The sequence below is a fragment of the Paenibacillus sp. J22P90 genome (genome assembly GCF_059692195.1).
The window spans coordinates 346,028-388,106 of record NZ_JCAUAY010000006.1 but is presented as its reverse complement, the minus strand read 5'-3'; the positions used below and the strand labels follow the sequence as shown (position 1 = coordinate 388,106).

At 43.5% G+C, this 42,079-nt stretch carries 43 protein-coding genes, 1 tRNA gene and 1 rRNA gene (1 of these 45 only partly in view); 34 read left to right on the top strand and 11 right to left on the bottom strand.

Annotated features, from left to right (window positions below; genetic code table 11):
* From AC58UX_RS21865 to dnaA, 9 genes are all read right to left on the bottom strand, one after another.
* Nucleotides 1–62, bottom strand: a 16S ribosomal RNA gene (locus tag AC58UX_RS21865); the annotation flags it as partial.
* A gap of 334 nt (nt 63–396) precedes the next feature.
* Nucleotides 397–1,464: an HD-GYP domain-containing protein gene (locus AC58UX_RS21860; RefSeq protein WP_497256582.1), complete on the bottom strand. Its 1,068-nt coding sequence runs from the start codon at nt 1,462–1,464 to the stop codon at nt 397–399.
* Between the two features lie 84 nt (nt 1,465–1,548).
* Nucleotides 1,549–4,041 carry a DNA gyrase subunit A gene (gene gyrA / locus AC58UX_RS21855; RefSeq protein WP_497256580.1) on the bottom strand — a complete coding sequence of 831 codons (2,493 nt, stop codon included), beginning with the start codon at nt 4,039–4,041 and terminating at the stop codon, nt 1,549–1,551.
* Between the two features lie 48 nt (nt 4,042–4,089).
* Nucleotides 4,090–6,006, bottom strand: a complete 1,917-nt coding sequence (gene gyrB / locus AC58UX_RS21850) for a DNA topoisomerase (ATP-hydrolyzing) subunit B (RefSeq protein ID WP_497256578.1) — start codon at nt 6,004–6,006, stop codon at nt 4,090–4,092.
* A gap of 36 nt (nt 6,007–6,042) precedes the next feature.
* Nucleotides 6,043–6,291, bottom strand: coding sequence for an extracellular matrix regulator RemB (gene remB / locus AC58UX_RS21845; RefSeq protein WP_068667035.1), 249 nt, complete (start codon nt 6,289–6,291; stop codon nt 6,043–6,045).
* Between the two features lie 5 nt (nt 6,292–6,296).
* Nucleotides 6,297–7,415 carry a DNA replication/repair protein RecF gene (gene recF, locus AC58UX_RS21840; protein WP_497256576.1) on the bottom strand — a complete coding sequence of 373 codons (1,119 nt, stop codon included), beginning with the start codon at nt 7,413–7,415 and terminating at the stop codon, nt 6,297–6,299.
* A gap of 27 nt (nt 7,416–7,442) precedes the next feature.
* Nucleotides 7,443–7,658, bottom strand: a complete 216-nt coding sequence (yaaA, locus tag AC58UX_RS21835) for a S4 domain-containing protein YaaA (protein WP_497256574.1) — start codon at nt 7,656–7,658, stop codon at nt 7,443–7,445.
* A gap of 14 nt (nt 7,659–7,672) precedes the next feature.
* Complete coding sequence (gene dnaN / locus AC58UX_RS21830) at nt 7,673–8,815, bottom strand: DNA polymerase III subunit beta (RefSeq protein WP_497256572.1); 1,143 nt, start codon at nt 8,813–8,815, stop codon at nt 7,673–7,675.
* A 269-nt stretch (nt 8,816–9,084) separates the two neighbouring features.
* Entirely contained in the window at nt 9,085–10,452 is a 1,368-nt protein-coding gene (gene dnaA, locus AC58UX_RS21825; protein WP_497256570.1) for a chromosomal replication initiator protein DnaA, read from the bottom strand.
* A gap of 675 nt (nt 10,453–11,127) precedes the next feature.
* Between dnaA and rpmH the strand changes: the two genes are divergently transcribed.
* The 12 genes from rpmH (at nt 11,128) to AC58UX_RS21765 (ending at nt 22,297) form a co-directional block, all read left to right on the top strand.
* Entirely contained in the window at nt 11,128–11,262 is a 135-nt protein-coding gene (gene rpmH / locus AC58UX_RS21820; RefSeq protein WP_028557239.1) for a 50S ribosomal protein L34, read from the top strand.
* 135 nt (nt 11,263–11,397) lie between these two features.
* Nucleotides 11,398–11,757, top strand: a complete 360-nt coding sequence (rnpA, locus tag AC58UX_RS21815; RefSeq protein ID WP_497256608.1) for a ribonuclease P protein component — start codon at nt 11,398–11,400, stop codon at nt 11,755–11,757.
* Nucleotides 11,758–11,828: 71 nt separating this feature from the next.
* Entirely contained in the window at nt 11,829–12,599 is a 771-nt protein-coding gene (yidC, locus tag AC58UX_RS21810; RefSeq protein ID WP_497256568.1) for a membrane protein insertase YidC, read from the top strand.
* Nucleotides 12,596–13,213 carry an RNA-binding cell elongation regulator Jag/EloR gene (jag, locus tag AC58UX_RS21805; RefSeq protein ID WP_497256566.1) on the top strand — a complete coding sequence of 206 codons (618 nt, stop codon included), beginning with the start codon at nt 12,596–12,598 and terminating at the stop codon, nt 13,211–13,213. Before yidC ends, jag begins: the two co-directional genes overlap by 4 nt.
* Before the next feature lie 73 nt (nt 13,214–13,286).
* Complete coding sequence (mnmE, locus tag AC58UX_RS21800) at nt 13,287–14,663, top strand: tRNA uridine-5-carboxymethylaminomethyl(34) synthesis GTPase MnmE (RefSeq protein WP_497256564.1); 1,377 nt, start codon at nt 13,287–13,289, stop codon at nt 14,661–14,663.
* 46 nt (nt 14,664–14,709) lie between these two features.
* Complete coding sequence (gene mnmG, locus AC58UX_RS21795; RefSeq protein ID WP_497256562.1) at nt 14,710–16,605, top strand: tRNA uridine-5-carboxymethylaminomethyl(34) synthesis enzyme MnmG; 1,896 nt, start codon at nt 14,710–14,712, stop codon at nt 16,603–16,605.
* A 3-nt stretch (nt 16,606–16,608) separates the two neighbouring features.
* Nucleotides 16,609–17,334 (top strand): 16S rRNA (guanine(527)-N(7))-methyltransferase RsmG, encoded by a 726-nt coding sequence (gene rsmG, locus AC58UX_RS21790; protein WP_497256560.1) that lies wholly within the window; start codon nt 16,609–16,611, stop codon nt 17,332–17,334.
* 408 nt (nt 17,335–17,742) lie between these two features.
* Nucleotides 17,743–18,558: a nucleoid occlusion protein gene (gene noc, locus AC58UX_RS21785; RefSeq protein ID WP_497256558.1), complete on the top strand. Its 816-nt coding sequence runs from the start codon at nt 17,743–17,745 to the stop codon at nt 18,556–18,558.
* A gap of 164 nt (nt 18,559–18,722) precedes the next feature.
* Nucleotides 18,723–19,481 (top strand): ParA family protein, encoded by a 759-nt coding sequence (locus AC58UX_RS21780; protein WP_056622827.1) that lies wholly within the window; start codon nt 18,723–18,725, stop codon nt 19,479–19,481.
* Nucleotides 19,478–20,350: a ParB/RepB/Spo0J family partition protein gene (locus AC58UX_RS21775; protein WP_497256556.1), complete on the top strand. Its 873-nt coding sequence runs from the start codon at nt 19,478–19,480 to the stop codon at nt 20,348–20,350. Before AC58UX_RS21780 ends, AC58UX_RS21775 begins: the two co-directional genes overlap by 4 nt.
* Nucleotides 20,351–20,489: 139 nt before the next feature.
* Nucleotides 20,490–21,650, top strand: coding sequence for an aminotransferase class V-fold PLP-dependent enzyme (locus AC58UX_RS21770; protein ID WP_497256554.1), 1,161 nt, complete (start codon nt 20,490–20,492; stop codon nt 21,648–21,650).
* A gap of 125 nt (nt 21,651–21,775) precedes the next feature.
* On the top strand, nt 21,776–22,297 hold the full coding sequence (locus AC58UX_RS21765; RefSeq protein WP_497256552.1) for a DUF4446 family protein: 522 nt from the start codon (nt 21,776–21,778) through the stop codon (nt 22,295–22,297).
* Here AC58UX_RS21765 and yyaC read toward each other — a convergent pair.
* Nucleotides 22,242–22,865, bottom strand: coding sequence for a spore protease YyaC (gene yyaC, locus AC58UX_RS21760; protein ID WP_497256550.1), 624 nt, complete (start codon nt 22,863–22,865; stop codon nt 22,242–22,244). The genes AC58UX_RS21765 and yyaC overlap by 56 nt on opposite strands.
* A 96-nt stretch (nt 22,866–22,961) precedes the next feature.
* Between yyaC and AC58UX_RS21755 the strand changes: the two genes are divergently transcribed.
* From AC58UX_RS21755 to AC58UX_RS21735, 5 genes are all read left to right on the top strand, one after another.
* A complete protein-coding gene (locus AC58UX_RS21755) occupies nt 22,962–23,204 on the top strand; it encodes a putative Se/S carrier protein (protein ID WP_497256548.1) in 243 nt (80 codons plus the stop codon).
* A 13-nt stretch (nt 23,205–23,217) separates the two neighbouring features.
* Complete coding sequence (locus AC58UX_RS21750) at nt 23,218–24,072, top strand: mechanosensitive ion channel family protein (protein WP_497256546.1); 855 nt, start codon at nt 23,218–23,220, stop codon at nt 24,070–24,072.
* A gap of 1 nt (nt 24,073) precedes the next feature.
* Entirely contained in the window at nt 24,074–24,298 is a 225-nt protein-coding gene (locus AC58UX_RS21745; RefSeq protein ID WP_497256544.1) for a DUF951 domain-containing protein, read from the top strand.
* A gap of 75 nt (nt 24,299–24,373) precedes the next feature.
* Nucleotides 24,374–24,461: transfer RNA gene (locus tag AC58UX_RS21740), tRNA-Ser, on the top strand.
* Between the two features lie 175 nt (nt 24,462–24,636).
* The gene (locus AC58UX_RS21735; RefSeq protein WP_497256542.1) at nt 24,637–25,059 is read left to right on the top strand and encodes a hypothetical protein; all 423 of its coding nucleotides are present in this window, start codon (nt 24,637–24,639) and stop codon (nt 25,057–25,059) included.
* Between the two features lie 59 nt (nt 25,060–25,118).
* Here AC58UX_RS21735 and AC58UX_RS21730 read toward each other — a convergent pair whose 3' ends face one another.
* A complete protein-coding gene (locus AC58UX_RS21730) occupies nt 25,119–25,310 on the bottom strand; it encodes a YjzC family protein (RefSeq protein WP_028557224.1) in 192 nt (63 codons plus the stop codon).
* Nucleotides 25,311–25,552: 242 nt separating this feature from the next.
* On the opposite strand from AC58UX_RS21730, the gene rpsF reads away from it, so the two are divergent.
* The 17 genes from rpsF to yycF all read left to right on the top strand — a co-directional run.
* The gene (rpsF, locus tag AC58UX_RS21725) at nt 25,553–25,840 is read left to right on the top strand and encodes a 30S ribosomal protein S6 (RefSeq protein ID WP_028557223.1); all 288 of its coding nucleotides are present in this window, start codon (nt 25,553–25,555) and stop codon (nt 25,838–25,840) included.
* A gap of 33 nt (nt 25,841–25,873) precedes the next feature.
* A complete protein-coding gene (gene ssb, locus AC58UX_RS21720) occupies nt 25,874–26,353 on the top strand; it encodes a single-stranded DNA-binding protein (RefSeq protein ID WP_497256539.1) in 480 nt (159 codons plus the stop codon).
* A gap of 25 nt (nt 26,354–26,378) precedes the next feature.
* Nucleotides 26,379–26,666, top strand: coding sequence for a 30S ribosomal protein S18 (rpsR, locus tag AC58UX_RS21715; protein WP_028557221.1), 288 nt, complete (start codon nt 26,379–26,381; stop codon nt 26,664–26,666).
* A 181-nt stretch (nt 26,667–26,847) separates the two neighbouring features.
* Nucleotides 26,848–28,107 (top strand): hypothetical protein, encoded by a 1,260-nt coding sequence (locus AC58UX_RS21710; protein ID WP_497256537.1) that lies wholly within the window; start codon nt 26,848–26,850, stop codon nt 28,105–28,107.
* 59 nt (nt 28,108–28,166) lie between these two features.
* A complete protein-coding gene (locus AC58UX_RS21705) occupies nt 28,167–28,892 on the top strand; it encodes an ABC transporter ATP-binding protein (protein WP_497256535.1) in 726 nt (241 codons plus the stop codon).
* On the top strand, nt 28,879–29,631 hold the full coding sequence (locus AC58UX_RS21700) for an ABC transporter permease (protein WP_497256533.1): 753 nt from the start codon (nt 28,879–28,881) through the stop codon (nt 29,629–29,631). The genes AC58UX_RS21705 and AC58UX_RS21700 overlap by 14 nt, the downstream gene beginning before the upstream one ends.
* Nucleotides 29,632–29,643: 12 nt before the next feature.
* Nucleotides 29,644–31,071 carry a sensor histidine kinase gene (locus AC58UX_RS21695; protein ID WP_497256531.1) on the top strand — a complete coding sequence of 476 codons (1,428 nt, stop codon included), beginning with the start codon at nt 29,644–29,646 and terminating at the stop codon, nt 31,069–31,071.
* Nucleotides 31,072–31,088: 17 nt separating this feature from the next.
* Nucleotides 31,089–31,784: a response regulator transcription factor gene (locus AC58UX_RS21690; protein ID WP_497256529.1), complete on the top strand. Its 696-nt coding sequence runs from the start codon at nt 31,089–31,091 to the stop codon at nt 31,782–31,784.
* Between the two features lie 169 nt (nt 31,785–31,953).
* Nucleotides 31,954–32,265, top strand: a complete 312-nt coding sequence (locus tag AC58UX_RS21685) for a MazG-like family protein (protein WP_497256527.1) — start codon at nt 31,954–31,956, stop codon at nt 32,263–32,265.
* Between the two features lie 6 nt (nt 32,266–32,271).
* Nucleotides 32,272–33,186 carry a DUF2232 domain-containing protein gene (locus tag AC58UX_RS21680; protein WP_497256525.1) on the top strand — a complete coding sequence of 305 codons (915 nt, stop codon included), beginning with the start codon at nt 32,272–32,274 and terminating at the stop codon, nt 33,184–33,186.
* 18 nt (nt 33,187–33,204) lie between these two features.
* Nucleotides 33,205–35,166 carry a DHH family phosphoesterase gene (locus AC58UX_RS21675; protein ID WP_497256523.1) on the top strand — a complete coding sequence of 654 codons (1,962 nt, stop codon included), beginning with the start codon at nt 33,205–33,207 and terminating at the stop codon, nt 35,164–35,166.
* Nucleotides 35,163–35,612, top strand: coding sequence for a 50S ribosomal protein L9 (gene rplI / locus AC58UX_RS21670; RefSeq protein ID WP_497256521.1), 450 nt, complete (start codon nt 35,163–35,165; stop codon nt 35,610–35,612). The genes AC58UX_RS21675 and rplI overlap by 4 nt, the downstream gene beginning before the upstream one ends.
* 134 nt (nt 35,613–35,746) lie before the next feature.
* On the top strand, nt 35,747–37,114 hold the full coding sequence (dnaB, locus tag AC58UX_RS21665) for a replicative DNA helicase (RefSeq protein WP_497256519.1): 1,368 nt from the start codon (nt 35,747–35,749) through the stop codon (nt 37,112–37,114).
* Between the two features lie 558 nt (nt 37,115–37,672).
* Nucleotides 37,673–38,959, top strand: coding sequence for an adenylosuccinate synthase (locus AC58UX_RS21660; protein WP_497256517.1), 1,287 nt, complete (start codon nt 37,673–37,675; stop codon nt 38,957–38,959).
* 150 nt (nt 38,960–39,109) lie between these two features.
* A complete protein-coding gene (locus AC58UX_RS21655; protein ID WP_497256515.1) occupies nt 39,110–39,784 on the top strand; it encodes a hypothetical protein in 675 nt (224 codons plus the stop codon).
* Nucleotides 39,785–40,100: 316 nt separating this feature from the next.
* Nucleotides 40,101–41,660, top strand: a complete 1,560-nt coding sequence (locus tag AC58UX_RS21650; RefSeq protein WP_497256513.1) for a peptidoglycan DD-metalloendopeptidase family protein — start codon at nt 40,101–40,103, stop codon at nt 41,658–41,660.
* A gap of 195 nt (nt 41,661–41,855) precedes the next feature.
* On the top strand, nt 41,856–42,079 hold the 5' portion of the coding sequence (gene yycF / locus AC58UX_RS21645; RefSeq protein ID WP_056622616.1) for a response regulator YycF. The gene runs 496 nt beyond the window's last position; the window shows 224 of its 720 coding nt (coding positions 1–224); its start codon is at nt 41,856–41,858; the stop codon falls past the right edge of the window.

The window sequence follows — 42,079 nt, the reverse complement described above, 5'->3', positions numbered from 1 at the left end:
ACTTGCATGTATTAGGCACGCCGCCAGCGTTCGTCCTGAGCCAGGATCAAACTCTCCATAATAGAAAGATGACTTGCTCATTTTGATGCTAGCGAGATTAATAATCTCATTTATAATCGATTGCTCGACTTGCTTACTCACTCGTTGTTCAGTTTTCAAAGATCAATTATTTCCTTATTAATCCTTCGCCCTTCAAAGGCGACTTGATTAATATATCACAACGGCCTACTCAATTGCAAGAACTTTTTTTAATTTCTTTCGTTCTTTCGTTCGACCGCCGAAGCGACAAGGAGTAATATAACAAATCCCCCAAGGGATTGCAAGCTTTTTTTACATAATCATTAAATAGATTTAAAAAACCCCTTACTCTAAGCGAGTAAGGGGTTTGGTGCTATTTTAAATATGGCCAATGACATCTTGAATAAAGAGATTTCTCTCGACGGTTAAGTTTACGATTGTACCATTTACATTTACCCAAGGTCTTGTAGGATGTGAACGATCGGAGAACACGATCTCACCCACACGATTATCACTTAATTTCACAAGTGTTCCATTACTAATTTGCGTAGATTTATTCATAAATACTTGAACAAGCGTAGGATCAACTTTACCGAAGGACTCGTTCAACAACTGCTCTAATACGACGTAAGGCGAAAGGGCTGCTTTGTAATATCGTTCATTCGTCATCGCATTGTAGATATCAGCAATGGCTACGATTTTCGCGTATACATGAATCTTATCGGACTTTACACCTAATGGGTAGCCTGAACCATCTTCGCGTTCGTGATGTTGAAGAGCTGTCAGCTTCACGCCTTCGTTGATACCAGATATATTTTTAAGTATTTGATAGCCAATCAATGTATGCTGCTTAACTTCGTCCATTTCTACCGCTGTTAATGAATTCTTCTTCTCCAGAAGATCACGGTCCACTTTACTAGTCCCAATATCGTGTAATAATCCTGCGAGTGCAATTTGAACTAAATCCTTCTGAGGAAGTCCAGCCCATCTCGCTAGCGAATAGGAGGTTAAGCTCACTAGTATACTTTTATGATAAATATATTCCTGGAGATGCCGGTTCTTTGGAGTGAAGGTGAGCACTTTATAAGCATCGATATGACGAATAAGCGCTTCTAGGCCTGTCCGAATTTCTAAAATAGGAAGTGGTTGACCACCATTTGCAAGTAGAAATACTTTTTTGAGCAGCTTCACCATATTCTGATATTCTAAATAAAACGGATGTACCGTCTCTGCATCTTTCACTTTCGGTTCTTCGCTGGCAGTTTCCACTTCGTTGCTATTTTTGGATTCAATATATACGGAAGGAATGAGAAATGCTTTCAGAATTTCAATTTCCCTTTCCTGAATGACTCTTCCTTTATGAAAAAGCGTATTGCCCATCTTCGTTATTACAATATCGCCTAATCTTTCACCATACTTTAACTGCGAAACGGCTACTGTCGGCATGGCCACTCACTCACCTTACTATTATGTATACCCATATTGTAAAGTAAAAGGGATGGGTTTGTAAGCCCCCATCCCTACTTTTTGTTATTCTTCTGATTCAGATGCTTCTGTTGTTTCTTCCCAGTCGCCGTCTTCCTCATTCTCATTCTGCTCTTCATTCTTCTGTACGCGAGCTAGCGTTCCAACCTCATCGTCTTCACGTATATTAATCAGACGCACACCTTGTGTATTACGTCCCATGACTGAAATACCGTCCATACTCGTACGAATTACCGTACCAGATGCCGTGATGATCATCAGATCCTCATCTTCTTGTACCACTTTAAGACCGACAATCGGACCATTTTTATCCGTGACATTCAAGGTCTTAATCCCTTTACCGCCACGCGTTTGAATCCGATACTCGGAAACAGGCGTACGTTTACCGAAGCCTTTGGACGTTACGATCAACACGCTGTTATCTTCGTGGACAACGTCCATGTCGATGACAACATCTTCATCATCCAAGTGAATACCTTTCACACCCGTAGCCGATCTGCCCATTGAACGGACATCTTGCTCAGGGAAGTGAATCGACATGCCGTAACGAGTCCCCATGATGATTCCTTGGTTACCGTCCGTCAGCTTCACACCAATAAGATCATCATCTTCACGCAAGTTAATGGCAATTAATCCACCCTTACGGATATTGGAGTAATCGTCAATTGGCGTTTTCTTCACAACCCCTTGTTTCGTAGCGAAGAAGAGGTATTGATCCGTTTCGAAGCTTTCAACCGGGATAACCGCATTAATGGTTTCACCTTGCTCGATCTGAATCAGATTGATGATTGGTGTTCCACGAGCCGTACGGCTCAAATCTGGAATCTCGTAAGCTTTCAAACGATAGACTTTCCCTTTATTCGTAAAGAACATCAAATAATGATGTGTATTCGTTACGAATAAATGTTCTACGAAGTCATCATTTTTCGTATCCATACCGACGATACCGCGTCCACCACGTTTCTGGTTGCGATACGTCGTAACTGGAAGACGCTTGATGTAACCTGTATGCGTGATTGTAACAACTACATCTTCACGCGGAATTAAATCTTCGTCTTCAATGCTTTCTTCCCCAACCGTAATCTCAGAGCGACGCTCGTCTCCGAACTTCTCTTTGATTTCGTTGAGTTCTTCGCTAATGATCGCTAGAATCAACTGCTCATCGGCAAGAATCGCTTTAAGCTCGGCGATTCTCTTCATGAGTTCAGCATACTCCGCTTCGATCTTCTCGCGCTCTAAGCCAGTCAAGCGCTGTAGACGCATATCGAGAATCGCTTGCGCTTGATCCAGGCTCAGACTGAATGTCGACATGAGTCCTTCTCTTGCTTCATCCGTTGTTCGCGAAGCACGAATCAAGGCGATAACTTGATCTAGGTGATCAAGTGCAATTCGTAATCCTTCTAAAATGTGCGCTCGCGCTTCCGCTTTACGCAAATCGAATTCGGTTCTGCGACGAATTACTTCTTGTTGATGTTTGAGGTAGTAGTGCAGCATCTCACGAAGATTCAATACACGCGGTTCTCCGTTAACGAGCGCAAGCATAATAATACCGAAATTGGATTGCATCGCTGTTTGTTTGAACAAGTTGTTCAAGACGACATTTGGATTAACATCACGTCTAAGCTCGATAACAACGCGCATTCCGTTGCGATCTGACTCATCGCGAAGGTCTGTAATGCCATCAATTTTCTTTTCACGTACAAGCTCAGCGATTTTCTCTACTAATCTTGCTTTATTCACTTGATAAGGCAGCTCATTCACGATGATTCTGGCCTTATTGTTATTCTCTTCAATCACGGTTCTAGCTCGCATTGTAACCGAGCCTCTACCCGAGGAATAAGCTTGTCTAATGCCTTCACGGCCAAGAATAAATCCAGCTGTTGGGAAATCAGGTCCTTTGATCGCTGTCATCAATTCCATTGGTGTAATGTCTGGATTGGCGATCATCATCTGAATGCCCTCGATAACCTCTCTCAGGTTATGCGGAGGGATGTTCGTTGCCATACCAACGGCAATCCCTGAACTACCGTTTACGAGTAAGTTCGGGAAACGGGAAGGAAGAACGACGGGTTCGTGTTCTTCTCCATCGTAGTTAGGCGCATAATCGATCGTTTCTCTATTGATATCACGAAGTAGCTCCATCGCAATCTTCGAAAGGCGCGCTTCGGTATAACGCATAGCTGCCGCCATATCGCCATCGATCGATCCGAAGTTACCATGTCCATCTACAAGCATGTAACGCAAGGAGAAATCTTGTGCCATCCGAACCATCGTTTCATAAACAGCCGTATCACCATGGGGATGATACTTACCGATAACTTCACCGACGATTCTTGCAGACTTCTTATATGGCTTATCTGGAGACATGCCAAGTTCAGACATCGCGAATAAAATACGACGATGAACCGGCTTCAGACCGTCTCTAACATCTGGCAGTGCGCGACTGACAATGATACTCATCGCATAGTCTAAGAAGGATGTACGCATTTCGGTCGAAATGTCAATTTCTTTGACTTGCGAATGTAATTCTTCGCTCATGAATGTTCCTCCTGAAAGCTTACATCGTTGGCAACGTCTCTAACGACGTTAGATATCTAAATTTTTCACATATTTCGCGTGTTCTTCGATGAAATCGCGTCGTGGCTCTACATTATCGCCCATCAAGGAGTCGAAAAGTGTATCTGCCTCAATCGCATCTTCGATCGTAACTTGCAGCAGCGTACGGCTTTCTGGATCCATGGTCGTTTCCCACAGCTGTTCAGGATTCATCTCGCCAAGTCCTTTATAACGTTGAACATTGACTTTTGTGCCTTCACCGAACTCTTGCATAATGATTTCACGTTGTTTTTCGTTGTACGCATAGCGGATTGTTTTATTACGTTCCAGCTTAAAGAGCGGCGGTTGAGCAATATAAACAAAACCACTTTCGATCAATTTTTTCATGTATCGGTAGAAGAAGGTGAGTAGCAGGGTACGAATATGCGCACCATCTACGTCAGCATCTGTCATGATAATAATTTTGTGATAACGAGCTTTGGCGATATCGAAATCATCACTGATTCCTGTACCGAAAGCCGTAATCATCGCACGGATCTCCGTGTTGGATAAAATACGATCCAAACGCGCTTTTTCAACGTTCAAAATTTTACCGCGCAGCGGCAAAATAGCTTGGAAGTGACGGTCACGTCCTTGCTTCGCTGAACCACCCGCAGAGTCACCCTCTACAATGTAAATCTCACTAATGGACGCATCTTTAGAAGAGCAGTCTGCTAGTTTACCTGGCAGGGCACTTACTTCTAAAGCGCTCTTACGACGCGTCAATTCTCTCGCTTTACGAGCTGCTTCTCTAGCTCTAGCCGCTTGAATACCTTTTTCAAGGATTTTCTTCGCGATAGCTGGATTCTCTTCCAAGAATTCCTGAAGCTTTTCGGCAAAGAGGGATTCCACAATACCACGAACTTCACTGTTTCCTAGCTTCGTCTTCGTTTGACCTTCGAATTGCGGCTCAGGAATTTTGACGGAAATAATCGCAGCAAGCCCCTCACGCACATCATCTCCAGAAAGATTGGAGTCGCTCTCTTTCAAGGAGTTATTTTTACGCGCATAGTCATTCAGGATCCGAGTCAAAGCGCTCTTGAAGCCTGATTCATGCGTGCCGCCTTCGTGTGTATTGATATTATTAGCAAAGGAATAAATGTTCTCGGTATAGCTATCGTTGTACTGAAGCGCGATCTCAATCGAGATATTGTCTTTGGCACCCTCAACATAAATCGGAGTTTCATTGACGGCTTCACGATTACGGTTTAAATGCTGAACAAAGGACACAATACCGCCTTCGTACATATGTGTTGCTACCGTATCCGTACGCTCATCAATCAAGTTAATTTCAATGCCTTTATTCAAGAAAGCAAGCTCTCGAATTCTGGATTGCAGCGTATCGAAGTCATATTCCGTTGTTTCTTTGAAAATCTCAGGATCTGGTTGGAAGGTAACTGTCGTCCCTGTCTCTTCCGTTTCTCCAACTAGCTTAACATCGTATTGCGGCGTTCCGCGGCGGTATTCTTGTTGATGAATTTGGCCATCACGCTTAACTTGTACGGTTACGTGTTCAGACAGCGCATTAACAACGGAGATACCTACACCATGTAGACCTCCTGATACTTTATAACCAGAATCATCCCCACCGAATTTACCACCTGCGTGAAGTACCGTAAGTACAACCTCGAGCGTTGGTCTTTTCAGCTTGGCATTTTCCCCAACTGGAATTCCGCGCCCATTATCAATAACAGTAACACTATTATTTTTATGAACGATTACATCAATTTTTGTACAGAACCCGGCCAAAGCTTCGTCAATACTATTATCTACAACTTCCCAAACGAGATGATGAAGACCTCGGGCACTGGTTGAACCAATATACATACCCGGTCTTTTGCGAACGGCTTCTAAACCTTCCAGAACCTGAATCTGACTGTCATCGTACGCATTTTGATTCACAGACATGCTATTCTTCACCTGCTTTTTTATATTAAAAAGAAGTTAATTCGTTAATAACTGGTTGGCTCTTTTCTTGAGCGTTGTTGAGGAAATAGGGGAATAATACACCTTGTTTTTCGTGACAACAAGTGACTTGCAATCTTCTTCACCAATTTGCTCGGTTCTCTTATCTTTTACTGCTTGCCCGATGAACTGCTTAGATATTTTGGACGACTTCTCAATCGAAATATCAAAAATAGCAATTAACTCAGAGGCTCTAATAATTTTTTCTCCACCCAAATGAATAAACATGCTCCTCAGCTCCTGCCGTTTACATTTCCTTTCAAAACATGAAACACGGAAGCATGATCCAGTTGATCCAAATGAACACTCTCTAGACCTGTTGTCGTAATAAATGTTTGGACTTTCTGCTGAAACGTGCGAATTAACTGTGTCTGTCTATATTCATCCAGCTCCGATAGGACATCATCTAGCAATAGCAGGGGATATTCGCCTACCTCTTCATGAATAAGCTCTATCTCTGCGAGTTTGAGTGATAGCGCGGTTGTGCGCTGCTGACCTTGGGAGCCGTACGTTTGGACTTCTTTGTCATTTATGTAAAAGAGAAGATCGTCACGATGAGGACCCACTAAAGTTACACCTCTTCGGAATTCCTGATCTTTCACCAAAGATAACTTTATCATAAATTGGTTTAATAAAACAGATTCATCTTGAAATGGCTCCATGTCAAAAGAAGGGGAGTACCGAATAACCAACGCTTCACTATCGTTTGTTATCCCTCTGTGAATGTTCTCCGCCCATTTCTGGAGCTTCTTTATAAAGTTTTGACGCTTTTTCATAATTTTAACACCATACTGTGCTAATTGTTCATTCCAGATGTCCAGCATGGCGTCAGGTGTGCTTTTTCCAGGGTAATTTTGCTTTAAATAATTGTTTCGCTGCACCAAAATTTTCTGATATTGCGATAAGTCATGAAGATAGGATGGCTGCACCTGGCCTATTTCCATATCTAGAAACCGTCGCCTAATGCCCGGCGTTCCTTTGACGATCTCTAGATCCTCCGGCGCAAACATCACGACATTCAGTGCACCAATAAAATTACTGAGCTTTTTTTGCTCGAGTCCGTTAATCTTCGCTTTTTTCCCCTTGGCCCCGATGGAGAGATCCAGCTTACAACTCCCGTACAATTTCTGAATCTCCGCATGCAAAAGGGTTTGATCACTATTCCAGCCGATTAATTCTTTATCTTGGTGAGTCCGATGGGACTTGGTCATCGCCATGACATAGATGGATTCCAGCAAATTGGTTTTTCCCTGTGCATTGGGTCCGACGAAAATATTGACATTATTCGATGTTGTTAATTCAATCTGCTCGTAATTTCTATAATGACTGAGAACAAGTTTATTCAGAAACATGGCCGATCATCCTCCTGGTTAATCCGATCAGGAGCTTATGACCTCGAATTGTCCAAAACCTTCTACCTTCACAACATCCTTCGGCACAAGTTTCCGACCTCTGCGATTTTCAGCTTGCCCGTTTACTTCGATTTTGTTTTCCACAACGAAAAATTTAGCTTGTCCACCTGTGGATATACAGTCCGATAACTTCAAAAACTGTCCGAGCGTAATATATTCAGTGTTGATAACTATTTGTTTCATGCGAGAGCGCTCCCTTAATTCGTTGTACGATATGGCAAAATCAACTGCAAAATGCTTGTGGAATCTTGCGGTTTCATAATGATCGGCTGCATCGCTCCGGTGAATCCAATTTGAATAAACTCAGAATCCAATACTTTGAGCGCATCCAACATGTATTTGGAGTTAAACGAAATTTTAAGTAAATCCCCAACAATATGCTGCAGTGCAATTTGCTCAGTTACTTTACCTAACTCGGATGAGCTGGAAGAGATCTCGATCGTTTTGTCTTCAAGCATGATCATTTTTACGATATTCGTTTTATCTTCTTTGGAGAGAAGGTAGGCGCGATCAATCGCATCAGCTAATTCCTTCGTTGGAACAACCATTTCGGTTTGGAAGGATTGTGGAATAAGCTTCGATGTGTCCGGATACGTACCATCCAAAATACGTGAATAAAATAAGATGGATTGAATTTTGAATAAAACCTGGTTGTCCGAAATAACTATATCTATAAGGGTGTTTTGATCAGGCAAAATTTTGCTTAACTCGTTCAAAGTACGTCCTGAAATAACGATATTAGGCAGGTTTTGTGCTAGATCATTATCCACCGTTACTTCTCTACTTGCCAGACGATGACGATCACATGCGATAAATTTTAATTTATCTCCCGTAATGTTCCAAAGTACACCTGTCAAAATCGGCGTGGATTCATTCGTAGATACCGCATATGACGTTTGTTTAATCATTGTTTTAAGCATATCACTAGGCAAACGAAGCATTTTGCTTTCTTCAATCTCTGGTAGCAGCGGATATTCATCGGGATCTAATCCCATAATTTGAATTTCGGAAGAACCTGAACGAATGATCGTTTGAAAGTTGGCTTTTACTTCGATTTCAATGAGTTGAGCAGGCAGCTTGCGGATAATTTCCACGAAAAATTTAGCGGGAAGTACAACACTCCCAGCTTGAATAAGTTCGATAATTTTAATTGTGCTGTTTTCACTGGCCGTAAAGCTTTGAATAGAAATATCGGTATCACTTGCTGTTAACGTTACACCGCTTAAGGTGGCATCTATTTTGATCCCTGTAAGAATGGGTATCGTTGTACGAGAGGATATAGCTTTGGAAACGTGACCAATGGATTCGATTAAATGGTCTTTAAGGATTGTTAATTTCATGACTTCACTCCTGCGGTTCTTTTTTTAAAATATAAGCATATATATATATCTAACTTGATAATTTAGCTCTATTTTTTGAAAAATGCTCTTTTAAAATAAGGCGGCGTAGCCGTTTATTTTGCGTCAGCATAATCATTATATAATATCATTCTTTATTAGTAATAGCAGTAGGGGCTCTGGATATGTGGATATGTGGATGAACCCAAGATAAATCAAGCCTATCCACATGTGAATAGATTGTGCATAGGCTAATGAAAAATGTGATGTTATTAAGATGGGTTTTTGATACGTTCGGTAAGGTTATGGACAATCTTATATAAATCCTGATCGACCTTGAGCTGCTGCACGATCTTTTCATGGGCATGGATAACCGTTGTATGATCGCGGCCCCCAAAATTATCTCCGATTTTCGGCAATGAGAAGTCTGTGAGCTCCCTAGCTAAGTACATCGCTACTTGTCTTGGGAAAGCCACGGCTTTTGTGCGTTTACGCGCTTTAAAATCCTCCAGCTTCAACCCATAGAATTCTCCAACTCGCTGCTGAATATCCTGTATCGTAATGACTCTTGGGCGGTTGGAAGGGATGATATCCTTCAACGCTTCCGCTGTTAGATGAACGCTAATATCTTGATTAATAAGGGATGAATACGCAACAACACGTATCAGTGCACCCTCTAGCTCACGAATGTTCGTATCAATTTGGTTGGCGATATAGATCATCGCTTCGTTGGGAATCTCGAGATTTTCAGCTTTTGCTTTTTTGCGTAAAATCGCGATACGCGTTTCTAAGTCAGGAGGCTGAATATCCGTGATGAGGCCCCACTCAAAACGCGAGCGTAAGCGGTCTTCCAACGTTGGAATTTCTTTTGGCGGGCGATCACTAGAGATAATAATTTGCTTACCTTCTTCGTGCAGCGCATTAAACGTATGGAAAAACTCCTCCTGTGTTCCTTCTTTTCCTGCAAGGAATTGAATATCATCGATGAGGAGCACATCAATTGTACGATACTTATTACGAAAGCCTTCCCCGCGGTTATCCCGGACGGCATTGATGAATTCATTCGTAAACTTTTCGGAGGATATATATAGAACCCGAGATCCTGGGTTATGTTCGAGTACATAGTGTCCGATCGCATGCATAAGATGAGTTTTACCTAGTCCAACACCCCCATATAAAAAGAGGGGATTATACGCTTTTGCCGGCGCTTCCGCTACAGCAAGGGAAGCTGCGTGTGCGAATCGGTTGCCGGATCCAATTACGAAGGTATCAAAGGTGTACCTAGCGTTCATCATACTTGTAAAGTTTTCTTCACCTGCAACGATGGCTGGGCCTTTTGGCGGAATGACAACCGGCTGAACAGCTGTCGTCGATTGCGCTTTCTGCTCTTCGGTTTCAATGACGAACTTCACGGATACATGCTTACCGGTAAAGTCGTAAATAGTAGTCTCGATCAACTTCGTATATCTGCTTTCTAACCACTCTTGTGCAAAATTGTTAGGAGCGCAGATGACGACTGTTGAATCGTTGAAAACAGAAGCTTTGGTTGATTTGAGCCAGGTGTCAAAGCTTGGTTTACTGAGTTTCGTTTGGATAATCGTTAAAATTTGTTGCCAAAGGTCCGTAGAATGGCCTTCCACAGTACTTCACTCCTTTTGAATCAAACATGTGGCATAGGCCAGGGAAACATTGTAGATGATGTATATAGATAAAACGTGAAAATGAAAAACATTACCGCGACCATTCATAAGTTGATTGACCGCGTTTCACGTTGGAATGTCGATTGGAAAGGTAATTACCATATAGTGTGCCCAATATCGTCTAAAAGAATCTTATGTCCGGTGGGGTCAAAAAAGGATGACTTTTGTCGGTTTTATCCACATTATTAAGGAACCGCAGAAATGACTTATTCTTGTAGAGGGTAGTTTGTGCACATTGTTATCCACAGGATGTTGATAACTCAGAGGATTAGTGGTGTATATCCACAGCAGAAACATTACTATCTTAACAAAAGATACCCTGTTAATCAACGGATTGTTTCGCATTATCCACAATAACAACAAGTTGTGGGTAAGAATTGTTCACAACACAAGATATTGTTGATATTCTGTTGATTTTCGACAAAGTTTGTTCTTTCTCGCCAAAAATTTATACACAGCTTATTCTTTTGACAGGAGTTTCAGACATTCTTACTCCTACCTCTCATCCAAATACTGCACACTTGGGTAGGTTGACTTTCTTTCTTGAAAATGATTTAATGAGTAGTAGAAATTTTGTAGGATGGATATCCTCAGCCAGGTAGGGAGGTGCTATAGATGGGTCCAACATTTAACCCGAATACGAGAAAGCGTAAGAAGAACCATGGTTTCCGTAAAAGAATGAGCACGAAGAACGGTCGTAAAGTTCTACAAGCTCGTCGTCTTAAAGGAAGAAAAGTTCTTAGCGCGTAAGAAAAGGCTCCGAAAGGGGCTTTTTTTTTTGCATTTTGGTCTACCGTTTACATCGAGCTGGTTTTGTTAAAACTAGATTGGATATGAAGTGTTCTTTCAACTATTGAATGTGATCTGTCTGGAGTGTACATGGCTGTGGAGAAACAATATCGGTTAGCGAAAAGAGAAGACTTTAGTAAGGTGTATCGCTATGGGAAGTCCATGGCCAATCAGCAATTCGTGCTCTACTATTTGCCGCAGCCTAAAGCAGAGGAGTTTCGTTTCGGTGTTTCGGTTTCCAAAAAGATTGGCAACGCGGTTGTTCGTAATCGATTGAGACGGATGATGAAAGAAATTATTCGGTTGAAAAAAGACAACATGACACCGCAGTACGACTACATTTTGCTTGCCAGAAAACCGGTTGTGGATATGGCCTACGCGGATATGGAGAAGAGTATTTGGCATGTGATTCGCAAAGCTTCTTTATATAAAAAAAATGACGCTACAAAAAAGTAACGCAATATTTCCTTGCGGGCTTATATTGTGTTATAGTTTATGTTGGAAAAGACATTTAGGAGGATCTCATTTTGACTCGTCGAATTTATATGTTAGTTGCACTGTCTGCGGTGATCTTGCTTCTATCAGGATGTACCCCAAGTGCAGCTACAACGCCAATTGATCCAGCAACGGCTAATTTTTTCACTAAGTACTTTACGTACCCTCTTTCGCAAACGCTTGACTGGTTCGCTGATCATCTGTGGGGTCAATATGGATTATCCATTTTGGTCGTTACAATTATTATTCGATTGATTATTTTGCCGCTTACGCTTAAGCAATACAAGAGCTCCAAACGGATGCAGGATCTGCAGCCTGAAATGAAGAAGCTTAAAGAGAAATACAAAGATGATGCTAAAAAACAACAAGAAGAAACGATGAAGCTGTTTCAACAAAATGGTGTTAACCCGTTAGCTGGTTGTTTCCCTATCATTGTTCAAATGCCAATTCTAATCGCCTTGTATCAAGCGATTATGCGTAACCAAGAAATTCATGAACACACATTCCTATGGTTGAATCTTGGAAAGCCGGATCATCTGTATATCCTTCCTTTGGTTGCCGCGGCTACAACGTTCATTCAACAAATGTTCATGTCTTCCCAAATGAATCAACAAATGAAAAGCTTGATGTACATTTTCCCGGTCATGATTTTCGTTATGTCCATGAACTTCGCATCCGCTCTTCCGCTTTACTGGATTTACGGTAACATTTTCACAATTGTTCAGTCTTATTTCATCTATGGTGCTCCTGGTTCACAAAAGAAGCCTGGATCTCAAAATAATAAGGGTGGCCTGTCGAAATGAAAAAAATCGTGGTGACTGGAAAGACAATTGAGGCAGCTGTTCAAGCTGGATTAACTCAGTGGCAGGTTTCGGAGGATCGTGTACATATTCATATTTTGGAACAGCCCTCACGAGGGTTGTTCGGGTTTATTGGATCCAGAGTTGCAAAAGTTGAGCTCGAATTGATTCCCGATCCACTTGAGGAAGCAATAGCTTTCTTACAAGATATGTTCGAAGCGATGCAAATTTCCATCACCATAGATACACATAAAGATCGTGAAGGCTACATCTTAAACATGAGTGGTTCAGAATTAGGTATTTTGATCGGAAAAAGAGGACAAACGCTCGATGCACTTCAGTATCTAGTTAATATTGTAGGGAATCGGTATGCGAATTCTCATTTCCGTATCATCTTAGATGCGGAGAATTTCCGTGAACGCCGGAAGAAAACGTTGGAAGAGCTAGCAACACGTCTGGCGAACCGTGTCATAAAGTCGAAAAAAGAAGTTATTTTGGAGCCGATGAATTCGCAGGAGCGGAAGATTATTCACGCTGAATTACAAGGTCATCCTGTTATCAAAACGTACAGTAAAGGCGAAGAACCGAACCGTCGGGTTGTTATCGCTGTTAAATAACACAGATTGCAATGACTTGGTTCATATGTCATTGCTTTTTCTTTAAGATGAGGTAAATTCGAGGTGCAAAACTATGTTAAATGATACGATTGCTGCTATTTCTACACCGCTTGGTGAGGGTGGGATAGCGGTTATTCGTGTGAGCGGCGAGGATTCTGTCACTTATGTTGAACGTATTTTCCGCTCAAATACGAAATTATCTGTTGCTGCCACGCATACGGTACATTATGGATTCATTATAGAACCTGCTTCTTCCGAAAAGGTAGAGGAGGTTCTAGTTACGTTAATGAAAGCTCCGCGGTCCTTCACGATGGAGGATGTTGTCGAAATTAGCTGTCACGGCGGGATTGTTTCTGTTAAGAAAGTGCTTGATTTGCTGCTTTTACAAGGTGTTCGTTTAGCGGAACCTGGTGAATTCACAAAGCGTGCTTTCTTGAACGGTCGTATCGACTTAACACAAGCCGAAGCGGTTATTGACTTGATTCGAGCTAAATCGGATCGCGCTTTTAAAGTGGCTTTAAAGCAAGTGGAAGGTAACTTGTCCAAGCAGATTAAACATCTGCGCTATGTTCTTGTGGAGCTAATGGCCCACATAGAGGTCAATATTGATTATCCAGAGCATGATGTCGAGGAAATGACGACTGCTTTTATTAAGACGAAATGCGACACGGTCATGTTGGAAATTGATCGTTTATTGGTGACCGCTGAACAAGGGAAGATTTTGCGTGAAGGCATTGAGACGGCGATTGTCGGCAAACCTAATGTTGGGAAGTCTTCGTTGCTGAATGAGCTGGCGCAAGAGAATAGGGCGATTGTTACGGATATTCCAGGTACGACGCGGGACGTCATTGAAGAGTTCGTTAATATTGGCGGCATTCCCTTGAAGCTGTTGGATACTGCCGGGATTCGTGAAACTTCGGATATTGTTGAGCAGATTGGTGTGGAACGTTCAAAGACGGCGTTAGCTGAAGCGGATTTGATATTACTTGTATTGAATAGTAATGACGAGCTTCAACTGGATGAGATTGCGTTAATGAAGCAGTTAGCTGATAAGCAAACAATTGTTATTCTGAATAAAATTGATTTGGATCGCAAGTTGGACGTGGAGCAAGTTCTCAGTTATTTCCCGCAAGAACGTATTGTGGAGCTGTCTCTGATTGAGAATAAAGGAATAGAGGATTTGGAGAAAGCGATCGCAGCGATTTTCTTTGAAGGCAAGCTTGAATCAAGTGATCTGACGTATGTGAGTAATGTTCGTCATATTTCCTTGTTGAAGCAAGCGAAGCGTTCTTTACAGGATACGCTAGATGCGAATGAGCAATATGTACCGATTGATTTGCTTCAAATTGATATTCGAACTGCTTGGGAGCAGTTGGGGGAGATTATTGGCGACTCGGTAGGAGAGTCCTTAATCGATCAAATTTTTACACAATTCTGCTTAGGAAAATGAAAATCGACAGCATTTGCGTTTTCATAAAAGAGGGAGGGACGTTTCTATGGGATATCACGCAGGAGATTATGACGTTATTGTTATCGGTGCCGGTCATGCAGGTTGTGAAGCCGCACTAGCTTCAGCACGCATGGGCTGCAACACGTTGCTATTAACGATCAATTTGGACATGGTTGCTTTCATGCCTTGTAACCCATCCATCGGTGGTCCGGCCAAAGGGCACGTTGTTCGTGAGATCGACGCACTCGGCGGTGAAATGGGTCGCAACATTGACAAAACCTATATTCAACTTCGCATGCTCAATACAGGTAAGGGTGCAGCTGTTCATGCGCTTCGCGCTCAAGCGGATAAGTTTTCATATCAGCATAAAATGAAAGAAACGATCGAAGCTACACCTAACTTAACTTTGCGTCAAGGGATGGCTGAAGAGCTAATCGTTGAAAACGGTGTTTGCAAAGGTCTTATTACCAAAACAGGTGCCGAATATTTCGCAAAAGCTGTCGTTTTGACGACAGGGACTTATCTACGCGGGAAAGTCATTATGGGCGAACTGATGTACGAGAGTGGACCTAATAATCAGCAGCCATCGGTTAAATTGTCTGAGTCCTTGCGCAAGCTGGGCTTCGACCTTGTTCGTTTCAAAACAGGAACGCCGCCGCGCGTTCATAAAGATACGATTGATTTTAGCAAAACTGAAATTCAGCCTGGCGATGAGCAACCGAAGTTTTTCTCTTTTGAAACGAAATACGGTTCGAATCATAATGAGCAGCTTCCGTGTTGGTTAACCTACACGTCTGCTGAGACGCATCAGATTATTAATGATAATTTGTACCGTGCTCCGATGTTTTCTGGTGCGATTGAAGGAACTGGTCCTAGATACTGTCCTTCTATAGAAGATAAAATTGTTCGTTTCAGCGATAAGCCGAAGCATCAAATTTTCTTAGAGCCAGAAGGCCACAGTACTTCTGAGTATTATGTTCAAGGTTTATCTACGAGTATGCCGGAAGATGTTCAATTGGGCATCTTGCGTTCTATCCCTGGTCTAGAGAAAGTGGAAATGATGCGTACGGGTTATGCCATTGAGTATGATGCAGTCGTGCCTACGCAATTGAAGCCATCTTTGGAAACGAAGCTAGTTAGCGGTCTCTTTACTGCTGGCCAAATTAACGGAACTTCTGGTTATGAAGAAGCTGCAGGTCAAGGTGTGATGGCCGGAATTAATGCCGCTCGCAAAGTACAGGAGAAGGAAGCCGTTGTTTTGGATCGCTCGGAAGGTTATATCGGGGTTCTCATTGATGATCTCGTGACCAAAGGGACGAGTGAGCCGTATCGTTTGCTTACTTCACGTGCGGAATATCGATTGTTGCTGCGCCATGATAATGCAGATCTGCGTTTGACGCCGATTGGTCATGAAATCGGATTGATTTCTGAAGAGCGCTATGCGAGATTTTTGAATAAAAAATCGCTTGTCGAGCAAGAAATTGAACGCTTGTCTGAAGTGAAGGTTAGACCTGAGCCTCATGTACAAGAGCTACTGCGAAGCCTGGAAAGTGTGGAATTGACGAATTCGGTGCCAGCGATTTCTTTGTTACGTCGTCCGGAAATTGAATATAAGCATATTGAGCAAATGACGTTGTCTCCTTTTGACTTAGATGAAGATATGAAGGAGCAAGTAGGTATTCAAGTGAAGTATGCTGGTTACATTGAGAAGCAATACAATCAAGTTGAGCGTCTACGTAAAATGGAAAAGAAGAAGATCCCGGATGATATCGAATATAGCGAGATTCATGGTATTGCAACGGAAGCGAAACAAAAGCTCGCGAAAATCCGTCCAATCTCCATTGGTCAAGCATCGCGGATCAGTGGGGTTACGCCTTCGGATATTTCGATTTTGCTCGTTTATCTAGAACATTACAACAGAGTCATTGCGGCTAGAGGTTAAGATATGGATGCGATTCAGCAACAATTTACGGAGTTATTAGGCAAAGAGAATATTACACTATCTACTGGGCAGTTGGATCAGTTCGAGCAATATTACAAGACACTCGTCGAGTGGAATGAGAAAATGAATTTAACAGGTATCACGGAGAGAGATCAAGTGTATCTCAAGCATTTCTATGATTCTCTCTCTGTGGCTTTTAACTTCGATATGAGTAAGGTGAAGTCACTTGCTGATATTGGTTCAGGCGCTGGATTTCCAAGTATCCCGTTAAAGATTGCTTTTCCTCATCTGCAAGTGACGATCGTAGACTCGTTGAATAAACGTATTCTATTTTTAAAAGAAGTTGTCTCTCAGCTGGGTCTATTGAATATGGACTGTGTGCATGGTAGGGCAGAGGATATTGCTCGTTTGCCTCGCTATCGTGATCATTTTGATCTCGTTACCGCGAGAGCTGTTGCGAAGCTGCAGGTGTTGAATGAGTTTTGTCTTCCTTTTGTGAAGAGTGGAGGAACTTTCATTGCGATGAAGGGCTCAGAAGTAGAAGAGGAGATTAAAGATTCTTCTTATAGCTTAGTAGAATTACGAGGGAAGATCACGAATGTCATTCGGATGATTCTCCCTATCGAGGAATCGCTAAGACACTTCGTAGAAATTCAAAAGACAGCGGCGACACCGGCTAAGTATCCTCGTAAAGCAGGGATTCCTTTAAAAGAACCGCTTTTCAAATAAGGCAAATGTTTCACGTGAAACATTTGGATGTTAGCCTATCAAATAGAAGGATTATCGCCTTCGATGGAGAATACCTATATAAGGTGAAAGCCCGTAACTAACAGGCTTCGCCTTAGGTTTTGTTTGTGATGTCATATAGTTGGATATTCGCAATTAATAGAAGAAATTTACTAGAATCATACAGCATGAATAGCATCGTCTCGGAATGGCGAATAGATCTTTTCACCTTGTAGAGGACGGAAAGGTCCTTATCTATGCGATATGCGATAATAGTTGGCATGTGTTTCACACATGGACAAGGGCTGTATTTTTAGATAAACGCACGCGTCCTGAAGAGGACTTTGTGGAAGTTTATTGTAACTGTACTGATCGCTTAATCTACGGGAAGAGTTGGTGGTAAGTTTTCCTATGAAAGAACAAATATCGAAGCTATTCGGCCTAACAGATCGTTCAACGACGGATGAGGTCAAAAACATACCCGTACATAGTATTGTTCCAAGTCCCTATCAGCCAAGAACACTATTCGATGATGATCGAATTGATGAACTATGCCAAACCATTCGTACACATGGCGTTATTCAGCCTATCGTTGTTCGAGTCAAAAACAATACATTTGAGTTAATTGCCGGTGAACGACGGTTGCGGGCTTCTAAAAAGCTTGGTTTAGATACGATACCAGCAATCGTTCGTGATTTTAATGATTCGCAAGCGGCATCAATTGCACTTATTGAAAACCTACAGCGCGAGGGACTGACTGCGATTGAGGAAGCTGCGGCGTATCATCAATTGATTGAAATGCACGATCTTACACAGGAGAGTCTAGCGCAACGTCTTGGTAAGAGCCAGTCGACAATTGCGAATAAGATTCGTCTTCTTCAATTGAGCGAGCCAGTAAAAATGGCTTTGATGGAACGTAAAATTACAGAGCGTCACGCAAGAGCGCTACTAGCTTTAGATCAAGAAGAGCTGCAAGTGAAGCTCCTTGAGGAAATTATCGCAAAAGAGCTTAACGTGAAACAAACGGAGATTAAAATCAGTTTCTTAAAGGAAGCTGCGAAAATAAAGAAATCACGCCGCGTATCTTTTTCGAAAGATGTTAGGCTGGCGCTGAATACGATTCGTCAATCAGTTGAAATGGTCACCAGTTCAGGATTAAACATTGATAAGTCTGAACAAGATCATGAGGATCATTATGAAATTATAATTAAGATTCCTAAGCGATAATTTAGGCAATTATGCTTCCTAAAACGGCGCAAGCCGTTTTTTTTGCATCTAATGGCACGAATCTATCAAATATTCATAAGGTAACTAATTGCTAGATATGGTAAGATAGAACTACTGCTCGTTAAATAGCATTATGTAACATAAGCGATAGAGGTGAAATGGTTTTGTCTAAAATTATTGCAATAACGAATCAGAAGGGTGGCGTCGGCAAGACGACGACTTCTGTGAATCTAGGCGCTTCATTAGCCTCGCTTGGTAAACGCGTTCTTCTGGTTGATATTGACCCACAAGGGAACACAACAAGTGGAATTGGTGTGAATAAGGCTGATGTGACAAACTGCATCTATGATGTATTGATTAATGATGTACATCCGAAAGATGCAACAGTTGAAACAAATGTTCCAAATCTTAAAATTGTTCCTGCAACGATTCAATTGGCGGGAGCAGAGATCGAGTTAGTGCCAACCATTTCAAGAGAAGTTCGTTTGAAGAAGTCACTTCAACTTGTCAAACACTTATATGATTATATTTTGATAGATTGCCCTCCATCACTTGGCCTTTTGACGATTAACTCCTTAACTGCTGCTGATTCCGTGATTATCCCCATCCAATGTGAATATTACGCATTAGAAGGTTTAAGCCAACTTCTGAATACGGTACGATTGGTGCAAAAGCATTTGAATACAGGTCTTCAAATTGAAGGCGTATTATTGACAATGTTTGATGCAAGGACAAATCTAGGTATTCAGGTTATTGAAGAAGTTAAAAAGTACTTCCAAACGAAGGTTTATCAAACGATTATTCCTCGTAATGTACGTTTGAGCGAAGCGCCGAGCCATGGGCAATCCATTATTACTTATGATCCTAGATCAAAGGGTGCAGAAGTGTATTTAGAACTTGCTAAGGAAGTGATCTCAGTATGACCAAAGGCCTCTCTAAAGGTTTAGGTAAAGGATTAGATGCCCTAATTACGTCCTTGCATATTGATGAGAGCGATAAAGTCATTCAGATTCCACTGGCTCAATTAAGAGCCAATCCATATCAACCAAGGAAGCATTTCAACGAAGATAGCATCAAGGAGCTTTCGGAATCGATTAAAGAACATGGCGTCATTCAGCCGATCATTGTTCGTAAGGTTCTAAAAGGCTACGAGATTATCGCCGGTGAACGTAGATTCCGAGCTTCGCAGGTTGCAGGGACTCCAACCATTCCTGCTGTTGAAAGAGTACTATCTGATCAGCAAGTAATGGAAATTGCTCTGATTGAAAACGTACAACGTGAAGATCTTAATGCGTTGGAAGTTGCTTTTGCTTACCAAGGCATTATTGATCAATTCTCTCTCACGCAAGAAGAGCTATCTGCTAAGGTAGGGAAGAGTAGATCTCACATTGCCAATTTCCTAAGATTACTCTCATTGCCAGAATCCATTAAACAATATGTTTCACGTGGAACATTATCTATGGGTCACGCGAGAGCTATTGTTGGTGTGAAGGATGATAAGGTAAAGAAAGAATTAGCGGAATCAACGATCTCGAAGCAGTGGAGTGTTAGGGAACTTGAAGAAGCGATTAAAATGCTAGAAGAGCCGCCAAGCCCTGAAAAAGAAAAGGCGAAGCAAAAAGAAAAGAATAGAGATCCGTATATTAGTCAAGCCGAAGAGCAATTGCGAGATATTTATCGGACATCGGTGAAAATTAAAAGCCAACAGGATAAAGGGAAGATCGAGCTGCTCTATTACTCAAAAGACGATCTCAACCGCCTGCTAGAGTTATTGCAAGGTAAAATCTCTTAAAAATTGCTAGCATACCTACGGAGGCTGTCTGTTCATTGATGGTGAACGGATTGTCTCCTATGTTTTTCTTTCGAGCAGAAAGAAAAAACTAAGGTATGCTATATTTGTGTTGATGATCAGATCAGAAGGGGCTGAAAACATGAAGGGCGTCATGTATTTCGATCAAGCAGCATCCTCGTGGCCAAAGCCGCCAGCAGTTATGGATGCGATGATGCATTGTATGCAAGAGTACGCTGCTAACCCTGGTAGAGGCAGCCATCAGATGGCAGTGAAGGCAAGCCGCACACTATTTGAAACTCGAAAAAATTTAGCGAAGTTGTTCGGGGTTCGAAATCCAAACGATATTTCCTTCGCTCTAAATACGACACATGCACTAAACCAAGCAATCAAAGGTTGGGTTAAACCTGGCGATCATGTGATTTGTACGAATGTGGAACACAATTCGGTGAGAAGGCCGCTTGAATATTTGAAGGCTTCGAGTGGGGTTGAGCTTACCTATTTAGCTCATGATGAGCAGGGGAATGTGCTGTTAGATGATCTGAAAGCAGCTCTTCGCTCTAATACAACACTGGTCGTTGTGAATCACAGTTCGAACTTACTTGGCACGATCATGCCGATTGAAGAGATCGGGGAGATCTGTAGAAAACACGGCGTGAAGCTGCTTGTAGACGCGGCTCAGAGCGCCGGTGTTCTGCCCATCCATGTAGGAGATATGAATATCGACATGCTTGCTTTCCCAGGCCACAAGGGGCTCCTGGGGCCTCAGGGGACGGGTGGGCTTTACATTCACCCGGATCTTGATTTAGAACCGTTGCTGCATGGAGGAACGGGTAGTCAATCAGAGGCGATCCACCAGCCAACGGTGCGCCCTGACCGCTATGAAGCTGGGACACAGAACACTGCTGGTATCGCTGGGTTGAACGAGGGCGTGAAGTTTGTGCTTGCCGAGACGGTAGCCAAGATTCACGAGAAGGAATGGGCGCATACGCAACAATTAATGGAAGGGCTGCTGGGAATTGAAGGGGTGACGATTCTCGGACCGAAGCTTGGACAAAATAAAACAGGCATCGTTTCCTTCAACATTCAAGATGTGGATTCATCGGAAGCTGCATTCATTCTCGATCAATCCTTCCAAATCGCTGTGCGTTCCGGCTATCATTGTACACCGCTTGCGCACGAAGTCGCAGGTACTTTGGCAAAGGGAGCCGTTCGGGCGAGCATTGGCTATTTTACAACAGATGAAGAAATAAAGGCACTAGTTGATGCTGTGAGAGAGATTCAAACGCAATATGCAAAGTAGACATTCCATCGTCAAATGATGGAATGTCATGGATGGCCCTCAAATTGGTAGCACCAATTTCGAGGCTTCCATAATGCTGTCCCTGTGAGGAAAGCATTATTTCAGGGGAGAAAGAGGGATTGGGCATGGGGGAACTGTTTGGCCTGAATGCAGAATATGTGATGTTAGTTTGCTTCGGATTGATTTTGCTTTTATTCATTATGATCATTGTCATGTTGATACGATTATCCTCCTTACGGAAACGTTACACGCAGATGATCAATGGTTCTAGTGCTGAAAATATGGAACAGCTGCTGATCAACATGCAGAATGCTCTGAACGAGCAAAAGGCCGAATCCATGAAGGCTTCGGCAAATATCTCAACGATTCATCAGTCGATGATGAAGATGACATCTAAATTGGGGATTCGTCGCTATAATGCTTTTAATGATGGTGGTAGTGATTTAAGCTTCTCAATGGCCTTGCTGAATGAAGAGCAGGATGGTGTGATCCTCACAGGGATACATAGTAGAGAGCAAATGTATGTATATGCCAAGCCAATTGCCAAAGGTCAATCGAGCTACACATTAAGTCCAGAAGAGAAAGAGACGATTACTCAAACTTTAAAGCCGACGTCGCACTCGGGGCAAAAGATTGGGTCCGTCTAATGGCAGCGTAAAGTGCATCGCCAATGACAGTAGCCATATTCATAACGAGGCTTAGCCGCGTATTTTGCAGGACGAAATATTCCATAAATCCGCCAACATTGACGATGCCTGTGACATGAATATCACCAACCGGGGGCAGGTCTTTATTCACGCCAGCACCTGGCTTGAGTGGTCCGTGCGCAACTTGAATGCAGCCGACACTCGCAACTTGCCCTAAACAAGCGTCAACAGCAACGATGAAGGGGTTCTGAAATTGTTGATGAATCCGATCCACAGTTTCGGCTAAATTCATTGCATGGACAGGTTCATCCAACGTTCCGAACAAATGAAGATTGCGTAGTGATGTGGTACGATTCAAATGTGATCCAACTAAGGGCCCGAGGGAATCACCCGTGGATCTATCAGTTCCTACGCAAATCACAACGATAGGTTGATAGGTTGGTAGTTTACTGAAAATCGACTGCAAGTGCTTAGAGAGAAGATAAGGTGTATTAGAGTCGGTATGTTGAATCTTCAAAGGCTCTTGCGCAGGGGTTTTATCGCCGTCGAATCCAAAATGGAATTTCATGATATCCCTCCAAGGTAGTAAATCTTTTTTACTAGTATATGGAGAGAGAGGTACATTTATACGTAGAGAGGAGAGCTTTCTCTGGAATTTTCTATTATGTTGATAGCTTTCGATTCAACCCAACAAGCGCTAAGAGCGGAAATGCTGTTAGAGTACGCAGATATTGAGATCGACATCAGACCAACACCCAAAGAGATTACAGCTGGATGCGCGCTTTCTATTGAATTTCCCGGAGTGGATCTTGTTCAAGTTCAAGAGATAATAGAGAGCGAGAACGTAGAGATCCGAGGAATCTATTTTAAAAAAGAAGATGGATATGGTACCATAGTAGAAAATTAAAGGAGGTTTACTAGTGTTTTTTGACGTACATTACTTCCAAGATTTGATGCACTGGATTCAGGAGCATATCAGTAAACCTGAGATTCTTGCCTCGATATTCTGGATCGTTATCAAAATTGTTCTCATTTATGTTATTGCTAGAGTCATTATTAAAATAGCCGATAAGACGATTGCTCACATGGTCATAGCCCGAGAGAAGTCGCCGCTTAACATTGATAGACGAAGATCCAATACGATTTCTATTCTCATACATAATTTAATTGCATATACAGTTAATCTAGTAGCTATCATGTTGATCCTTGGTCAAGTCGGATTGAATTTAGGACCTTTGCTTGCGGGTGCAGGCGTTCTTGGGCTAGCCATAGGTTTCGGAGCACAGAGTTTGGTGAAAGATGTGATTACGGGATTTTTCATCATTTTCGAGGATCAATTCGGTGTTGGCGATGTGATTCAAATTGATCAGTTCAAAGGGACCGTGGAGGAAATTGGTATTCGTGTGACCCGAATCAAAAGCTGGACCGGTGAGGTTCATATCATCCCTAACGGCAATATTAAGCAAGTGACCAACTTTTCAACTTATAATTCGATTGCTATCGTCGATGTAACCATCGCATATGACGCAGACATTGATCGTGCGATGGTCTTATTAAATGAAGTTGTCGCTGAAGTGCATGAGCGCACAGAAAGTATCGTTAAAGCGCCACAAGTACTCGGTGTGCAAATGATTGGAAACACGGACTTGAAGATTCGAGTTATTGCGGAATGTAAGCCGAACAAACAAGGGGAAGTCAGCCGGATTTTAAATGCAGAGATTAAGAAATATTTAGATACCCATGGCATTAAACAGGAAAAGGTGGAGGGGAACTAAGATGGAGAAGAAGGAATACCAACTTGGCGACGTTGTACAGATGAAAAAGCCCCATCCATGCGGTACGAATGAAATGGAAATAATTCGAATGGGAATGGATATTCGGATTAAATGTGTAGGCTGTAAGCATAGCGTACTGGTGCCGAGAACGAAGTTTGAAAGCAAGCTCAAGAAAATATTACGCAGCAATGCGGTGTCAGAGGTCAAAGACGAAGAGACGACCTAATCTTTCAGAAAAAATAGCAAAACACTTGCGAGAGACAGACTTTTTTGATACAATAAGTCCTGTTCTCATTTTCTTGGAAAGGTACCCAAGTGGTCCAAGGGGGCTGACTCGAAATCAGTTAGGCGTCGCGAGGCGTGCGTGGGTTCGACTCCCACTCTTTCCGTACTAGAACATCAGATGAAAGCCGTTTATATCCTTCATGGGTATAGGCGGCTTTTTTTAATATCCTGTTTAGTTATCGTGATAATGGTTTATATGAAAGATAGGGATAAATCGTAAGGATTCGAAGCAACCTAACAGTTAGGTTATGGAAAATAGCTTGTAGGAGGACGACGTACATGAAAAAATGGATGATAGCTCTTGCAGTGTTTGCTGTGATGGCCTCAGGCTGCGCTAAGAAGGATGATACGACGACGGCTAGTCCAACACCGGGCGTGACCGTGCAGCCCTCAGCTGGGGCTTCTGCGACGCCTAGCGGGACGAACGCCGGTGGAGCTGTGACAGCAACGCCTAAGGCGACTGCGGGTGGTGGAGCCGCGGAGACACCTTCGACGATAACGAAAGAGCAAGTCGAGAAAATTACTTTGACGAGCACCTACGATGACTTAGTCAAGCAAACAGGCTCCAAAGGGAAGCTAGTGAAAGAGGAGAATGGAAAACGCACCTATGAGTTCGCGATTACCAATCAAGCTGGGTACTATGCTGAATTCGTTTATACCGCAGACGGTAAGATTTCAGAGAAGCGCGTGTATCAGAAGTAGAGCATGCAGAAACACTCCTCAATGACTTACTTGAGGAGTGTTCTTTTTGATTGAAGAAGTTACATCCGCTTGCCGCCTTTTTTATGCCATTTGCGATTATGATTGCTCGTTGCCGGGAAGGTATCGCCTTTTCTGAGTGTCACTGTCTTGGGATTGTTAATCCCCATATGGAAGGCATTCTCGCCAATCTCCATATATTCGCCATCGTTAGGAACATGATCGCCTTCATTAAAATGTGTCCATTCACCCATGTGAATCACCTCTTTATCAGAATAACAATCATAGTTATGATGGCCATTGATGAGCCCAAGCATGTACCCAATCACTTACCAGCTTCCTCCTGTGCAAAACATGAAATCGAAACTTGTAATTTGCCGCGTGATTTGCTATAGTATTCAGGTGCGAGTTTTGAAAAAGAATCCTCGCTCCTTGCTCCTTCGCTTGCCTAGCAAGTTTGAACAGGAGCCGCTTAGTCCAAAAGGAGGTGAAATACATGCGCAAATATGAATTGATGTACATTATTCGTACTGACGTTGAGCAAGAAGTTGTTCAATCTACGGTTGAAAAATTTCAAGGCATCATCACGAACGGTGGGGGAGAAATCTCCAAACATGACCTGATGGGTAAACGCCGTCTTGCGTATGAGATCAAGAAGTTCCGTGACGGGCACTACGTGCTTGTACACTTCAACGCAGAACCTGCTGTTGTAACTGAACTTGATCGCGTACTTAAGATTTCGGACGAAGTTATTCGTCACTTAATCGTAAACGACGTAGCTTAATCAAAGCCAGTATTTTCGTCAGGAGGGTTATTCATGTTGAACCGTGTTATTCTTATCGGTCGATTGACCAGAGATCCAGAACTTCGTTATACACCAGCTGGGGTAGCAGTTACCCAATTCACACTTGCTGTAGATCGTCCTTTCACGAGCGGTGGCTCAAAAGAACGTGAAGCGGACTTTATCAATATCGTCACGTGGAGGCAGCTTGCCGAAACATGCGCGAACTATTTGCGTAAAGGTCGTTTAACAGCAGTTGAAGGACGCATTCAAGTGCGTAACTACGACAACAATGAAGGAAAACGTGTTTACGTGACCGAAATTGTTGCTGATAATGTTCGTTTCCTTGAATCTAGCGGCGGCGGGAATCGCGAAGAGGGCGGATCCTCTAATGCAAACGCAGGCTATAGCGGCGGCGGAAGCAGCAATCGTGGCGGTGGATCACGCGAGCAGCAGGATCCTTTCATAGATGACGGAAAACCGATCGATATTTCCGATGATGATTTGCCATTTTAAACGTAGAAAGGACTGAAGAGACACAATGGCTTTCCAAAAAAGAGACAACAATGGTGATGACCGTGCTGATCGCAAATTTGCTCCTCGTGGCAAAGGCGGTAAAGGCAAACGCCGTAAGGTTTGTTACTTCACAGTAAACAAAATCAAGCATATTGATTATAAAGATATCGAGACTCTTAAAAAGTTCATCAGTGAGCGCGGGAAGATTCTTCCTAGACGTGTAACTGGAACTTCCGCTAAGTACCAACGTGCTTTGACGATCGCAATCAAGCGTTCCCGTACAATCGCGTTGCTTCCTTACACAACGGAATAAGAATCCAGAAGAGAGCAGTCGGGCAACCGGCTGTTCTTTTTTTTTGTCTAAAATCCCTCCATAAAGGATAAACCAGAGTTAATACTTTGTTAATAAACCATTCAGATGGATTCAATAAGCTTGTATTAAAATAAGTAGTAAGGAAACGTTTCCCGCAAATTGGTTGTAAAGGAGATTTACAATGAAACTTAGTAAAAAATCACTTACGGTCCTCTCGTTTACGGTAGGAGCATGTTTATTCGTCACAACGGCCTTCGCCGATACGCTTTTAGGATCCGGGTATGATCGCTTGAAAGACTCCGTCAAGAATACGGCTTCCCAAATGGAAAATGGTTTAAACAACTATACGCTTGAGACACTGTATACCTTGAAAGACAATGATAAAACCTTGATTCAATCATCTGGTACCAAGAAGATGGATACGGTGGCTCAAGTGTCGGAGAACAACGAGGTTAACAAAAATGCCTTAGGTGAAACGCATGCCAACTACTCGTATTCCGACGCTAAGCAATCCATTCAAAAGAATGAATGGGATAATACGTATTACGTCATGGAATATCCGAAAGATGTGAACCGTAAAGGGAAATCTGAATTCAGAAACCCTTTTAAAGAAAGAGGAGCATCAGAGGTAGAGAAAATTGTCGACGCTGTGGTGGGCTCTTTGAAAGATTATGTACAAGTAGAGGAAGGGACGGATGGCGGAAAAGTGTATTCGGGTAGCTTATCCGAGGCACAAGTGCCAGCTGTTGTGAATGCTGTTAGCTCGTTTGGTCTTCAGCAAGCGCTAGGTAATGAAGGGGATTTAGGTACTCCAGTTATAGAAAGCGATATTTATGTGAAAAAAGTTGTAGGTAAGGCGATTGAAAATAAAGCAGGTTATTTAGAGAGTCTTTCAGGCGATATCACGTTATCCGGTAAGGATAAAAATGGTGTTCAGCATGACTTGAAACTAAATGTCCTAGCGAAGCTGACGGATGTTGGCACTACGAAAATTACCAAGCCTGATCTAACAAATGCTAAGGTTGAGAAGGTTAGCAATCAAGCAAATGGATTTAGCAGCAAATATGTAGGTACCTATAAGAATGACATCGTCGTAGACAAAGACGGCAAGTTCGTGAAGATTGGCGAGAGAAAAGTAGAAGTCACCAGCGTAGATGGAGATAAAATAACTGGTAAGTATTCTGAAATCGTTAAGCCAGGTTATGAAAAGGATTATCCAAACCCGGATGCGTATAATTTTGAATACAGCCCGTCGACATCTCAAACATTTAGTTACACAGATGCACAGGGTGAACAGAAGAGCGGTTCGATCTATGCCAACCCTACAGGTAAGATATACTTCCAAACAGGTCTTGAGGTCGTAGAGAAAAACGGGATCGTCAATAGAAAAAGCAGTGTAAAAGCTAATTTTGATGGTGAATTTAGCCGCGTATTTGAATAGACATGATGCTCAGGAGGCTGCTGTTGCAGCTTCCTGAGGTTGTTTAAGGAGATGATGAATTGACAATCAAGGCGATTGAAGTAAACGGCTTAACTAAGTCATTTAAGAATGGCCGAGGCATTAGTGATTTGAACTTAGAAGTCTATCAAGGGGATATCTTTGGTTTTCTAGGACCTAATGGTGCAGGGAAGACCACAGCTATGAAAATGATTACAGGACTTATGAAGCCGGATCGAGGAGAAGTGAAGATTTTCGGCGCCAGTGTTTCAGAAGACTATGTCAATGCCATGAAGCATGTGGGTTGTCTAATCGAAACAGCGGAATCTTATCCTTATTTAACGGCAAATGAAAATCTGAAGCTGTTTGCAAGGTTTTATCCACATGTGGATAACAAGAGAATTGACGAATGTCTTGAAATTACAGGCATGCTGAAATATAAAAATGAGAAATCACAAAAATTCTCCTTAGGAATGAAACAAAGATTGGGGATCGCCGCGGCCATTCTGTCGAAGCCGAAGCTCTTGATTTTGGACGAGCCCTTAAACGGACTGGATGTCGAAGGTATGCTCGAGATGAGAAAGTTGATCAAGCAGCTTTCCCAAGAAGGCACAACTTTCTTTATTTCTAGCCACTTGATTCATGATGTGGAACTAACGTGTACAAGAATTGGGATTGTCTATGGAGGCAAGCTTGTAAATGTAGAATATACGCAAAACATTCTTTCGTATTATTCTTCGCTTGAAAACTTTTTTGTGAGTGAGGTGGACAGGAATGGCAGGGTTTAAAGCCGCATTTATCAATGAAGCTGTGAAGCTGCTGAAAAAGAAAAAAATGATGGCGGCCGCGATTCTATCCATCCTCGCTGTGGTCATCGGACAAATTGCTGTCACGACGATTAAGCATGGTTTGGGATTAAGGGTTGTAGGAAGTATTGAATTTCCTATCGTAGTGCTATCCTTTATTACGTATACGCTCCTGCCGCTTTTCGCTATCTTTGTAGCCATTGATATGTTTAACGGTGAGTCCTCATCGAATACAATGAAAATCACACTTTTAAGACCCGTCTCCCGATTTAGTATTTTTAGTGCGAAGGTATTAAATTTAGCTTTATTTATTGCTGGCAATCTCTTGTTTGTTATGTTGCTTTCATTAATAGCTGGATTTATTTTTAATCCGTCATCAGCTAGCTTGGTCGGGATTTTTAAAGTGATACTTTCTTACGGATTAACGTTTTTCCCTGTGTTTGTGTTTGCGCTTATTGTTGTCCTGCTTTCCAATGTCATTCAAGGCGGATTAGCTGTATTTTTTCTCTCCATTCTATTGTTCATCATCTTTAATTCAGTAGGTATTGTTTTCTCGTCCTATTCTAGCTTTTTTATTACTTCAATGTTTGACTGGTATACGTTATGGATTTCAGAGTCGATTAATGTTTTTAAAATATTACGTGAAATTTTAATCATGTCAGGCTGTGGTATGATGGTATTTACAACAGGATATTACCTGTTTGACAATAAGGATATATAGAAAGGGATCCACATGCATTTAACCAAACGTTTTTTCACGATGAATGCACTGGTTGTGCTTCTCTCTGTTGGTTTGACTGTTCTGGCTATGATCATCTTTGTTGCTGCGCATGCGAAGGTGTTTGGCAACGAAGCTACTACGAAGGAGTTTCAAAAAGCCTTCGAAGTACGAGCAGCGATAAGTCAAATGAAAAGAGAAGCACAGACTTTGAAGTTCGAGCAGCTTTTGGAGGTCAGATACCAACAGGAGCTTGCGGATCGAGTAAAGGCTTTGGGTGCGAGTGCGATTATTTTTAAAAATAGAGAAGTTATCTACGCTACACAAAATTTCAGTAAGCTCGATATCGAGAGCAGCATCATGCTGTCCGATGATCGCGCGGCTTCCGATGAGATTGAGCTTGACGGTAAAACGTATATGTTTACTAGAGCAAATTATAAACTGCCAACGGGTGATGTCGGCGTTTTGCTGCTGCTTGCACCCATAAAGCTGAAAACTAACTTTGTCATACTGCTCGGGATTTTTTCAATTTGTTTTTTTACCTTCGTTTTTTTACTAACGAACTTCTGGGTCTCGTATCGATTTTCACGCGGCATTATTCGGCCGATTTCCAGGCTAAACGACGCTGCCCAGAAAATTAGCGAAGGGGATTTAAGCCACGGGATTGCAGAAGATGGCGAAGGGGAAGTACGCGAACTAAGCAGAACGCTGGAGTTAATGCGCATTAAGCTCAAGGAATCTGTATATATGCAGCAAAAATATGATGATAATCGAAAGTTTCTGGTATCCAGCATTTCGCATGATCTAAAGACGCCAGTTACATCCATTAAAGGATATATAGAAGGAATTATAGATGGTGTGGCCAAAACACCGGAGAAACTGGAAGAGTACTTGGAAACCGCACGTTCTAAAGCGATTTTAGTCAATGCGATGATCGATGATCTTCTTTTGTACTCCAAGCTAGATTTGAACCAGCTTCCTTATCATTTTGAAAAGAGTGATTTGGCCAGCTATTTCGAGGATTGTGTTGCGGATCATAAATATGAATGTGAAAAGGCGAACATCACCTTAACATTAATCAATGAATTAAATGAGCCCGTCAAAGTCTTGATTGATAGTGAACGTTTGAAGAGGGTCATACAAAATATTCTTGATAATGCCATAACGTATGCAAATAAAGCAGATGGAAAAATAGAGATAATCCTTAGGGAAACACGAACGTCTGCTATTATAGAAATGAAGGACAATGGAAAAGGAATACCCGAGGGTAAGCTTCCCTTTATATTTGAGCGATTTTATCAGGTAGACCCTTCAAGAAAAAGCGGAAGCGGATTAGGTCTTGCAATTGCCAAGCAAATTATAGAAGGGCATGACGGGAAAATATGGGCGACAAGTACCGTAGATGAGGGTACACGCATCATGATATCTCTGAAGAAGTTCTAGCCTGTTTGGAGGGTACGATGAAGAAAATTTTGATTGTTGAGGACGACCAAAGCATCGCCAATCTGCAGAGAGATTACTTGGAGTTGAGCGGCTATTCAGTAAAGATGGTAGACAGTGGATCAGCGGGCTTGAAAGCTCTCAAAGAAGAAGCCTTCGCGCTGGTTATTTTAGATATCATGCTGCCGGACATGGATGGATTCGAGGTACTGAAGACTGTGCGTGAGCAGGACGACATTCCAGTGCTTCTCGTATCAGCGAGAGCAGAGGAAATATATAAAATTAATGGGCTAGGCCTCGGTGCAGACGATTATATTACCAAGCCATTCAGCTCCGGTGAGCTGGTAGCGCGGGTTGGTGCCCATTTGAAGAAATTTGAGCGGATGAAAGAACGGTTTGGAAAAGGGAAAGAAGGCAGCACGATTCAGGTTAGAGGTCTTGAGATACAGAAGGAGGCTAGACGCGTTTTTGTAAACGGAACGGAAGTGGTTCTAGCACAAAAGGAGTTTGACCTGCTTTTGTTTCTTTTACAGAATGCAAATCGGGTGTTTGGCAAGGAAGAGCTGTTCGAGCGGATCTGGGGCATGGATGCCATGAGCGACGCCTCTACGGTAACGGTTCATATTGCCCGAATTAGAGAGAAAATTGAAGAAACACCATCGAAACCTCAGTACATAGGTACAGTTTGGGGATCGGGGTACAGGTTTATCGTTTAACCTAACAAAAAAGAGCTGGTCCTCAGTAGGCAAACTACTTGAAGGGCCAGCTTTTTGCTTGAACGGCAATAATTCCTCCTAGAAGTCCGATGTAGAGGCTTTCTTTTCTAGTACTGATTTGTGGTATAATTAACAATAATCGTTCTGGTGAGATGAGGAGAGATGACGGTTGCTGAATAGGGATAAGGATGTTGACCTAGCCAGACGGGCCAAAGTCATTGAATGGCTCAAAACAGAAGTCGTAGATCATGTAGCTCATCTGCTCAAAGGCATGTGGGAAGGTAGTCATGCGAAAATGATCGATGGATTAGCTAGTTTAATTTCGAGCGGTTACATTTTAGGTCGCAGACTGGGGATTTCTTATCGCAGTTTAGATGACGCTATCGTTGAGAAGATGAAGAAGCACCGCCAAGAGGGCCATCAACTTGAGGACTGGTATGGCGACATTTCATCGCTCGAAGAACATTTACGTAAGAGGTGAGCCCGGTTGGGGAATCGAAGTTGGCAAAGTGTCATCTGGAGCGTAGTCATGATCTTATCATTGCTATCGTTGATGACGCCATTTATTATTTTCACGTGTAGTTTTCTGTTAGTTCCAGTGCTTATGTTATATGTCAAAACAAGTACGAAGCGTTTCGTCATCAGCTATGTGCTCAGTCTGCTCGTTGTTTACATACTTACACAGTGGTTAGGCCTATATCTGATCACCATTGCATTGTTTATCCTACCACCTGTGTTAGTGATGGGTAACTTGTATAAACGCAAAGCAGCAGCAAGGTCTGTGCTCACTGCGGGTATCGTTACCATTTTGGCAGAGTCCTTGTTAAGCCTGCTGTTAGGCTTTGCACTGGGACTGAATCCAGTTGCGAAATTCAAGCAATTCATGTTAGATAGTATCGCAACGATGCCGCAAAGCATTCAAGAGATTTTACCGAAGGATCAAGACTGGTATGTAGGCTTCATCGTGCAAGTCATTCCTCTGTATTTGATTTTCTTGGCTTTGTTCGTAACGTTCGTGACGCATGGGGTAACGCGCTGGTTTTTGAATAAATCAGGCGAAGGAATCCCAGGCTTGCGCCCGATGAGAGAGTGGATGCTACAAAGATCCTTAGTTTGGATCTATTTAGTGGCGTTTGTCTTGGATTTATTCACCAAACCTGATTCAAGCTCGCTCATTTCCACGTTATTGATGAATGCAATGCCGTTGTTGATGCTTGTATTCGCAGTTCAAGCGATAGGATTTCTGTTCTTTGTAGCCCATGCAAATAAGTGGAAACCCATCCTGCCGATCGTGGCGATTATCATCCTGATTTTCCTACCGCCACTATTTATTGTGTATAGCTTATTAGGGGTATTTGATGTTGCGTTTCCAATCCGTGAACGGTTTAAGAAAAATTTATAGGATTAGGAGCTAGTTCGAATGCCGAAGTTCCTTTTGAAGCGGTGGCACGGTCAACATATTGTGTGGATGTTCGTTCTGCTCATCGCCTTGACAGCCACTCTTTATATGTTCAAATGGTGGCTGGGCCTAACGGCTTTCTTACTCTGCGGAGTGATGGCGTATTTTACGCTGCAAGCGGAGACAGCTTTCCGCAATGAACTGAATACGTACGTCGGAACGATAACCCATCGTGTGAAAAAAGCTGGCAATGAAGTCATGAGCGGACTGCCCATCGGCATTATATTATATAATGAAGACAAACGCATTGAATGGCACAATCCATTTGTAGCAAAGATGCTGGGGCAGGACTCGGTGATTGGTGAGTCGCTTTATGATTATTTCCCTGATCTTAAAAATAAGAAAGACAAAAGCGAGAAAATGGAGATCAAGGTTGGCCAATTTATTTATCAAGTCTGGTCCAAACCGGAGGAAAGACTCCTCTATCTACGTGAAATTACGGAGCAAGCATTGCTCGCGAAGAAATACGAAGATAGCAAAACAGCCATCGGCATCGTCATGATGGACAATTTGGAAGAAGCGACGCAGGGACTGGATGATCAGGCACGCAGCATTATGCTGGCCAAGGTCACCGGTGAAATTACAGAGTGGGCTCAGAAGAACCAGCTGTATTTACGCCGGACCTCATCCGACCGCTTCCTCATTCTGATGGATCAGAAAGCATTGCGCCAGCTGGAACAAACGCGATTTGAACTGTTGGATGACGTTCGTGACCTGACGATTGAGAACAAGCTGCCATTAACGCTTAGTATCGGGATCGCCTCGGGAGCTGAGCTGCTAACGGAGCTTGGTCAAATGGCACAAATGGGTCTGGACATGTCACTCGGCCGCGGCGGTGACCAGGTCACGGTGAAGGTCGGACAGCGTCTGTCCTTCTACGGTGGAAGAACGAATGCAGTTGAGAAAAGAACCAGAGTCAGAGCCCGCGTTATCTCGCATGCACTGCGCGACTTGATGAAGGATAGTGATAAGGTCATCATCATGGGGCATCGCTTCGCAGATATGGATTCAATTGGCGCGGCGATTGGTGTACTCAAGGCCGTACAGGTTGTCGGCAAAGAGGGCTATATCGTGTTGGAAGGCGTGAACCCGTCCATTCAAAAGGTGATGGAGACGATCGCGGCGGACGAACGCCTGCATCGTTGGTTCATTACGCCGGAGCAGGGCATGGCGATTACGACACAGCGCTCCCTCGCGGTCGTCGTTGATACGCACAAGGCATCTATGGTAGCCGAGCCTAAGCTGCTACAGCTGACTCACAGGGTCGTGGTGGTCGATCATCACCGTAGGAGTGAGGAGTTCATCCACGATGCTACGCTCGTCTATATGGAGCCGTACGCGTCCTCTACGTGCGAGCTGGTGACGGAACTGCTGCAATATATCAACGAGAAGCTGTCCATGGAGGTCCTAGAGGCAACCATGCTGCTCGCAGGGATCGTTGTCGATACGAAGAGCTTTAGCCTTCGAACAGGTGCGAGAACGTTTGAAGCCGCGTCCTACTTGCGACGCAATGGGGCAGATTCTGCGCTCATTCAGAAGCTGCTGAAGGAAGATCTAGATTCTTACATCCAGCGTTCCGAGATTATAAAACACACAGAAACGATCTATGATCATATCGCATTGGCAGTTGCTGAGCCATCACGCAAATATTCTCAGTTGATGATTGCGCAAGTTGCTGATACATTGTTAAATATGACGAATATTATGGCTTCCTTCGTAATTGCCGAACGACCGGACGGATTAATTGGCATTAGCGCGAGATCGCTGGGTCAAATGAACGTTCAAGTGGTCATGGAGCGTCTAGGCGGCGGCGGGCATTTGACCAATGCAGCCACACAGATCGAAGGTACATTAGAGGAAGCAACGACGCGATTAAAACAAGTACTAGCGGATATAGAGGAAGAGGAGGGACTTTTCGAATGAAAGTAATTCTACTAAAAGACGTTAAAGGCCAAGGTAAGAAGGGCGAAGTGAAAGAAGTATCCGAGGGATACGCGCAAAATTTCCTAATCGCACAAGGACTTGCTGCTCCTGCTACACAGGGCACGGTCAAAGTGTTAGATAATCAAAAGAAAGCCGAGCAGCGCCGCAAGGATCAAGAGAAGGCGGATGCGCAGGCGCTAGGCGAGAAGCTTAGTGAAATGACGGTTCAAATTAAAGCGAAGTCTGGCGAAGGCGGCCGTTTGTTCGGAGCCATTCCTAGTAAACAAATCGCAGAAGTGCTTGAAAAGCAATATAAGATCGTAATTGATAAGCGTAAAATCGTGCTGGATGAGCCGATTCGTACACTAGGTGTAACGAAGGTTCCAGTGAAGCTCCATGCGGAAGTAACAGCTAGCTTGAACGTTCAAGTAACGGAAGAGAAGTAATCTTTTGAGGCCGGGCAAGAAGATTCGAATAACCAGTAGGAAAGAACGAGAGTCCCAGTCTGGGGCTCTTCTCTCTTGTAGACATAAAACTAGTAAACTATTAAATTGTGAAAATGAAAGGCGGGCACAGTAGCATGAGCAATGGAGATAATATGTTTGTGGATCGTGTTCCGCCTCAAAATATAGAAGCAGAGCAAGCCGTCCTAGGTGCGATCCTGATTCATGGCGATGCGTTAATTACCGCGATGGAGCGGATCACGAGCGATGATTTCTATCGCGGCTCTCACCAGCGCATTTTCGAGGCGATCGTTGAGCTTGCCGAAGCGCAAGAACCGATCGATCTCATTACCCTAACGGCGCTTCTTCAAAATAAGCAGCAGCTTGAGGAGATCGGCGGTGTCACGTACTTGTCCGATTTGGCGAACGCGGTGCCAACCGCTGCCAACATTGACTACTACGCGGCGATTGTCGAGGAGAAATCGATGCTTCGCCGTTTGATCCGTACAGCGACTCAGATTGTGTCCGATGGCTACGCGAATGAGGACAATGTCGGGATGATGCTCAGCGACGCGGAGAAGAAGATCCTTGAGATCTCGCAGCGCCGCAGCTCCACCGGTTTCGTCGTGATCCGCGACGTGTTGATGGAAGTATTCGAGAAGGTTGAAAGCCTCTACTCGAACAAGGGCGGATCAACGGGAATTCCATCTGGATTCCTTGATCTGGACAAGATGACGTCCGGCTTCCAGCGCTCAGACTTAATTATTCTTGCGGCGCGTCCATCCGTAGGGAAGACCGCGTTCGCTTTGAACGTGGCGCAGAATGTCGGCGTTCGGGCCAAAGAGACCGTCGCGATCTTCTCGCTCGAGATGGGCGCCGCGCAGCTCGTACAACGTATGGTCTGCGCTGAGGCGAACGTCGATGCGAACCGCATGCGTACGGGTAATCTGGAAGGAGACGACTGGGAAAAGCTGACGATGGCGATCGGTGCTTTGTCCGAGGCCAATGTTTTCATCGACGATACACCGACGATTACAGTTGCGGATATCCGAGCGAAGTGTCGTCGACTGCAGCAGGAGAAGGGGCTCGGCATGATTCTCATCGACTACTTGCAGTTAATTGCTGGTCGTGGCGGAAAAGGCGGCGACAACCGTCAGCAGGAGGTCTCTGAGATCTCCCGTACACTGAAGCAAATTGCCCGTGAGCTGAACGTACCGGTTATCGCGCTCTCGCAGCTCAGCCGGGGCGTTGAGCAGCGGCAGGACAAGCGTCCGATGATGTCTGACCTTCGGGAATCCGGTTCCATTGAGCAAGATGCCGACATCGTAGCGTTCCTATACCGGGACGATTACTACGATAAGGAATCGGAGAAGAAGAACATTATCGAGATCATTATTGCCAAACAGCGTAATGGTCCCGTAGGCACCGTCGAGCTGGCCTTCCTGAAACAATTCAATAAATTCGTGAATATGGATCGCACTCATCAAGAAGCAGCCGGGCATTAGGGCTGCTTTTTTTGTCGATTGGGTGGGCACCCAATCTGTACATAAAATAAGCCCTAAAGAGGCATCTTATGGGCATAGAATCAGCGAGGACTAGGCGAAGCTGGAGGCATGTTTGCTTTTCATGTTAGCAGTGAAAGAGTTTGCGTAATTTCCGAACAATTATACAGACACCCCTGTAATCGTTCGTTTTTCATTGACTTTGGCATGGGGGACTGCTAAACTAAAGACGGTGAAAAAACCTTGATCGATTAAGCCGGCTTGAGGCAGGTAACTCGAAATAAGGTCGTTTTTTCATGCCGAAGGGCGGGTTTCCTTCCTGCAGATCACTGCCGAAGAGACCAGATATTCCTTTGCGCCTACGTAAGTGAGAGTTAGCTCTCTTGTCTGATGCCGTGTGCAGCAGTGAATAGAGGTAGTTGCATCACCAGAATCGCCAGAGGGAAAGTGCCATGGACACTAAACGCTTTAGCGCTTTAATGAAGTCCAACTTTCTTCTGTAGTCTTACAGCCATAACGGCTCATTATGGGTGACTTGTCACCGTACGGAGGTAAGTGCATATGTCAACGGTTGTTGTTGTCGGAACGCAATGGGGAGATGAAGGGAAAGGTAAAATCACGGATTTCCTAGCGGAATCTGCTGAGGTTGTTGCGCGTTATCAAGGTGGTAACAATGCAGGCCACACAATCATTATTAGCGGGAAAAAGTACAAGCTGACTATGATTCCTTCCGGTATTTTTTACAAAGATAAAGCTTGTGTGATCGGGAATGGGATGGTTATTAATCCGGCTGCACTCATTGAAGAAATTAATTACATTCATGATAATGGTTTTACAACAACGAACTTGAACATCAGTGACCGCGCGCATGTTATTATGCCGTATCACTTGTTGCTTGACGGTCTGGAAGAGGATCGTAAAGGTGATAGCAAAATTGGTACGACTCGTAAAGGGATCGGCCCTGCTTACATGGATAAAGCGGCTCGTAACGGTATTCGTATCGCGGATCTGATGGATGCGGAAGAGTTCGAATTGAAGCTTCGTCGTATTGTTGCTGAGAAGAATGTTTTGATCGAGCAAGTTTACGGTTCAAAAGGGCTTGATGTTGAGCCAATTCTTAAAGAGTACCTCGCGTACGCAGAAATCATTCGTCCATACGTGAAGGATACTTCCGTTATCCTGAATGAATATATCGACCAAGGCCGCAGAGTATTGTTCGAAGGCGCGCAAGGCGTTATGTTGGATATCGACCAAGGGACATACCCATATGTAACTTCCTCCAACCCAACGGCTGGCGGTGTGTGTATCGGTTCTGGCGTAGGCCCGACGAAGATTCACAACATCATCGGTGTGGCTAAAGCTTATACAACGCGTGTCGGCGACGGTCCTTTCCCAACGGAATTGGACAATGAAATCGGCGCATGGATTCGTGAAAAAGGCTTCGAGTACGGTACAGTAACTGGTCGTCCTCGTCGTGTTGGCTGGTTCGACAGCGTAGTTGTGCGTCACGCAAGACGCGTGAGCGGCATCACGGGCTTGTCCTTGAACTCCATCGACGTTCTGACAGGTCTAGAAACCGTCAAAATCTGCACAGGCTACATGTACCGCGGTGAGTTGATTGAGCACTACCCAGCGAGCTTGAAAGCTATCTCCGAGTGCGAAGCTGTATACGAAGAGCTTCCAGGTTGGACAGAAGATGTTTCTGAAGCGCGTACGCTAAGCGATCTGCCTGAGAATGCGAGACACTATGTGGAGCGTGTTTCCCAACTGACAGGTATTCCAATCGCGATCTTCTCCGTAGGTCGTAACCGTGAGCAAACGAATTTGGTTCGTCCTATCTACGCATAATCATAGATAACTTAAATAATCCTCTAGGCTGTTCCCGCGGCTTAGGGGATTTTTCTTTTTGCTTATAGGGATTTAATGGCAAGGTTTTCGTCCATACTGGGGAGAGAAGCATATTTATGCGCCAGTCATGTAAGGAGTGAACCAAAGCGAATGAAACTGTTAACCTGGTTAGGCAAAATCGTCATCAGCACCGTCCTTATTACATCCATTACGATGTTTACAACATGGTACGTGGTGAACATGTACGTGGAGGATATATTTCGACAATATCAGCTACCCGCGATGGGTAAAAAGATTCAATTTGGTGAATTTGCGTCAAGATTGGCGGAAGAGCTGAATATAGTTAAGGGGAAAGACGGGGGGAAGAAGGCTGCACTAGGGGATACCCCTGCAACGACGCCTTCGCCAACTCCTAGTCCCAACCCGTCAGGGGCGTTTCCAAGCCCGAGTTCAAGTCCAAATCCGAATGATCAACAACCTGTAGGCGGTAATCGTTCGTCAGGCGATGTTGGCGCATCGACAGGCAACGAAGACGAAGCGGTAGCCGTGATGGGAAGCGCTCGAACGGAGGAGAGCGAGAAGAAGGAGCTTGTCATGTCCACCGAGGATTTTGCGAAGAAGAAAGAAGCACTTTCTAGTGATGATAAAATGAAAATATTTTCACTTGTTGTCGCTAAGCTGCCTCAGACCGAGGTGCAGAATCTTTCCGCGATCCTGGAAGATGGAATTACCACACAAGAATTAGAGCAGGTTAACTCGACACTTAAGAAATATTTGAGTGATAAAGAGCTATCGCAGTTAACGGATATTTTAAATAAGTACTAGGTTCAGGGGAAGTTGCTGATCAATGAGATATGCATCCGAGCTTCCCTTCGAAGTTTCACGCCTTTTCGTCAATTCTTGGCATTTCGAGTGAAACAGTTGGGATTATTACCAAAAAACAAGTATTTTAGCGACTTCTTTTGGCGGTGGACACGAATCTATCACATGGTAATCGAGTATTTTGTTGAAATAGGCACAGAAAGTGTGTTAAATTTAACAAATGAAAGAAAACATAATGGATATTATGTCTAATCAAGGTTTATTTATGTATCTATGGAGTTAATTCCAAGGATGCAAAACCGTTCAAAGGGAGAAGATCATGACAGGTTTCAGGGGAATGCGTTTTGTCATGGATCTCATGAAGAGATTCACGTCTAAGCGAGAAAGCTTGACCGGAAATGAATCATTATCAGACAAGCAGCAAGAAGAGGTTCAACTAGCCGAAGTTCCGACATCCACGACACTAACGTTAATTAAACGACATAAATGGACTCTTGCACTAGGCGTAGGTGTCATTGCACTTACGGGAGCGATTACGTTATCCGGACATGAGTATGTTGAAGCGGGCATGGATACTGTGTACCATGTCATGCTGAACAATCAAGAAATCGGTATCGTAAGCGATAGTAAGCTAATTGATGAATATAAGATCAACAAACCGTTAGATGTACAGAAGAATTTCCCAAACGTTCACGTCGTTCTTAAAACAGATGGGATCACCTACACGTCTGAAAGGGCTTACAATTTAAAAACAGACGATGCTGGTGTTATTTCTTCGTTGGATGAACTGCTTGTACCGCAGCCAGTGGGTGTTGCGCTTAAAGTGGATGGCAAGACGATCGCGATTGTGAAGGATCAGGCAACAGCCGATCAGATTCTTACGCAAGTCAGCGAACCATTTACACCAAAGGGCAAAAATAGTGAAAAAGTTGCCGCCTTATCTACCGGTCTAGGTGAGGATATTTCAACAGCGCCTTCCGAGCTTGAGAAGGTCGAATTTGTTCAGAAGGTCGATAAAGAGGAAGTTCCCATCGATCCGACAGATTTAGCGAAGCCTGAAGATGTGGTGAAAACCTTACAAACAGGCGATGTTGCACCAGCGAAATACACGGTTGTCGAAGGCGATTGTGTATCCTGTATTGCGAAAAAATTAGGGATCACGAAGCAATTCATTTATGATAATAATCCAGGCATTCAAGATGATAAGCTTAAGTTGGGCAGTCAGTTGGACGTTACGGTACTGAAGCCAACACTTTCTGTGAAGACGACGGAGAAGATCGTGAAGAATCAAGAGATTCAATACGATACCGAGTATGTGAAAGACGATTCGATGCGTCTTGGCGTAGTTCAACCGATTTCACCAGGAAAGAATGGGCTTAAGAAAGTAACGATTCAAGTGACGAAGGTCGATGGCTTATTGACTGAAGAACAAGTTGTGAATGAAGAAATAATTGATCAACCTGTCACGGCTAAGGTGAAAAAAGGAACGAAAGTCATTAAGGGTGAAGGTACCGGGAAGTTCGCATGGCCGGTGATTTCGCCTAGTATCTCAAGTACATTCGGTTATCGTTGGGGCAAGCTACATAAAGGCATCGACATCACAGGTAACAGAAACATTATGGCTGCAGATAATGGCAAAGTCGTGGAAACCGGCTATAAATCAGATTACGGCAATTATATTATAATTAATCATTTAAACGGTTATGAAACACTTTATGGACATTTAAGTCAGATCCTTACGAAGTCAGGCACGATCGTCGAAAAAGGCGATAAAATCGGAATTATGGGAAGCACTGGCGATTCCACTGGCGTGCATTTGCATTTTGAAGTGCAGAAGAGTGGCAGCGTTGAAAATCCTTTGAAATATTTGAATCGGTAATTTGAATCGGTAAATAAAGATAGAGGCAAGGTCAATCCGGACAACTCGGGGGCCTTGTCTCTTTTTCATTCAATGTATGGTAAAATGGAGAAGAGCTTCAAGGAAATTACTGGTCAAAATGACGGATCTAACTCTGACAGCTTGTGCTCGATAGAGCCTAGCAGTGTCAGTTACTTTATAGTAGGCGGTGGTCGCATGTTTGGGAAAATTCTCGTGGTGGATGACGAACAACCAATTGCAGATATTTTGAAGTTTAACCTGGAGAAGGAAGGGTATCAGGTTATTTGTGCGTACGATGGTGGAAGCGCTGTAGAGCTTGCGTTCTCGGAACAGCCGGACCTCATTCTGCTTGATCTCATGCTTCCTGTGAAGGATGGCATGGATGTATGCCGTGAGGTGCGCTCTAAGCTCAATACACC

What these genes read in the sequence shown, in the direction of transcription:
- AC58UX_RS21860 (WP_497256582.1), bottom strand. Translation starts at nt 1,464, where the DNA reads ATGCCGACAGTAGCCGTTTCGCAGTTAAAGTATGGTGAAAGATTAGGC.
- gyrA (WP_497256580.1), bottom strand. Translation starts at nt 4,041, where the DNA reads ATGAGCGAAGAATTACATTCGCAAGTCAAAGAAATTGACATTTCGACC.
- gyrB (WP_497256578.1), bottom strand. Translation starts at nt 6,006, where the DNA reads ATGTCTGTGAATCAAAATGCGTACGATGACAGTCAGATTCAGGTTCTG.
- remB (WP_068667035.1), bottom strand. Translation starts at nt 6,291, where the DNA reads ATGTTTATTCATTTGGGTGGAGAAAAAATTATTAGAGCCTCTGAGTTA.
- recF (WP_497256576.1), bottom strand. Translation starts at nt 7,415, where the DNA reads ATGTTTCTGAATAAACTTGTTCTCAGTCATTATAGAAATTACGAGCAG.
- yaaA (WP_497256574.1), bottom strand. Translation starts at nt 7,658, where the DNA reads ATGAAACAAATAGTTATCAACACTGAATATATTACGCTCGGACAGTTT.
- dnaN (WP_497256572.1), bottom strand. Translation starts at nt 8,815, where the DNA reads ATGAAATTAACAATCCTTAAAGACCATTTAATCGAATCCATTGGTCAC.
- rpmH (WP_028557239.1), top strand. Translation starts at nt 11,128, where the DNA reads ATGGGTCCAACATTTAACCCGAATACGAGAAAGCGTAAGAAGAACCAT.
- jag (WP_497256566.1), top strand. Translation starts at nt 12,596, where the DNA reads ATGAAAAAAATCGTGGTGACTGGAAAGACAATTGAGGCAGCTGTTCAA.
- mnmE (WP_497256564.1), top strand. Translation starts at nt 13,287, where the DNA reads ATGTTAAATGATACGATTGCTGCTATTTCTACACCGCTTGGTGAGGGT.
- mnmG (WP_497256562.1), top strand. Translation starts at nt 14,710, where the DNA reads ATGGGATATCACGCAGGAGATTATGACGTTATTGTTATCGGTGCCGGT.
- rsmG (WP_497256560.1), top strand. Translation starts at nt 16,609, where the DNA reads ATGGATGCGATTCAGCAACAATTTACGGAGTTATTAGGCAAAGAGAAT.
- noc (WP_497256558.1), top strand. Translation starts at nt 17,743, where the DNA reads ATGAAAGAACAAATATCGAAGCTATTCGGCCTAACAGATCGTTCAACG.
- AC58UX_RS21775 (WP_497256556.1), top strand. Translation starts at nt 19,478, where the DNA reads ATGACCAAAGGCCTCTCTAAAGGTTTAGGTAAAGGATTAGATGCCCTA.
- AC58UX_RS21770 (WP_497256554.1), top strand. Translation starts at nt 20,490, where the DNA reads ATGAAGGGCGTCATGTATTTCGATCAAGCAGCATCCTCGTGGCCAAAG.
- AC58UX_RS21765 (WP_497256552.1), top strand. Translation starts at nt 21,776, where the DNA reads ATGGGGGAACTGTTTGGCCTGAATGCAGAATATGTGATGTTAGTTTGC.
- yyaC (WP_497256550.1), bottom strand. Translation starts at nt 22,865, where the DNA reads ATGAAATTCCATTTTGGATTCGACGGCGATAAAACCCCTGCGCAAGAG.
- AC58UX_RS21755 (WP_497256548.1), top strand. Translation starts at nt 22,962, where the DNA reads ATGTTGATAGCTTTCGATTCAACCCAACAAGCGCTAAGAGCGGAAATG.
- AC58UX_RS21745 (WP_497256544.1), top strand. Translation starts at nt 24,074, where the DNA reads ATGGAGAAGAAGGAATACCAACTTGGCGACGTTGTACAGATGAAAAAG.
- AC58UX_RS21735 (WP_497256542.1), top strand. Translation starts at nt 24,637, where the DNA reads ATGAAAAAATGGATGATAGCTCTTGCAGTGTTTGCTGTGATGGCCTCA.
- AC58UX_RS21730 (WP_028557224.1), bottom strand. Translation starts at nt 25,310, where the DNA reads ATGGGTGAATGGACACATTTTAATGAAGGCGATCATGTTCCTAACGAT.
- rpsF (WP_028557223.1), top strand. Translation starts at nt 25,553, where the DNA reads ATGCGCAAATATGAATTGATGTACATTATTCGTACTGACGTTGAGCAA.
- ssb (WP_497256539.1), top strand. Translation starts at nt 25,874, where the DNA reads ATGTTGAACCGTGTTATTCTTATCGGTCGATTGACCAGAGATCCAGAA.
- rpsR (WP_028557221.1), top strand. Translation starts at nt 26,379, where the DNA reads ATGGCTTTCCAAAAAAGAGACAACAATGGTGATGACCGTGCTGATCGC.
- AC58UX_RS21710 (WP_497256537.1), top strand. Translation starts at nt 26,848, where the DNA reads ATGAAACTTAGTAAAAAATCACTTACGGTCCTCTCGTTTACGGTAGGA.
- AC58UX_RS21700 (WP_497256533.1), top strand. Translation starts at nt 28,879, where the DNA reads ATGGCAGGGTTTAAAGCCGCATTTATCAATGAAGCTGTGAAGCTGCTG.
- AC58UX_RS21695 (WP_497256531.1), top strand. Translation starts at nt 29,644, where the DNA reads ATGCATTTAACCAAACGTTTTTTCACGATGAATGCACTGGTTGTGCTT.
- AC58UX_RS21690 (WP_497256529.1), top strand. Translation starts at nt 31,089, where the DNA reads ATGAAGAAAATTTTGATTGTTGAGGACGACCAAAGCATCGCCAATCTG.
- AC58UX_RS21675 (WP_497256523.1), top strand. Translation starts at nt 33,205, where the DNA reads ATGCCGAAGTTCCTTTTGAAGCGGTGGCACGGTCAACATATTGTGTGG.
- rplI (WP_497256521.1), top strand. Translation starts at nt 35,163, where the DNA reads ATGAAAGTAATTCTACTAAAAGACGTTAAAGGCCAAGGTAAGAAGGGC.
- dnaB (WP_497256519.1), top strand. Translation starts at nt 35,747, where the DNA reads ATGAGCAATGGAGATAATATGTTTGTGGATCGTGTTCCGCCTCAAAAT.
- AC58UX_RS21660 (WP_497256517.1), top strand. Translation starts at nt 37,673, where the DNA reads ATGTCAACGGTTGTTGTTGTCGGAACGCAATGGGGAGATGAAGGGAAA.
- AC58UX_RS21655 (WP_497256515.1), top strand. Translation starts at nt 39,110, where the DNA reads ATGAAACTGTTAACCTGGTTAGGCAAAATCGTCATCAGCACCGTCCTT.
- AC58UX_RS21650 (WP_497256513.1), top strand. Translation starts at nt 40,101, where the DNA reads ATGACAGGTTTCAGGGGAATGCGTTTTGTCATGGATCTCATGAAGAGA.